Here is a 57,671-nt window from a genome sequence, read left to right as displayed (position 1 = left end):
GGCGAGCCCCGCCAGCCCGGTCACGGTGTTCGTGACGATCTGCACCGGATCGCCGATCAGCAGGCCGTACTCAATCCAGCCGAGCGGCAGCGCGACGCCCAGCCAGGTCGCGGTCGGAGACAGCCCGGCGGTCCGCCGGCGTACGGCCGACGTCCAGACCTGCGGCCACAGCAGGGTGACGGACAGCCCTGCAGCCATCCAACCGATAAGAACGCTGAACACCGAGATTCCCCATCCGAGACATCGCGTGGTGGCCTCACTTCCGGCGGCCGCAAACGTCTGCTGTATCGGCGTACGCCTGCGGTCGCTGAGCCGGGCGCCGGCGCACGGACGACTCGATCCCGAACGGCAACCGGCGCGCACCTCGGCGGGTACCTCACGGTCAGCGCCGCACCACGCCGGTGGAGTCACCCTCCGGCGGTCCGTTCCGCACAGCGACGCGCGCATGCCGCGTCGCGGGAATGCCCGGGTTGGCCCTGGCCGATCCTGATCAAGCAGGGCCGTCCCCGGATGACGGGAGTAAGCGGCGCAGCACGGGGTACGCGGCGCACATGCTGAGAAGAGCCATGTGGCAAGGGCTGGTCGCGGGGCTGGCCGGGGCAGTGGCCATGACCGTGGCGGAGAAGCTCGAACAGCGGGTCACCGGGAGACCGGACTCGTACGTGCCGGCTCGGGTGCTGGCCCGGCTGACCGGCCTGCGGGAGCGACCGGATCACCGGGACCGGCGGCTGAATCTGACCATGCACTACGGACAGGCGGCCGCCCTCGGCGTGGTACGCGGTGTCATGGCGCGGGCCGGGCTGCGCGGTCCCTGGGCCTCGGGCATGTTCACGGTGGTGCGCCTGACCGCCGACCAGATCCTGGAGAACGCCACCGGGGTGGGCGCTCCGCCGCAGACCTGGCCGCGGGGCGAGCTCGCGGTCGACGTCCTGCACAAGGCCGTCTACGGATTCGCCACCGGTGCGGTCGCCGACGCCCTCGCCGCACGCGACGGGGCCGGCCCGGGGCAGCGCCACGCCAGGCTCCGGCCCGGACGCGAATCCGGCGTCGGTCCCGTACCCCGTCCGGGCGTGTTCGCCGCCGCGCGACCACACTGACGGCGCAGCCCTACGTCGGCATCTCTCCGGTCTCCGCCAGGTGCTGGGCGACGTCGGCGAGTTTGCGGTTGAGCTGTTGAGAGACGCGACGCAACTGGTCGAACGCTTCGCCGGCGGACAAGTGCTGGCGTCCCATCAGGATCCCCTTGGCCTGCCCGATGATGTCGCGGGTGCTCAGTGCTCGGTGCAACGCGGCTTCACGGCGGCCGACCTCGTCCTGGCGCTGTGCGGCGGCGACGGCAACCGCGAGGTAGGCCGCGAGGATGGAGCCGAAGTCGTGGTCGTCGTCGCCGAACGCATCGGGTGCCGCCGCGTAGAGGGTGAAGGCACCGAGCGCCGACCAGTGCGCCGGCCGCTGGACGTACAGGCCGTAGGACAGAGCGCTGCTCATGCCCAGCTGGGCCGCGGTGGCGGCCAGCACCGGCCAGCGGCGCGCGGCCGGCAGGTCGGGAACGTAGACGGGATCCTCGCCGTACATCGCCTCCGGGGCCGGGCCGATGCCGGTCGCGAACTGGACGTCGTCGAGCTCGGCGGCGTCCGCGTCGCTGGTCACGGTACGCACGACGCGCCCGTGCCGGACCAGCGTGACGCTGGCGCAGTCGCATCCGGCCACGGCCGCCACGGTGAGCTTGAGCACCTGGGCGAGCGCGGTGGGCAAGTCGTCGTTGTCGAACAACTGCCGGGCCAGTGGGGCGAAACTGGCCAGCAGCATCGGCCCGTACGCCTGCGGGCCCCACTCCGCGGCGGCCCGGTCCCGGTCGTGCGCGGCGGCGCGCCGATCGGCCGCGGCACGCACGCGCTGGCGTTCACCGGCGGCCCGTGCCTGCGCGTCGTCCGTGGGACCTCCGCCGGCGTCGAGCCGTGCCGGCCGCGGCCGGTGGCCGGCCGGGTCGAGCCGGTTCGAGCGCCGTTCCCGGTCCAGCAATCCGCGTTCGCGCTCGTCGGCCAGCCGCTCGCGCAGCCCGGCGGTCTCCTCGCGCCGGTCCGCCACCGCGTCGCGTTCGGTGGCCTGAACGTCGCGTTCCGCGGCGACGAAGTCACGCCGATCGGCCGACCATGCGCATTCCTCGGTATCGGCGGCCGGTCCCGCGCTGCGAGCAGTTGCGCCCCGTTCGGCGCGCGCCGCGCGAAGGGCGGCGCGCGCCTGCGCCCGGGCGGCGGCCTGCCGCGTCCGCTCCAGCTCCGCCTCCGCCCGCTGCACCGCGGCCTCGGCCCGGCGCACCGCCGCCTGAGTCGCCGCCGCCTCGGCGGCGTCGTCCGTCTCGCCGATCGTCGCGGCGCGCATCGCCCGGTCGGAGTCCTGCCGCTCCAGCTCCCGTTCCAGACGATCGGCCAGGCGCTCCCGCTCGTCGGCCAGCGACTCGCGCTCGTCCGCCAGCCGCTCCCGCTCGTCAGCGAGCCGCTCGCGCTCGTCAGCGCCGGCCTGCCACAGGTCGGCTCGCCGCCTGCGTTCCTGCGGCGACGTGTCGCGCGATGCCGCCCGCCCGTCAGCCTCGCTCACGCGTACCCCTCACACCTTCGCGTGGCTCTGTCCGGCGCGCCGGTCTCGGCTTGAACCCGAGTATGTCGAATACCGTCTCCGGTATACCGTGCAGCCCGTCGACCTGCAATTCTCGGCCGCGCCTCGTCGCAGCGTCCCAGAATTCCATGATCACGCGGGCACCGCGGGCATCGATGAAATACAGGCAGGACAGGTTCAGCACGATCGTGGCGGCCGTGCTGGATTCGGCGACGCTCGTCAACCGCCGGCCCAGTTCCGCTGCCGTGTCCCGATCGAGCTCACCCGCCAGCCAGATCACGTCAGCGTCGCCGACGTGACTCTGTGACCAGCAGAGGTGCCCCGGATCCGACCTTGGGGAACGCACACCATCAGGGATTTCGGGCACCAGCCATCTCCTCGCGAAGCAATGGCTGGGTCATCAACCTCCCCCATTCTGATCCCGGCCCGGGTCCCCCGCAAGCACCGAGGCCGTGCAGCGCCGCAGGCCGGACGTAGCCCGTCGGCGGCCGGGCCCGGCCGGGAGGTCCCGGCCCGGCCGCCTGGGCTCAGTCGCGCAGGGTACGGAGGAACACGTCCCGGGCGAGGTTCGTGTCGCCGAAGACGAGGTTGGACGCCGTCGAGTCGAAGACGACGCGGGTGCCGAAGGCGCTGATCGACGGGTTGTCGCTGGAGCCGTCGGCCTGATCGCCGAAGCCGGACACATTGACCCGGGTCGTGGTGCCGGCCACCAGGTCGCGCACGAACACGTCCCCCTGGGTGTTGGTGTCGCCGTCGACGAGGTTGCGCGCGTACGAAAGGAACGCCACGTGACGACCGTCCGAGCTGATCACCGGCTGGATGCTGTCCAGGTCGCCCGGCGTGCCCGAGCCGGACACGCTCACCCGGGTCGTGGTCCGGGCGGCCAGGTCGCGGACGAACACGTCCTGCCGGCCGTTGGTGTCACCCTCGACCAGGTCCGGCGCCCAGGACGAGAACGCCACGTAGCGCCCGTCGGCGCTCATCGACGGATGCACGCTGTGCAGGGTGCCCTCCGAGCCTCTCCGGTGGACGCTGACCAGCGTGGTGGTGCCGGTCTCCAGGTCCCGCAGGTACACGTCCGCCGAGAGACTCATGTCGGCGTGGGAGGTCAGCGCCTCGAACGGGATGTAGCGGCCACCGGTGACGGGCGCGAGCCAGCCGTCGAGGTCGCCGTGCGCCCTGTCGGTGGGGACGTTCGCGCGCCGGCCGTCGGCGGTCACGTTGATCCGGACCGTGGTGCCGGCGACCAGGTCACGGACGAACACGTTCTCCTGGTCGCCCTCGGTGCCGTCGGCGAGCGGCAGGGCCGACTGGAAGGTCACGTGGCGGCCGTCGGCGCTGATCCGGGACAGGGTGGCACTGTCGCGGGTGCCCTGCGCCCCGGACGGCGCCAGGCTGACCCGGGTGGTGGTGCCGGCGATCAGGTCGCGGACGAAGACGTCACGCTTGCCGTTGGTGTCGCCGTCGACCAGGTTGGCGGCGTCCGACGCGAAGCTGACGTACCGGCCGTCGGCGCTGATCGACGGCGCGTGGCTGCGCCGGTCGGCCTGGGCTCCCCCGCCGGACACGCTGACCCGGGTCGTGGTGCCGGCGACCAGGTCGCGGACGAACACGTCGTCCACGCGGTTGGTGTCGCCCGGGACGAGGTTCGCCGCCGCCGAGACGAAGACGACGTGGCGGCCGTCGGCACCGAGCGCCGCCGCGCGGGCACCGCCCGGCCGGGAGCCGTCGTACGACCCGTTGACCCGGACGATGTCGTGGGTACCCGCGGCATGCGCGGGAATCGTCAGGCACGTCAGCGCAACCCCTGCCGACAACGCCCCCGCGGCGCAAGCGAATGCACGTGGCCTCATGGCGGATTCTCCTCGGTGTCTCGGTGGATGTCGGGCGCACACTAGCGGCGGGTCTTTCGGTGTCCTTTCGGTCCGCGGGGAGGGTCGCGCCGGGTCGCCAGGCCGGGCCGGGCCGGACCTCGGCGGGCGGCGGGCGGCACGCGGCGACGCCACCCCCGGGCCGGTGGCCACCGCGGGCACCGTCGCAGCAATCTGCGAAAAGTGAGCTAAGGCACGCCGTCGACCTCTTTTTAAGGCCTTTTGAACTTCCGCCGGTCAACGCGGGTGCACCGGTACCCGCATTGTTGAACGCCGGGTTAAAAGGTCGATTGTGAAGTGATCGAGTTGACGGTTCCGGGGCCGGGAATTACGGTGGGGGCGAATCCACACGAGACGAATGTCCACTCGCAGCAACGATCCGGCGTGCGTCCTCCACAAGAGAGACCGCCGACATTCGTCTTACTTCCCACAAGGAGGAGACATGATTCCCCTGCACCACGCCGGCCTGCTGGCCGCGTCGGTGTCCACGACCGCTGCCCTGCTGGCCGCCGGCTCACCGGCCGCCGCCGCCCCGACGCCACCGCCGTCCGGCAGCGCCCTCGTCCTCGCCGTCGTCCCGGCCACGCAGAGCACCGTCCCGCCGCGCATCACGAGCCTGCAGTGCAGCCCGGACGGCGGCGCCCACCCCGCCGCGGCCGCCGCCTGCGCCGACCTGCGCGCGGTGGACGGCGACCTGACGGCGCTCACCGCCCACGGTGGCATCTGCACCCAGGAATACCAGCCGGTCACCGCATTCGCGGCCGGCTCCTGGCAGGGACGGCCGGTCACCTATCGAAAGACGTTCTCGAACCATTGCATTCTGCTCGACGCCACCGGCGACGTGTTCGACTTCTGAGGACCGACTTCCACTGTGATTCACGGGGTCCAGACCATTTTCACGTCAGACAGAAGGATGATTTCGATGAACCGCACGACCACTGCGATTATTCGCGCCTTTGCCATTGTTGCCACCGCCGTCGTGGCGATGATCGCGGCCAACCCGGCGGCTGCCGTCACCGTCCCCGCAACCGAGTCGATCACCGTGACGCGCAGCGGCGGTTTCGCCGGACGCACCGAGACCTTCGCGGTCGACCAGACCAACCAGGACCGCCAGGCGCAGCGGGCGCTCGACCTGGCCGCGCAGCCTCAGTTCCGTCGCCTGGCCCCGGAGTACCTGCCGGAGAACCCCTGCTGTGACCGCTTCACCTACCACGTGCTGGCCCAGTACAGCGGCGGCGCCCAGAAGACCGTCGTCACGATGGACGACGTCGAGAACACCCCGCCGGTGCTCATGCAGGTCATCGACATGGTCGTCGCGAGCGGCACCCCGGCGTCGGTTCAGTGACTCCCGCACCTGATTGCGGCACGGTTGCGGTAGCACCGCACACCGGCGATGAGCCGGACCGCCCGCCCCGGCAGGACGCCGGGGCGGGCGGCGGCGCTCAGGAGGGCCCCGGTGTCGCGAGATCCGTTCGGGTCCGGGACGCGCGCCTGGCGTGCCGGGCGACGAGACCACCGCGCCCCGACTCGAACACGACGGCCAGCGGGGTGGCAAGGAACACCGACGAGTACGTGCCGACACCGATGCCGACGAGCAGCGCCACGGCGAAGTCCACGAGCGAGTCCCCGCCCAGCACGGCCAGCGCGGTGAGGATGAAGATCGCGCCGAGACCGGTGTTCACCGTACGCGGCACGGTCTGCAGGCAGCCGGTGTTGGCCAGCCGGGCGAACGGAGTCCGGCGGTTGTCCTCGGCCCTGACCAGCTCCCGGATGCGGTCGAAGGTGACGACCGAATCGTTGACCGAGTATCCGATCACGGTGAGCAGGGCGGCGAGGAAGACACCGTCGACCGGCCTGCCCAGCCAGGCGAACACACCCAGCAGCACGACCACGTCGTGGAACATCGCCAGCACGGCCGCCGCGCCCCACTGCCAGCGGAACCGTACGGCGAGGTAGGCCAGCTGGACGGCGAGAGCCACGGCGAGCGCCACGAGGGCGTTGCGGCGGAGCTCGTCGCCGAGGGTGGGGCCGATCTTCTCGTCCCGCAGCCGGTGGATGTCACCGCCGCCTGCCTGGGTCAGCGCGGCGCGTACGCCCGCCTCGGTGGCTTCGTCGAAGCCGCCGGCACGGACGCTGACGGTGCCTTCCCCGGACGTGGTGACCACCGCCCGGGGAAGGCCGGCCGAGGTCACCGCCGCGCGGGCGTCGTCGGCCGGCACCGGTGTGGTCGTGGCGTACTCGACCAGCCGGCCCCCGGTGAACTCGATGCCCAGGTCCAGTCCCCGCAGCCCGATACCGGCCAGCGCCAGCACGGTGGCCACCACCGACACGCCCAGCCACAGACGCCGCCGCCCCATGACGTCGGGGTCGCGGGCCTCCAGCCGGCGCCGCACCCAGCCGATGCCGGCCAGGCCGCTCCAACCCGGCCGGCGTGCCAACCAGCGGGTGCCGGCCAGGGGCGACGCCAGCACCCGGGTGAGCACCAGCGCGGTGAACATCGACGCCACGACGCCGATGGACAGGGTGACGCCGAACCCGCGGACCGGGCCGGCGGCGAGGAAGAACAGCAGCCCAGCCGCGAGCAGGGTGGTGACGGTGGAGTCGGCGATCGCCGACCAGGCGTTCGCGAACCCGGACCGCAGGGCGGTACGCATGCTGCGCCGGGGCCCGCCCGCCGCGTACTCCTCCCGGGCCCGTTCGAAGATCAGCACATTCGCGTCGAGCGCCATGCCGATCGCGAGGACGAACCCGGCCAGGCCCGGCAGCGTCAGGGTGGCGCCGACGGCCAGCAGCGCCGCGTACGAGATGAGCCCGTAGCAGATCAGCACGACGGCGGCGATCCCGCCGACGAGCCGGTACACGGCGACGACGAACAGGATCGTGGCGATCATCCCGATGACGGCGGCCAGCGCCGAGGCGTCGATCGCCGCCTTGCCCAGGCTAGGGCCGACCGTACGCTGCTCGATGACGTCGACCGGGACCGGCAGGCCACCGGCGCGGACGAGCAGGGCCAGGTCCTTCGCCTCGGCCTCGGCGAACGACCCGGTGATCCGGGTACGGCCGCCGCTGATGCCGGCGTCGCAGAGTACGTCCTCGTTCACCTGCGGCGACGAGATGACCTCCCGGTCGAGCACGATCGCCACCCGGCGTGCCGGATCGCCGGCCGGTGCACAGGCGGCCGTACCGGTCAGTTTCCGCCACGCCTCACCGCCGTCGCCGCGGAAGTCGAGGTTGACCTGCCACTCCCCGATCTCACTGAGGACCGCGGCGGCGCCGTCGACCTGCTGCCCGGAGAGCGCGGCCGGTCCCAGCCGCAGTCGCTGCCCATCCTCCGACGCGACCACCATCTCCCCGGCGGTTTCCGGCGCCGGGGCCGACGGCTTGGGCTCCACCCCCCGCACCGGCCGGAAGGTGAGTTGAGCGGTACGGCCGATGACCCGTACCGCCTCGGCCGGTTCGGTCACGCCCGGCAGCTCGACGATGATGCGCCGCTCACCGGAGCGGGCCAGGGTCGGCTCGGACACGCCGAGCTCGTCGACGCGGCGGCGCAGCACTTCGAGTGCCTCGCCGGTGGTGGCGGCGTTCGCCCGGGCGAACTCGCCGTCACGGGTTTCGAGAACTATCTGGGTTCCACCGCGCAGGTCCAGCCCGAGCCGGGGCGGCCGGGTGGCCACGAGCCACCCCGACACCGCCAACACGACCACGGCCAGAACCGCGCGCACGACAATGGCGCGCGACATTTCGGATGCTCCTCAACGCAGAAAGGCCCGCGCGGCTGCCATCGGGCGCCACCGCGGGGTAAGACCGAAGGACACTGCTACGCCGGCAGGCGTGGCGGTGCCCGGCCTCTCATCGCGTGCAGGAGTGTCGAAGGCGTCGCGGCCGACGTCGCACCCGCGGCGGCCGGCCACCTGACCCGGCGCCGAGCACCGAGCAGGAAGGCGACGATCGAGGCGACGAACAGCACCAGCGCGCCGTGCAGAAGCTTGCCGGCCGGGCGAGCCTCCGGCAGCACCGGGGTGACCGAGTGCGGCACCGCGGCGACGGCCGCGGGACGCGGCAACTCGTCCGCCGGTGACCACCCGCCACGGCCCACGCCGAACAGGGCGATCCAGGCGGCACCGAGCACGAGCGTCAGCAGGGTGGCATGCCATGCCCGCCGTGCCTGCCGCTCCACCCCCACGCCCGGTCTCCTCTCCGGCCCGGAGCCTACCGCCCCGAGTCACGCACCGCGGTCACGCTACCGGCCGGGGACCACGAGTCCGGTCTCGTACGCCAGGACGGCGGCCTGGGTCCGGTCGCGCAGGTGCAGTTTCATCAGGATGCGGCTCACGTGGGTCTTCACGGTCTGCTCGGCGACGGTCAGGTGGACGGCGATCTCCGCGTTGGACATGCCCCGCGCCACCAGCCCGAGGACCTTGACCTCCTGGTTGGTCAGGGCGGCCAGGCGGCCGGAGGGTGACCCGGCCGGCGCCGAGCGGCGGGAGAAGTCGTCCATCAGCCGCTGCGTCACCGACGGTGCCAGCACGGCGCCGCCGGACACGGTGGTGCGGACGGCATCGGCGAGCTGGTGCGCCGACGAGTCCTTGAGCAGGAAGCCCTTCGCGCCGGCACGGATCGCCTCGTGCACGTACTCGTCCTCGTCGAAGGTGGTCAGCACCAGCACCTTGGTCCCGGGGGCGTGCGCCAGGATGCGCCGGGTCGCTTCGAGGCCGTCGAGTACCGGCATCCGCACGTCCATCAGGACGACGTCCGGGAGCAGCTCCCGCGCCTGCCGCACGGCCTCCTCCCCGTTCGAGGCCTCGCCGACGACCTCGATGTCCGGCTGCACGCCGAGCAGGACGGCGAAGCTCTCGCGCAGCATCCGCTGGTCGTCGACGACGAGCACCCGGACCGGCATCGTGCTCATCCTTCCGCCAGAGCCAGCGACATGACCACCTCGTACCATCCGTCGGGCCGGCGCCCGGCGCGCAGCCTCGCACCGAGGACCGCGGCGCGTTCCCGCATGCCGGTCAGGCCGTGGCCGGCGCCGGCCACCGCGGAGGGCCGGCGGGCGGCCGCCGGGGAGGGGCTGTTGGCGACTCGCAGGTGCAGCTCGGCCGGCCCGTACTCCACGTCGACCTCGACGTCGGCGCCGGGCGCGTGGCGGATCGCGTTGCTCAGCGCCTCCTGGACCACCCGGTAGGCGATCAGCTCGACCTGCCCCGGCAGGGTCCGCACGGCGCCCCGGACGCCGGTCCTCAGGGTCAGTCCGGCGCTGCGGCAGTTGTCGAACAGCTGGTCCAGGTCGGCCAGGGTCGGCTGCGGAGCGTACCGGTTCCCGTCGTCCTCGTCGGAGCGCAGCATGCCGAGGATCTGCCGCATCTCGGTCAGCGCCGCCAGCGCGTTGCGCCGGATCGAGGCGAAGCTCTCGGCGGCGGCCGGGTCGAGGTCACCTGCCCGGTAGGGCGCGGCCTCCGCCTGGACCGCGACCACCGACATGTGGTGGGCGACCACGTCGTGCAGTTCGCGGGCGATGCGGGCGCGTTCCTCCAGAGCCGTCCGCTGGAGGCGTTCCTGCTCGGTGAGACCGACCTGACGGCGTAGTTCCCGCCGGACGTCGCGCAGCCAGCGGGCGGTCGCGATGCCGGCGAGCCCGGCGGCGTAGAAGGCGCACAGGACCACGCCGTTGTCGAGCTGGGTCCGCCCGGGGAAGGTCACCTCCGCCGCGACGGCCACGGCGGCGGTGATCAACCACTGGGCGAGGTAGACCGCGGGCGGCGCCTGGCAGGCCACCACCAGTCCGACGCAGAGGTGGGCGATGATCCCGGCGGCGGTCCACGGCCAGAGCGCATCGTCCGCGACCGGCCCGGCGGACGCACCGATCATGATCAGGTACGGCAGCGCGGCGAGCAGCGAGAGCCACCACGCAGCGATCGGCCGGTAGATCACGAGAACGACCGGCGCGGCCTGGGCCACCGCCAGGGCGCCGATCACCGGTGCGCTCGCCGGCAGGGCTTCGGCGAGCGTGCCGCTGCCGAGTGCCGCCACGAGCAGCGCCACCAGCGACGCCCCGATGAGCCGCAGCCCGTGCCTCAACGTGGGGCGGCTCGGGGCGCCGATGCGCGCCGGGCGTGCCGACAGGGCGAACAGCTGACGGCCGGCCGCGCCCACGGCGGGCAAGGAAGGCGCCACCCGTACCTCCTGATCGATGTTGCCCTGCCATGTAAGCACCCGGCCGCGAGATCATGGCATCCGGAAGAACAGCATGGGATCGTCGCGGCCGTCGTGGACCGGCTCCAGCAGGCCGAGGCGCCGCTTCAGATCCTCGAGCTCCCGGTTGACCACCGCGGCGGCGCGGCGGGACGGCGTGAAGTATCCGGCGCCGTTGTCCGCGAGCCAGGACAGCACCACCCGTCCCTCGCTGATCGGCCAGGGCCGGCGACCGTGGAAGACGTCGTGGACGCTCACCGGGGTCCCGGCCCGGAGCGTCGGGAAGAGACCGCCGACGAACCAGCGGGCGAAGGAAGCGGTGTGCGCGGCGTCGATGAAGAGGTGGTCGATGCCGTGCCGGTGGCCGCGCAGCGTCTCCCGTACGTCACCCGGCACGAACGTCCACCGTCCTTCGGCGAGTCCGGCGGGCACGTGGTGGCGGGCGGTGTCGATCAGGTCGTGGGTGACGAGTGCGCCGGCCCGGTTGTCGCGCAGCGCCCGCAGGATCCAGGTGGTGGACCAACCGTGCAGCGACCCGATCTCCACCACGGTCGCCGGCCGTTCCTCCCGGATCAGCAGGTAGGTGATCTCCGCCTCGAGGTCGTCGAGCTGGGTTCTCATCTGCGGATGCGTGGTCCGCAGCTCGCGCTGTTCCTTCCGTACGATTCGCAGATCGTCCTGATATTTGCGGTACAGATGACAGACGTGCCGGAGCGTTATTTCCGCGCGCGACGATCGCGCGGCCGCCGATGAATGGGTCAACGCTACTCCTTTTCCGAATGGCTCGGTGACGAATCTAGACAGCGCCGGATCCATCGTCGTCACCCTCCGGTACGATCTCTGATCTTGCGCGTTTCACCTGCTCAGGCGAGACCAGGTCGACCCCGGGGGCGGCACCGTAGCTCTCCGGTACTACGGGTTCACACCCTCTGTGGAGGGACGACGCCGATCCGTCGCACGCCTACCTTCGTCCTCATCAGAAAAGGCCGGAGGAATTGATCCGATGATTGTGAAGCAGTTCATCGCCGCACTGCTCGCCATGACTCTGGGGGTGCCCGGCGCGTACCTTTTCGGGCCGGCCCTGCCGAGCCCGGCGCAGGTGCCCGCCGGACAGGCCGCGTGGCTGGCCGACCCGACGCGGCTGCCGGATCTGAGCGCCGCGCCGGCGGCCACGGTGGCCGCGTTCTTCGCCGGCTTGCCGCAGGGGCGGGCCGAAGAGCTGGCGGGCACCTTCCCGGACGTCGTCGGCAACCTCGACGGTGCGCCGGCCGAGCTGCGCTACGCGGCGAACCGCCGGCAGAGTCCGCGGTGGACCGGCCGGCAGATCCTCGCCCTGGACCTGCGCGGTGACGGCCGGATCGCCGAGGTGCTCGGCGACCTGCGCGACGCCACGCGGGTCACCGTCCTCGTGCCGGGCGTCGACGACACACTCGCCAACTTCGACACCGGCCACGGCGGCGTGCTCCGGCGCGCACCCGCCTGGCAGGGCCGCCAGCTCTATGCGCGGATGCGCGCCGACCAGCCGGGCGCGCGGGTCGCGGTCGTCGTCTGGCTGGGCTACGACCCACCCGAGGGGGTACGGCGGGAAGCGTTCCGGGAGGAACGGGCCACGGCCGGCGCGCGGGCACTGGACCGGTTCGTGGACGGGCTGGTCGTGGGCCGTCCGGGGCTCGCGGTCACGGTGGTGGGCCACAGCTACGGCTCCACGGTGGCGGGTGTCGCCGCTCACGGCCTGAACGAGCGGGTCACCGACATCGTGGCGATCGGCAGCCCCGGCATGGGCGCCGACAGCGCCGCGGACCTGCAGACGTCCGCGCGCATCTGGGCGGGCACCGCGCCCGGCGACTGGACCCGGCGGCTGCCGGGCGTACGCCTGCTCGGCGCCGGGCACGGCCGGCTCCCGATCGATCCGGCGTTCGGCGCGCTGCCGCTGCCGTGCGGCAACGTGGACGGTCACGACGGCTACTTCGAGCCCGGCTCGGCGGCGTTGCAGGCCATGGCGTCGATCGGCTCGGCCCCGGCGGGTGACCCACGGTGAGCACCGCAGCGGGGGCCGCCCGGATCGCCGCCGGCACACCGCTGGGCCGGGAACGGGTGGTCGACGGGCTTCGCGCGATCGCGATGCTCGGTGTCGTGGCCGGACACTGGCTCGTCACCGGCCTGACCGCCGGCCCCGCGGGGGATCTCCACCAGGCCAGCCCGCTCTCCGCCATGCCAGGCCTCACCCCGCTGACCTGGGCCCTGCAGACCCTCGGCCTGTTCTTCTTCGTTGCGGGCTATGCCGCGGCCCACGGCCTGGGGCGGGCCCGGCAGCGCGGCGGCTCGGCCGGGTCCTGGCTGGCCGGCCGGGCGCGCCGGCTGCTACCGCCGGTCGCCGTGTTCCTCGGCGTGTGGCTGCTGATCCTCACCGCGCTCCGGCACACCGCCGCCGACCCGTGGACCCTGCACACGCTCGGCACGCTCGCGGTCAGCCCGCTGTGGTTCGTACTGGTCCTCGCTCTGCTGCTCCCCCTCACGCCGCCCGCGCTCGGCGCCGTCGATCGGGTCGGCGCCGCGGCGGCCCTGCTTCCGCTCGGCGCGCTGACCGCGATGGACGCGCTGCGGTACCTGCTGTGGCCCGGGATGCCCGGCTGGCTCGGGTACCTGAACTGCGTGACCGCCTGGCTGGTGCCGTACACGCTCGGGGTGGCCGCGGCGCGGGGCCGGCTCGCCGGACCTCGCCGGGGCCGGGGCCTGCTGGTGGCCGGCGTGGCCGGCGGCGCGCTGCTGATCGCGGCGGGATACCCGGCGAGCCTGGTCGGCGTCCCGGGCGACGGCCGCTCGAACCTCGACCCGCCGTCGCTGCTCACGGCCGCGCTGTCGGCGGCGCAGATCGGCCTGGCCCTGCTCCTGTGGGCGCGCATGGACCGCGGGCTGCGCCATCCGGGCTGGTGGGCGGCCGTGGCCGGGCTCAACCTGCGGGTGATGACGATCTTCCTGTGGCACCAGAGCGCGTTGCTCGCGGTCGCCGTGCTCGGCCACGCCCTGGCAGGCGCTCGCACCGGCCTCGTCGGCCCGCCGGATTCGGCCGGCTGGATCGCCTACCGGCTGCTCTGGCTGCCTGTCGTCGCCGTCGCCCTGGCCGCCCTGTGCCTGCTGTTCCGGCGCGCCGAGTCGCGGGGCGGCGCATGAGCGGTCCCCGCGCCGAGGAAAATGGCAAGCCCTTCACATTCGACGAGTTCGGTTCGGAGGTTTACCATCGTCGACAGCCTGATCGAGAGAGGTCGATCATGCCTCGGCGGAATTGCACCGCCCGACGGCCACTCGCCCTTCATCGGCATGGCACCACTTCGGCATGGCACGCATTGTGCGGTATGGCTGTCAGCGATCGGCGCTATTGCGCGGATCGGTCACCACGCCCGGAGCGAAGGAGGGGTCATGACTCTGGATCGGGACGACCTGAGCAGGCGGCGGAAGGCCGCGCTGGAGGCGCTGGGCTGGGGATCTGCGCGGTCGGGCGTGGCCGGATTCGCTCCCGGGGCGGTCAGCATCCCCGGGGTGATGCTCAACGACCTGGCGACCTACCGGGCGATCTACAAGGCCTACTTCGACCGCAGACCCACCGATGAGGACATCAAGAGCATCCTCAAGAAGAGGGGCCTTACGGCACTGATTCTGCTCAAGTCCGTCTCGACGGCCAGAGGCCTCGCACAGGCTTTGAACCCGGTACCCAATCCGGTGACAACCGAGTTCGCGGTGGCACTGTGCGCCTCGTCCACCGCAACCGGAGCAGCGCTTTTCATTCTCGGATGCGACCACATCTATCGGAACGGCTCTTTCTAGCCGCGCGACGACCCGCGCCGAGCCGTCGGCGACGGTGGCACCGTGATGTGCATCGCCCTGCCCGGCAGGCGCTGGCTTCCCTGATCGCGGCCACCACAATGGAGTCATGGGGAAAGGTACTCTGAGTATCGTCTTCAACGCCCAGGACATGGCCCGGACCACCGTCCAGGAGTCGGCCGATCCCATGTGGGAGCTGGTCTTCAGCCTTCACCGCCTGCAGACCGAGGTCGGCTATCTCAACCATCTCGACTGGCACCGCCAGGTGCGGCACGACATCCGCGCCACCGGGCTCGCGCCTCTGCTCCGGTCGACCCTACTGCCCTTGATGCCGTTGTCGTCCTACTTCCCCGACTTCCTCACCCCCTCGACCGGATCCGGCGAGATCGAGGAGGTGATCGACATCATCGCCGGCACGCCGGGCGCCCAGCTGCGCCGGCAGGTGGAGACGATGATCGCCAGAGGCCGGAAGCTGCCCTCCTGGACGGCCGATCTCGCCGCCGGCCAGCCGGCCGCCCGCCGCCATCTGAGCCAGGGGCTGCAGCGCTACTTCGACATCGCCGTACGCCCGCACTGGCCGGCGATCGGGCGGCGGGTGACCGAACACCGCCTGGTCCGCCAGACCGGGGTGTTGCAGGACGGCATGGGCTCGCTCCTGAGCGGGCTGTCGCCCTCGATGCGCTGGCAGCCGCCGGTGCTGCAGGTGCACGGGTATCCGCGGGACCGGCGGCTCGTGCTCCAGGGCCGGGGCATCACCCTGATCCCGTCCTACTTCTGCCAGGGCAACCCGGTCGCGCTCGCCGACCCGGCGCTCGAGCCGGTTCTCGTCTACCCGGCGCCGCGCGAGGAGTCCGGCCCGGTCGGCCCCGGATTGTCCCCCGACGGGGTGGACGTGCTGCTCGGCCGCACCCGCGCCGCGATCCTGCGCGCCGCGTCGCTCGGGACCTCGACCACCGAGCTGGCCCGGTGCACCGGGACGTCACCGGCGACCGCCAGCCATCACACCGCCGTCCTGCGCAAGGCCGGCCTGCTGACCAGCCACCGGATGGGCAAGCAGACCCTGCACCGGATCACGGACCTGGGCCGCCGCCTGGCCGGCGCCTAGCAGGTCCGCCGGGACACGTTTCGACCCACATCGAAAGGTTCCGATCCTCCGCCGATTCTGGGTCAGGCTGGGCGACGACCGGAACGACCGATGGGAAAGGGAAGAACATGAAGCATCACGCCCGGCGGGTAGCGACCGTCCTCGCCGCGCTCACCCTGACTGCCGGGGCCTTCGCCTCGCCCGCGCAGGCCGCGCCCGGAAACGGCAAGACCCCCGCCCCCGCGGGTGACGTGTCTGTGCAGGATCTCGGAGACTGTCCCAGCCAGTACGCGTGCCTCTGGACGCTGAACAACTTCACCGGTAGCCGCTGGCAGGGACGCAACGCGAACTCGACCCTGCCCTCCTTCATCGACAACAACTCGTGGTCCTCCTACAACCACGGCGTGAACTGCACGGTGCACTTCTGGACGGGAGCGGGCTACAGCGGCATCGGCTTCCACGAGGGCATCGGCAGCCGGCGCGCGGACCTGCGCCTGGACCGCCGCCCCGACGGCGGCACCTGGGCCGACGTCATCTCGTCGATGAACTGGTGCTGATCAGCCGATTCGCGGGTGCCCCGGCGGAAGCGGGGCACCCGGTCGGATCCCGCGACTTCGGAGCGAGGCCAAACGATGCGTCCTGCGTACCGGTCCCTGCTGATCTCGGTGCTGGCGGCCGGGGCCCTCGCCGGCTGCGGTCACCACCGCGCGCCGCCGGCGGCACCGGCACCGGCCCGCCTCGACGAGGCGACCGTCGACATGATCACCAATACCGGCGACTACGCCGAGCGGCGACATCGGGTCGACCGGGTCGACGTGTCGCTCACCCGGCAGTGCATGAGCGCCGCCGGCTTCGCCTGGGCGGGCGTCGCCGACCGGCCGCAACCCGACCCGAGCGGCAACCGCGCGGTGAGACTCGACTACGCCCGCAGGCACGGGTACGGACTGTCGGACGGCCCGGCGGCCCCCGGACCGGAATCGGCCGGCCCGGAGGTCGGCGACGGACTGCGTACGGCCCTGCTCGGCCCGGCGAACGACCTTGCCCGGCTCGACGCGCCCGAGGGCGTCGTGTACTCCTTCCCGAGGCAGGGCTGCGCGGCCCGCTCCCACATCGCGGTGTACGGCGACCTCGACACGTGGGCCCGGATCGCATACCTGCCGCAGGAATTCAACCTCCGGCTGGAGTCGCAGGCCAAGGCCGACCCGCGCTACACGGCCAGACTGCGGGAGTGGAGCAGCTGCCTGGACAGGAAGCACTACTCGTACGAGTCGCCCACCGCCGTCGTCGAACAGCTCACGGCGGCGTACCGCACCGACCGCCGGACGCTCGCGCAACGCCGGGCGTCGGAGATCGAGATCGCGGTCCAGGACGTACTGTGCGACTTCGAGGTCCGCTTGTCGGCGACCGCGCTGGAGCTCCGCCGCGAGTACGCCCAGCGCCTCGCTCCCGCCGACCGCGCGGAGCTCACCCGGCTGTCCACCCTCTTCGGCGCGGCTGAGCAGCGCAGCCGGACGCTCTCCGAGCCCGCCACCGGCTGACCTCGCGCACGGTTTCTCATCGCGACCGCCGAGGAGCAGCCGTCATCCCAGGCCGCCCTGCCTGTACTCGTCGCGACCGCCGAGAAGGAGCCGTCATCCCAGGCCGCGCTGCCTGGCGAGGAGTTCGACGGCGTCCTTGGCCTCTTTGAGGCCGGCACCCGTGGCCTTGCGGTACTCCTTGATGGCCTGGATCTTGTTGCCGGCGAGCAGTTCCTGCAGGACGGGACCGGGAGCCTCCGGCTCCGGTTCGCGGACGCCCAGATGATCCATGATCAGGCCCAGCCTGCGTTCGACCGCCGCCAGCCTGTGCGCCTGGGCATCCGCCGTGGCGCGGCGGCCGCCGGCGACGAGCAGGACCACCAGCATGAACGGCAACATCACGGCGAACGGCACGATCCACTCCATGCCCGCCATTCAACACGGGCCGCTCCGGCCGCCGATCCCGGGCCCGCGCCACCGCGCCGGCGACCCGGCACGGTGGGTCTCAGCGCGCCGAGCAGAAGTCGCGCAGGGCCGCCTCGTCGGCCGGGTCCATCCATTCGTACGTGCCCCGCAACTGGTCCGCCCGCTGGTCGACCGTCGTGATCGTCGCCGCCATGTCGCCCCACGGCATGCTGACGTGCAGCAAGGTACGCACGATGCCGGGCGGCAGGTGGACGCTGCCGGCGGGCGCGGCGCGCAGCAGCAGGCCGCTGGTGGAGACGTCCTCGACCTGACCGGCCACCGCCACCAGCCGGCGGCCCGGTTCGGAGTCGAGCTGGGCGGTGCCCGTCGCGGCGTACGTGCCGGGGCGCCGGACGGCACCGCGCCGCTGGACCACGTCGGTGGGTGGCTCGCCGGTGAGGGTGAGGGTGCCGTCGCGCAGCTCCGCCTCGACCCAGGTGACGCCGGCGGTGCTGACCAGCTCGAGGATGCCGAAGCGGCGGCTGCCCGGGCCGTCCGGGCCGAGCACCGGGATCGGCGGCAGCTCGGCCACGAACGCCGCACTGACCTCGGCCAGCGCGATCAGCGCGAGCGGCTGCTCGCCCGGGCACCGCAGCAGGAGCGTGCTGCCCGCCGGTACCGTGACCATCGGATCTCCCCGCTCGTGAGGTGGTCTTCCCCGAACGGTCTCACGGCCGGCTTCCGCCGGGCGGCCAACCGAGCCGAACCGTCACGCTTCCGGCGTACGCGCCAGAAACCGTGACGCCTCGGTCATGGACTGCCCTGACCGCGGAGACGCTCCTGCAAGCCCTGGCGGAGGAGCTGGAGCAGGCACCGCCCGAGGCCGGCGGCCGCGCCTCGGCCGCTGTCCTGGCCCGCGCTTTTGGAGAGGGCGCTCGCCCCCGGCTGAGTGGTCATCCGTGGCCGAGAAACCGCCGAAAACGGGGTTCTGCCCCGCGCCAAGCGGTGATCACCTCTGTCCGGCGCACCATCGAGCGCATCCTTCTACCCGGCGGCGGCGCCCAGGGCGGGGGCGTACCCCCCTTCTGTTCCGGTCGTGTGGCGAAGCCGAAGGCCAGGCCTGCAAGTCCCGGACGTGGGGGGCCAGCGCGGTGGTCGCCGCGTCACCCAGCGGGACCGCTCGGACATAGAGCTGGAAGACTCCGAAACGGCCGTCCCGGCTCGTCGGCGTGTACTCCACCCGGAATTCGGCGATGTCCCCACCGGCCGCCGTCATCGCTCGAGGCACCGCCCGGTGCCAGATCAGCCGCCAGGGCCGGCCGGTAGCGCTGACCTCCGGCGGTCGGGCTCCCGCGTCCTCCGACACGTTGGCGGCGCGGACGAGCGGCGGCTGCGATCATGGCGCGGTGAGTCAGTACTTCGACGATGCGACGACCGGGGAGACGCTCTGGAACCCGGCGACAAGGGTGGCGCAGCTCTTCTTCCGGATGACCGAGGCGTTGGTGCCGGTCGCCGGCCGGCCGTGCGGCGTGGTCGATCTGCAGATCGACGAGTACGCGGTAGACCCGGAGGCGTTCGCCGCGTTCGTCGACGCGCTGGTGAGGGAGTATCTCGCGGCGAACCATCCGATCTTCAAGGCGATGCTGGCCGGATACCTCCCGCAGGCGGTGGTGATGGTCGAGCGCAGCGGGCGGACGGTAGCGGCGTTGACGGCACCGGTGGAGCGCTCGAACGAGGCCGTCTCGCTCACCGTCGACGCGTTCGACCCGGCGGGTGACGGGCGCGACCTGGTCCAGCGGGCGGCGGCAGCCGCACGGGCGATGCCGACGGGCTGAGCCCGGCGGCACGGCCTGGTCCTCGGGCGACCGAGTGAGCTGGCCCGCCGCATGGTCCGGGTGCAGGCCGGCTGACAGGTGGCGGACCGCCGGTTACCTCACCGCCTCGATTGTCGAAGATGTAATGACCAAGTAACATCAGGTAACTCCATAGACACTTCTCGATCTACGGGAGCGTCTGACATGCCGCGACACGCCTCACCCGCAGCACCACGCCACTCCGCACGGCCGGGCCGACGCGCCCGCCTGGTGAGCACGCTGGCGATCGCGGCGACGCTGGTCGCCCCGGCGATTGCGCACACCCCGCCGGCCCGTGCGGCGCAGGCGCCGGCCGTGGTCGCCGGGAATCCGTACGAGCGTGGCCCGGCGCCCACCGTGGCCAGCATCGAGGCCGACCTCGGCCCGTTCGCCACCGCCACGACCACCGTGTCGCGCGGGAACGCCACCGGGTTCGGCGGCGGGACCGTCCACTACCCGACCACCACCTCCGCCGGCACCTTCGGCGCCGTCGCCATCTCCCCCGGCTACTTCGGCACGCAGTCCAGCATCGCCTGGTACGGCAACCGGGTGGCCTCCCAGGGCTTCGTGGTCATCACCATCGACACCCTCAGCATCTTCGACGAGCCCGACAGCCGCGGCACCCAACTGCTCGCCGCGCTCGACTACCTGACCCAGCGCAGCAGTGTCCGCCGCCGGATCGACGCCGGCCGGCTCGGCGTCATGGGCCATTCCATGGGCGGCGGCGGCAGCCTCGCGGCGGCCACGACCCGCCCTGCGCTGCAGGCGGCGATTCCGCTGACCCCGTACCACGACAATGCGAACTGGTCCCCGGTCCGCGTGCCCACCCTGGTGATCGGCGCCGAGAACGACACCACGGCCCCGGTCGGCTCGTACGCCGAGCCGTTCTACACCAGCCTGCCGGCCACTTTGGACAAGGCCTACCTCGAACTCGACAACGCCGGCCACGCGGCGCCGATCTCGTCCAACGTCACCATCGCGAAGTACAGCATCTCCTGGCTCAAGCGCTTCATCGACAACGACACCCGGTACGAGCAGTTCCTCTGCCCGGCGCCCAGCGGACCGGCCATCCAGGAGTACCGCGACACCTGCCCCCACTCCTGACCCCGCCGCCGCAGCCACCCACACCGGCGATGGTGGCATGCGGCGAGCATCGGTGATCGTAATCATCTGGTGACACGGAGCTCCGGCCGCGGCGGCCTCGCTCCACCACTACGGCGGATTGTCGTTCGTCGCGGGATTCACCGAACGCTGGGCGCAGGACACCATTGTCCGCAGCATCCCGATCGCGCCCTCTCCGGCTACCACTCCGGGTCAGCGACGAACGCAGTGAGCGAACGGCCGGAGAATACCGCGGGCACGATTCATCAGGGCGAGGTTCCGGGACATATGTCCCGGGCGACGTCCGGATGTCGCGCCGAAAACCTCTCGGCGTAGCCGATATGGCCCGCCTCATCGGTGCAAGGTGCATGCCAGACCGGTGCAACCGGACCCCGTCATGGTCGAGGAGTGAAATCCCTTACCGCCGAAACGGGCAGGGGAACGAGCTCATTTCGTCCTGCCGCACAGCATGCGACAGGAACGGCACGCCCACCTTTCTGAAAGGACTCACCATGACCGACAAGGAGATTGTCATGAACCCTCACCGTCGCGCACTCGTCGCGCTGCTCCGCGGCGCTCTGGTCGTCGCCGCACTGGCCGCACCGGTGGTCGGCACCGGTACGCCGGCGCAGGCCGTACGGTGTCAGGATTGCGGTGACGGCGAGGACGGGTCCGGCGGTGGCGGATCCACCGGCGGCGGTGGATCCACCGGCGGCGGTGGCGCGAGTGGCCCTGCGTCGCCTCCGGCGGACAGCTACATTGCCGCGGACCTCACGAAGACCTTGCGCGAGTTCGACGGCGACGTCGACAGCGGGGTGGTCGTGCAGAACGGTGACTGGGTCCAGTACAGCTCCTCGGGTCAGATCTGGGCCGGAGTCTGGTTCACCGGCGAGAACGGGCCGAACGGCTGGCCCGGCTGGCGTGCCGACAACGACTCGCCACTGCCCGGCGCGGCGCCGTTCTCGGTGCTGGGCAAGACCAACGCGGACGGTTACTTCTTCGTCGGTGCGCATTCCCAGCGGCCCTACCAGAACTGCACGAGCGGGCCCGGTCAGGACACCCTGCACCTGCGGATCAACGACGACACTCCCGGCAACGGATCCGGTGCGTTCACCGTACGCATGATCGTGTACCGGCCGACCACCCCGCCGAGCTGCCCCTGACGACCAGCGGGACGGGCCCGGCCGAAAGGACGGGCCCGTCCCGGTGGGAGGTGCTGATCGAGTGAAGGTGCACAGGCATATTGTCTCTTTTGCCGGAATGTCGATAGTGTCGGTGCTGCCCGGTTCGGAGAGGGAGTTCGCCGTGAGTGAGCTGGTGGGCGTGCACGGGATGGCCAAGCATCAGCGCGGGCGCCACCAGCTGCTGCGGTCGTGGACGCCGGCGCTGGCCGACGGGCTGGAGCGGGCGGTAGGCCACCCGGTGGAGCAACCCCCACTGGATCTGGCGTTCTACGGCGACATCTACCTCCGCGAGCCGGCCGGCCCGGCCACGAAATCCGGCGATGACGAACTCCCGGCGGAAGCACCGGAAGAACTGCGGGGAATGGACACCGTCGAGACCGCCGAGGTGGTCGAGGCGGCCGCGGAGGCGGTGACGCCGGCGGAGCTGAGGGCCGCTGCCGACGAGGACCTCAAGGCCTATACGCGTACGCCGCGACCGGTGCAGGTGGTGCTGCGGGCACTCGACCGCCGGTTCGGCGCCGCGGCCGGAATCCTGTACGTCGGTGTCCTGCGCCAGGTTCGCCGATACCTGTCCGACCCCGGCGTCAAGGCGCGGGTCGACGCCCGCGTGGAGCAGGCCATGACCGGTGGGTGCACGGTGTTGATCGGGCATTCTCTCGGCTCGGTCGTGGCTCACGAGTACCTGCGGCAGCATCCCGGCAGCGGCGTCCGGCTGTTCCTCACGGCGGGTTCGCCGCTGGGGTTGCGGATGATCCGCAGCCGGCTGCCGGCCGGCCGCGTCGACGTGCCGGCCTGGGTCAACCTGCGGGACCTGCGCGACCCGGTTGCCTGCGCCGGCGAACTGCGCACCTGGTGGCCGCAGATCGATGCCGGCGACGAGGTGGTGGTGGACAACGGCGGCGACGCCCACGAGGCCGAGAGATATCTGAGCCGGCAAGCGGCCGGGCGGGCGGTGCTCCGGGCGCTTCCGCACCTGGCCGCAGGGTGACCGCCGTGGACGAGAAGATCCTGCGTCGTCATTTCGTTGCCGTCGCCACCACCGACTACCAGGACCCCAGATTCGCGGCCCTGCCCCGGGTCGGCGAGGAGGTGCGGGAACTGCAGCGGTGGTTGTGTGCCGAGGACCTGGGCGCACGCCGGTTCGAACCCCGCTATCCGGAGCTGGCGGACAACCCGGACGAGGATCAGATCCGGGTACTGAAGAAGATCGCCCGCACCAACCAGTGGAGATGCAGCCACGCGGTGGTGCTGTACGTGACCGGCCATGGCGCGCTCGAGCACAACACGCACTTCCTCGTCCTGCACGACAGCGACAAAGACATGCTGTCGTCGACGGCGGTACGCACCTCCGACCTCATCGGATGGCTGCACGACACCTCCGTCGAGCACATGATGATCATCCTCGACCTGTGCTACGCCGGCGCGGTCCAGAAGGACATCTGGGAACTGAGCACGAAGCTCCGGCCGACCTGGCTCGTCCTGACGAGCGTCGCCCGGGACCAGAAGGCGGTCGTCGGCGCGCTGACGACGGCGATCACCCAGTTCCTGAAGGATCTGCAGGCGCCGACCGGGCGCCAGTACGGCGAGAACAGCTACATCGACGCGGCGGATTTCGTCAACGGGGTACGCGCACTGCTCGGGCCGACCCAGAGCTTCACACCACTGGGCTGGGTGAGCGGCCCGCACCCGTGCCTGCCCAACCCGCACTACCGCCGGGACCGAGCGGTCGAGGTGGGCATCGCCCGCCACGACCTCGCCCTGCCCCGTCAGGACGTGGAGACCCATTGGGGACCCCAGGCCCGCGGAGTGGCCACCGACGACCAACCCGGATGGCTGTTCACCGGCCGCGCCGCGCTGATCCGCCAGCTCATCGCCGCCGCCTCCGGACCCCCGGCAGCGACACTCGTCACCGGAGGAGCCGGCAGTGGCAAGTCCGCCGTCCTCGCCCGCCTGGTCACGCTGAGCGATCCCCAGTTCCTCGACGACCATGCCGGCGAGGTCGCCGCCATCCCCGCCGACCTGCGCCCCGACGCCGGCGCGGTCGACGTCGCGGTGGTGGCCACCGGAAGCTGCACACCCAGGTTCTGGCCCAGCTGTGCTCCGCGTTGCAGGTGCCCGCGCCGACGAGCAGCCACGCGGAGCCCACCATCGAGGAACGGCTGACCGCCTGGCACGACTGGCTGGCCGACCGGCAACGACCGGTCACCATCGTCGTCGACGCGCTCGACGAAGCGGCCAATCCCCACACCCTGGTCCATGAGGTCCTGGCACGCCTGGAACCGGACCCGGGGAGACCGCGGATTCGGCTACTGGCCGGAGTGCGCTCGCTCGCCGCGGGCGAGGAACCGGCAACCTTCCCCGGCCCGGGCTCGCTGGCCGACCTCACGGAAACGGCCCTGCATGCCCGGCGGATCCGCGCCGACGAGGCACCCTGGTGGGACCAGGGCGACGTCGTCGCGTACGTCGACAGCATCCTGCGCAACACCCCCGGGTCGCCGTACCGGAACGCCGGCGCGGCCACCGCGGCCGAGGTCGCCGCCGCTCTGGGCAGCCGAGCCGGCCGCTCGTTCCTGATCGCCCGCATCGCCGCCTCGTCGCTCGCCGCGCGGGAAACCGTCATCGCGGCCGACGACCCGGGCTGGCTCAGCGCCCTCGACCACGGCGTGCTCGGCGTGTTCCGCCAGGACCTGCACCACAGCCTCACCGATGCGCGCAGACGCCGTACGGCCGTCATCCTGCTCCGCGCGGTCGCCTTCGCCTACGGCGCCGGCTTGCCCTGGCGCCACATCTGGCCGCTGGTCGCCCACGCCGTCGACGACGAGGGCGGCTACTACGGCGACGACCAGATCGCCGACCTGCTCGGCTCCCGGCTCGGCGCGTACCTCGTCACCGACACCGAGGACGGCGTCACGGTCTACCGCCTCTTCCACGACCTGCTCCGCAGCACCCTGCGCGACCGCTGGCGCGAACTCGCCGCCACCTCTGCCGGGAACGAGCGGGGGCAGACGCCTGCCGATCCCACGGACCCGGTCACCGGCGCGGACGTCGTCATGGTCGAGGCGCGGATCGCCCGCGAGCTCACCCGCCTCGCCGACGTCCCGGTCACCGTCGACTGTGACCGCCCCCCACCGCCGTACGTACGTCGCCACCTCGCCGAACACGCAGCGGCCGGCGGCGTCCTCGACGACCGCACCATCCCCGAAGCGTTCCTGCCCTACCTCGACCCGGTCCGGCTGCGCGCCGCCGCGGCGAGACCGCCCTCCACCCTGAGCCTGCGACCCCACCTGCCGCAGCTGCCGACCATCCGCCAGGTCACGCACGAGTGGCAGTGGGACCGACCAGCCCACAACGCCACCGTCCTCGCTCTCCGAGTCGCCCTCCGCGGCCGGCCCTTCGACCAGCCGATCGGCGGCGCATGGCAGGTCCGATGGGCGGTTGCCTTCCAGGAAGACCCCAGCTGCGAAACCCTCGTGCGCAACGTAGACATGGTGTTCGGCTTGGCCACGGCGGTGTTTCCCGACGGACGGGTGGTCGCGGTCACCGGCAGCAGCGACAAGACCGTGCGGGTGTGGGATCTGGTCACCGGCACCCCCGTCGGGCAACCGCTGACCGGACACACGGACTCCCTCTGGGCGGTGGCCACGGCGGTGTTGCCCGACGGGCGGCTGGTCGCGGTCACCGGCAGCAGTGACAGGACGGCGCGGGTGTGGGATCTTGTCGCTGGTACCAGTGTCGGGCAACCGCTGACCGGGCATACCGATGACGTCAGGGCGGTGGCCACGGGGGTGTTGCCCGACGGGCGGCTGGTCGCGGTCACCGGCAGCCACGACAAGACCGTGCGCGTGTGGGACCTGGCCACCGGCACCCCCGTCGGGCAACCGCTCCCCGGGCATACGTCCTATGTGCCGGCGGTGGCCACGGCGGTGCTGCCCGACGGGCGGGCCGTCGCGGTCACCGGCAGCAGCGACGAGACGGTCCGCGTGTGGGACCTGGCCACCGGCACCCCGGTCGGGCAACCGCTGGCCGGGCATACCGACGACGTCAGGGCGGTGGCCACGGCGGTGCTGCCCGACGGGCGGGCCGTCGCGGTCACCGGCAGCAGCGACAAGACCGTGCGGGTGTGGGACCTGGCCACCGGCACCCCGGTCGGGCAACCGCTCGCCGGACACACGAGCGGCGCGATCGCGGTGGCTACGGCGGAGCTGCCCGACGGGCGGGCCGTCGCGGTCACCGGCAGCAGCGACCAGACGGTGCGCGTGTGGGACCTGGTTTCCGGCTCCACGGTTCGCCGACCGTTGTGGGGAACCCTTGCCGAGGTGCGTGCCGTGGCCACGGCGGTGCTGCCCGATGGGAGGGCCGTCGCGGTCACCGGCAGCCACGACACGACCGTGCGAGTGTGGGACCTGGCCACCGGCGCCCTCGTCGGGCAACCGCTGACCGGACACACGACCCCCGTGTGTGCGGTGGCTACGGCGGTGTTGCCGGACGGGCGGGTGGTCGCGGTCACCGGCAGCAGTGACCACGCCGTGCGGGTGTGGGACCTGGCCACCGGCACCCCGGTCTGGCCGCTGATCGGACACACGGACTCCGTGTGTGCGGTGGCGACGGCGGTGCTGCCGGACGGGCGGGTGGTCGCGGTCACCGGCAGCAGTGACAGGACGGTGCGCGTGTGGGACCTGCCCACCGGCGACCCTGTCGGGCAACCGCTGACCGGACACACAGCCTCCGTGTGTGCGGTGGCTACGGCGGTCCTGCCGGACAGGCGGGTGGTCGCGGTGACCGGCAGCAGCATGGACGGGACGGTGCGGGTGTGGGACCTTGTCGCCGGTACCGCTGTCGGGCAACTGACCTGGCGCGGGTATCTGATCGGCGCGCGCACGGTAGCCACGGCGGTGCTGTCCGACGGGCGGGTGGTCGCCGTCGGCGGCGAACTGAACCTTCTGAGGGTGTGGGATCTGGCCACCGGCACTCCTGTCGGGCAGCCCCTGGTCGAACCCGGAGTTTCCGTGGATGCGGTGGCCACAGCGGTGCTCACCGACGGGCGAGTCGTTGCCGTCGCGGGCTGCGGCGGCGGTCAGGTGCTCGTATGGGATTTCGTCACCGGCAGACAGCTCGCGCAGTCCCGGTTCGGTTTCGGGGCTGGTGCCCTAGCAGTGCACCAGGCCCGCGCCCCTGAGTTCGTCATCGGGGGTGCCGGTCTCGCTGTCGCGGAACTGTTGTGGTGACCGTACGAGGTGGGTCGAGGCACCTCCGGGACATCCGCGTCGACCAGACGCTGTACGCCGCATGCGCTGGGGCAAGGTAGCCCGGAGTCTGTCCGTCCACGCGGCTGGTGGCGATCCGTCCCGCCGCCCCGGCGATGCGCATCGGCGGCTCCTGTCACGGCATCGCGGTGCCGGTGTCCCAGACCCACGCGGCGACGCCGACCCGGTTGGGTGCGCCGATCTTGCGCTGGATGTGGGCCAAGTGGTTCTTCACGGTTCCGGGTGACAGGAACAGCGCGGCGGCGATCTCCGCGTTGGTCATGCCCTGTGCCACCAGCCGGGCTACCTCCTTCTCGCGCCGGGTCAGCGGCTCGCGTGGGGCGCCCGGCCGCGCCGGACCGTTCCCGCCCGCCGCGGCCCTGAAGGCGCTCAGCAGGCGTACCGTCACCTGGGGGCTGATCAGGGCGTCGCCCGCCGCAGCGGCGCGGACCGCCTCGGCCAGCAACGCCGGCCCCGATCGCTTGAGGATGAAGCCGCACGCGCCGTTGCGTAGCGCGGCGTGCACGTACTCGTCCAGGTCGAAGGTGGTCACCACGACGACCCGCATCGGATCCGCCACGCCCGGGCCGGCCAGCATGCGGGTGAGTTCCAGCCCGTCGAGACCGGGCATGCGGATGTCGGCGAGCACGACGTCGGGGCGGACCGTACGAGCCAGGCCGGCCGCGGTGGTCCCGTCCGCGGCGTCGGCGACCACCGTCATGTCGGGCTGGGCGTCCAGGATGATGCGGTACGCGGTGCGCACGTCCTGCTGGTCGTCGGCGATCAGGACCCGGATCGTCACGACGGGACCGCCGGCCGGGTGCCCGCCAGCGGCAGCGTCGCACGAAGACACCATCCCGCCGGGGCGCAGGGGCCCGCCTCGACCATGCCGCCGAGGAGCCGGACCCGCTCGGTCAGGCCCGCGATCCCCAGCCCACCCTGGCGCGCCGGGAGGATCGCCGGCGCCGCTCCCCCGTCGTCGCGCACCTCCACCGTCACGAGGTCGCCGGAGGTCCGCACCGCCAGATCGACCCGGGTCGCGCGCGGCGCGTGCCGCCGGATGTTGGTGAGGGCCTCGACGATCACCCGGTACGCGGTGCCGCTGATCTCCCGCGGCACGTCCGCAGCGACGTCGACCCGCATCGTGACCTCCTGAGCGGCGGAGAACCGGGCCACCAGATCGGGCACGTCGTCCAGCGTGGAGCCGGGCCCGGGCTCGCTGTCGTGCAGCAGCCGGACCGTCCGATCCATGGACGCCAGCGCTCGGTGCCCCGCCTGCTCGATGGCCTGCAGGATCCGCGTCACCCGATCCGCCTCGCCGGCGGGCAGCAGCTGCGCGGCCTGAGCCAGCGCGAGGATCCCACTGACGTCATGAGCCACGAAGTCGTGCAGCTCGCCGGCCAGGTACAGGCGCTGGTCGCGCCGCTCGGCCAGCACCGCACGCCGGCGCTGCACCTCGAGCAGCCGCAGATATCCGCCCACCGCACCGGCGCCCAGCCCCACCATGGCCCACACCGCGCAGCCGGTGAGCGTCAGCGCCGACATCGGCGCCCCGACCCGCAGCACCCAGCTCCCCACACCGGCCACCGCCGGCAGGGCCGCCACGGCCGCCCGTCGCGGCGGGAGCCGCCGGGCCGCCACCGCGACCAGCGCGAGCAGCGCGACCACCTCGACGAGCGCGAGCGGCACCGGGAGCCGCGGCTCGACGGGCCGGAGCAGGAGATGTGCCGCCGTGCCGGCCAGTGAGGCGGTTCCGGCCGCCGCCACCACCGGTGCGGTGCGCTGCGGCCATCCCAGCACCGCCACCACCGCGGCGGCCACGGCGGCCACGGGCAGCACCGGCAACGGGCCGATCATCGCCGTGCCGGCGGCTCCCGCCAGCGTCAGCGATGCGGTCGCCGCCGCACCGGCACCGTCCCGCTTGCTCATCGCGGCAACTGTAGGGGATGCGACCGGTGCGCGCATGTGCCGATCGGCACATCCCGGTGGCGGTACAAAGGGCCGTTCCGGCATCTGGGGCGGGCCCGTACCCGGCCGCACACTCGGGTCATGACATCGTTGATCGCCACTCCCGCCCCGCCTCGATGGGCGGTGTGGGCCGCCCGCGCCGTGCCGCTGGCACTCCTGCCGTCGGGCCTCTGGCGGCTCGCGCTCGGTGCGGGCATCCCGGTCGGCTTCAGCGGCCAGCTGGCCCGGGACTTCGCCGCGCCCGGCTGGGCCATCACCACCTATCTCGTCGTGCTGAGCCTGGTCGCGGAGGGGTTCGGGCTGCTCACCCTGGGCCTGGTACGACCCTGGGGCGAACGGTTTCCCGGGTGGCTGCCGGTCCTCGGTGGCCGGCCGGTGCCGCTGCCGGCCGCGGTGGTTCCTGCGGCCCTCGGCTCGGCCGCCGTCACGGTCCTGACCATCGCCATGGCGGTGACCTGGTACGGCCCGGACACCAACGGCCACCCCGACTCCCCGCACGGAATCGCCGGCGCCGTCATGACCCTCTGCTATGCACCGATGCTGCTGTGGGGCCCGCTCCTCGCCGCCGTCACGGTTTCCTACTACCGTCGGCGCACCGGCGCTAACCGACCGTCAGACATCCGGTAGACCCCGAAGGAGAGCAGTTGTACGCCGCCTACGTCACCGTCACCATCCTCGCGTCGATCCTCACCGGAATCGCCGCCGTCACCTACCTGACCGGTCACGACTATCCGAAGGCACAGGCGGACATGAAACGGGTGCCACGGTCGTGGCTGCCGGTGCTGGGCACGGCGCTGGCCGCGGGCTCGCTGGGCCTCCTGGCGGGCTTCGTCGTGCCGCTACTGGGAACCGTTGCCGCTGCCGGGCTCGTGCTCTACTTCCTCGGCGCGCTCGTGGCGCATCTCCGGGTGGGCTCGCGCCAGCTGGTGGGCTGGGCGGTGTTCTTCTCCACCTCCGTAGCCGCCCTGACCGTCAACTTGACCCACCATTGGTGACCGAAGGGGTGACGGCCGTCGAAGGGATCGACGCCGGCCCACCGGACGGCCGGCCGGGTGACGAGCAGTCCCATCAAGAGGTGCACGGGTAGCGCGTTCACCAGCTCGCGCACGTCTCCATGGGAGATCAGGAGAATTAACAGCGGCGCCGGCAGGGCGAACACCGCGAGCGCCGCCGCCCTGAACCAGAACCACCGGAGGTCCGCCATGGCCCGCAGCACCGCCACCTGGCCGGCGGCGCGCAGCAACGCGACGACATGCAGCGGGAACACCCACCAGGGAGGCCAGCACGTTCACCACGACGTGTTCCCATGCCGGGGAATGATCCGGAGCTAGGACACGCGGCGGCCGGGCGCGATCCCGCACACCGAACGTTCACGGGCGGCCGGCGACATCTTCACACGTGGTTCCTCGCGGCTCCGTGAGGTGCATCATCATGGTGAGGCAGGTGCCGGACGCGGTGGGGTGTACCTGGATCCCGTCGGTGAGGTTCCGGACCAGCCACAGTCCCCGGCCACCGACGCTGTCGGGACTCGGCGGCATCGGCATAGATGGCGAGGTGCCGGGCAGGCCGGGCAGGCCGGGTCCGTTGTCAGTGACGTCACACAGCAGCGTGGCCTCGGAGATCCGCAGGTGCAGCTCGCCGCCGCCGGAACCGTGGCGGACGGCGTTGGTGAGCAGTTCGTAGACGGCGACGGTGAAGTCGTCGAGCTTCGGTGGCGCCAGGCCCGCCCCGACCGCGCATCGTTGGGCGGTGCGGCGCAGGTCGCTGATGTCCTCGGCGGTGAAGGTGGTCCGCAGCAGCGTGCGGTCGCCGGCGGCGCGGAACCGCACGATCACGAGCGCCTGGTCGTCCTCGCCGCCGGTGGTCGCGGTGAGCACGGTGTCGGCCAGGGTGTCGGCGGTGGCATGGGCCGGGGCGGCGGCGATCCGCCGGTGCAGCTCGGCCACGCCGTCGTCGTAGGTGCGGTCGCGCCGCTCGATCAGGCCGTCGGTGAAGAGCAGCAGTGTGTCGCCGGGGCCGATCGCCACGGAGGTGACCCGGCAGTCCGCCTGGATGAGTCCCAGCGGCGGGTTGCGCTCGAGGACGAGACCGGCCGGCGGCCGTCCCGCACGGACGAGGACCGGCGCGGGGTGGCCGGCACCCACCATGTCGGCGCGCCCTTCGGCGGGGTCGATGAGCACGACCACGGCGGTGCCCCAGAAGTTGCGGCCGAGCAGGGCCGTGAAGCGCGCGAACAGTTTCTCCGGCGGCACCTCCAGGCGGATCAGCGTGTTGATGACCGTACGGAGTTGCGCCATGTCCGCGGCGGCCTCGATGTGATGTCCCACGACATCGCCGACGACGATCGCGAGGCGGTTGCCGGCCAGCGGGATGAGGTCGTACCAGTCTCCGCCGAGGTGCAGACCGGTCATGGCGGGCCGGTAGCGCAGGGCGATGTCCAAGCCGTCGGGAATGGCGGGCGCGGTGGGGTGCAGACGGGCCGCGAGCCGGGTGACCAGCTGGTGTTCGGCGGCCACCAGACGGGTGCGTTCGAGCGTCTGCTCGCACAGGTCGGCGACTGTGGCGAGGGCGGCGTGGTCGGCGGCACTCAACCGCCGGGCGCCTGCCCAGTCGAGTGCAAGAGCCGCGACAGGACGGCCCTCGGAGTCGTGCAGGGGCAGCGCGACGGGGGCGTCGCCGTCCGCCGGCACGGCTTTCCGGCCGGTCCGGACCGCCTCGATGATCGGGCTCGCGTCTGCTTCCGCCGGTCCGCCGCCGGCGGGATCCCGACCTTCCGGTACTGCGCGGCGGTGCAGCTGAATCCGGTCGCCGTCCTGGCGTACCAAGGACCGGCACCGTCGCGCGCAGAACGGCCGGCACCGCGTCGAGAATGACCTCGGCCGCATCGGCCGGCGTGCGCGTGACGCTGAGCCTGGCGGCCAGCTCGGCCATCGCGGTGGTGGAGGCGATCAACTGGCTTCGCTCCAGCGCCTGACGGGTGAGTTCCGCGACGGTGTGCAGCAGGCTGCGGACCGCGCCATCGCCGACCGGCGAGTCCCAGCGGATGAGCAGGGCGGGGGCCGAGCTGTCGGTGCCGTGGCACAGGGGGATCCGGCTCCGCGCGCCGGTGGGCCCGGTCGCTTCGGGCTCGTCCTCCAGGGTGATCGCGGCGGCGCGGGCATCGAGCACCGCGGGCGCCAGCCGACTCACCGCGGCGGCGACGGCGGCCGTGTCGGCGGCGGAACTGAGGGCAGCCGCGAACCGTGCGAGAGCGTGGGCTCGACGCACCGACCGCTGCCGCTCGGTCATGTCACGGGCCACGACGGCCAGAGCCGTCTCACCGGCGGCGTCGCCGGCCACCGTGAACGCCTGCAGGTCGACATCGACGGCACCGTCCGTGTCCCGGCGGGACAGCCGGGTCTCCGTACGGTGCTGTCCGGTCCGCAGCACGGCGGGCAGCAGCGACTCCCGCCATTCCCGGCGTACCTGCTCGTCGGCGAGGTCGGTGAGGTTCGCCGGCCTGGTGCCGCCGATCAGGGCCGAGCCTGCGGGGTTGAGGTAGCGCAGAGAGCCGTCGGCGCCTGCCACGGCGACGAGGTCGCCGGAGCGTTCCACCAGGGCCTGGAAGAGCCGCGACTGCGCCTGCGCGGACCGTTCGGCGGTGAGGTCGGCGGCGTACGCCAGCCACCGCAGGGGTTTGCGCTCGAGCGCGACCACGCCGATGAGCACGGGCACCCGCCGGCCGTCACGGTGCAGGTACTCCTTCGGAAAGGCCGTGGCACGTCCGCTGACGGAGAGCTCGTCGAGAGACCGGGCGTCGGCGTCCTCCCAGCCGGGCGGTGTGAGATCCGGCCACCGCAGCGCACCGCCGTGGAGCTCGTCCCGGCTGTAGCCCAGCATGGTCAGGAACGCGTCGTTGGCTTCGGTGATGGCCTCGTCGACGCCGCCGAACACGGCGAGCACGTCCATGGCGGCCAGCCGCTCGTACCGGGTTCGTTGCTCGCCGAGCGCCTGGAGCAGACGGGTGCGCTCGGTGACGTCCACGACGATGAAGCCGACGCCGACCTGCTCGGCCGAGCCGGCGATGCGGATGGGAATGTAGCTGGCCACCCGGTGCAACAGCCGGCCGGTGTCGCCGTCGGGTGCGGTGAACTCCACGCCGGTCACCGGGCCGTCGGCCAGGGCGCGCCGCATGGCGTCCTCGATGCGACGACCCGGCTCGCCCCACAGGTCGGTCGGGCGCCGCCCGAGGTGCCGGTCCCGTTCCAGGCCGTTGATCCGGCACAGGGCCGGGTTGACGTGCCGCAGCCGCAGGTCCGGATCGGCCCAGCCGAAGCCGACCGGCGACGCCTGAAGGATCGCGTCGACGATGGCGGCGGCATGCTGGGCCTGCTGCTCGGCGGCCACCCGGTCGTGGATGTCGGTGATCGTCTCCAGCCACTCGACGACCGCGCCGTCCTCGGCCCGGATCGCGGCGGCACGGCTGACGACGGTGCGGTACGCGCCGGTGTGCGCGTGCCAGAGGCGGTGCTGGATCTCCCGTTCGCCGGCCGCGGCGGTGCCGTCGCGCCACAGGCGGCGGACCCGGTCCCGGTCGTCGGCGTGGACCATCTCGAGCCATCCGAGTCCACCGTGATGCGGCCACGCCTGCCCGGTCCAGGCGGCGAAGGAGGGCTGCGGATCGGTCACCGAGCCGTCGGGGCTGTGTGACCAGACGACGGCGTTGACGGCTTCCACCAGTGAGCGGAACCGGCGCTCTGCGCGGATCTGCCGTTCCCGCGCTGCCGCCTCCGCGCGCCATGTCTGCGCCTCCTGCGCCGCGGTGGCAGCCGCCCGGCGCAGATCCGCCGTGATGGTGGCCTGGGACTCGGCGGTCTCGACACGCTGGAGCGCCTGGCCGGCGGCCGCGGTGAGCAGCCCGAGGATCAAGTGCTCGTCCGAGCCGACGCGCCGCGGCTGGTCGAAGGCGATCCAGACGTCCCACCGTCGCGACTCCGTGCGCAGCGCGGCACCGATCCCCGGTACGGCGGCGCCGGCCGGCGAGCCGCGTTCGGTCCAGCGCCTGGTGTGGGCGGGGTCCGCCGGTCGACGGGCGTCGGCGGCCGTCACGTGCGCCCGGCCGTGGAAGAGGGCGCCCAGCCCCTTCACCAGGACGGCGAGGACGGCATCCACGGACGCCGCTTCGGTCAGATGCTGCGTCAGTACGGATACTTCCTGCTGCCGCAGCCGGGCCGCCCGTTCCTGGGTGACGTCGCGGACCGTGCCGACCAGCATCGCGCGTCCGGTCGCGGGGTCCGACACCGACGTCACGGAGATCGACGCCCATAGCCGCCGGCCGTCGCGATGCTGCAGCGGCACCTCGTAGGTCCCACTTCCCTCGCCGAGCAGATGAGCCAGCGCGGCGTCCACCTGCGCCCGGGCGTCCGGATCGTCGTCGCCGACCGGCCACCACGGGTACGGCGGGGGATACGGGGTTCCGTCCCGCCCGTAGCCGAGCATGCGCGTCCACGCGTCGTTCACTTCCACCACGACGCCGTCGTCGTCGGCCAGGAAGACGCCGTCCGCGCTGGCCGACACCAGCTCGGCCGCCCACGTCGATGCCGGGCCGCTCCGGTGGGACCCGCCGTCCCCGACGACGTTCCCGCTCACGGGGCTCTCGCCGCGCCGCGTCGTGACGGCCTCACGCTGCCTCCGGTTGCCGCCGCGTTCGTGTCCACGGATCGGACCTGCTGTCCCAGACTACCGAAGCGCACCGGCTGACGTGGGTCACGCGGGATCGAGCGCCGCGACGGGTGGCGAACCCGCGGGCGCCGGCGTCTGCGGCCGCCGTGACGGCCACCAGAAGGTGTCGCCGGTGAGGAACGCGAGTGCCGGCACGAGCAGGGTGCGGACGAGCAGGGTGTCGATGAGGACGCCGATGCAGACGAGCGTGCCGTTCTGGGCGAGGGCCACGACCGGCAGCACGCCGAGGACGACGAACACGGCGGCCAGCAGGACGCCCGCGCTCGTGATCACGCCTCCGGTGGCGCCGAGCGCGACGATCATGCCTTCGCGGGTGCCGCGCCGAGCCCGCTCCTCGCGGGCACGGGCGGTGAGGAAGATGTTGTAGTCGACGCCGAGCGCGACGAGGAAGAGGAACGAGTAGAGCGGCACCGGGGTGTCGAACGCCGGGAAGCCGAAGACGTTCCGGAAGAGCAGGTTGCCCAATCCGAGACTCGCGGCGTAGGTGGCCAGCACGCTGACGAGCAGCAGCACGGGCGCCACGAGCGAGCGCAGCAGCACGGTCAGGATCAGGAGCACGACGACGAGGATCGCCGGGATCACGATGCGCTGGTCGCGTCGCATCGCGTCGCGCTCGTCGAGCGCCGTGGCGTCGGTGCCGCCGACCAGCGTGGAGCCTACCGGGCCGGGGGCGCGCTCGTAGGCGTCGCGCAGCGCCCTGATGGTGGTGAAGGCGGCGGCCGTGCCGGGCGCGCCGCCGAGGGTCAGGTCGAGCTCGGTCCGTTCGTTCGCGGTGGGCCCGGTGCGGACGGCGGCGACGCCCGCCACGCTCCTGGCGATCGACGCGGCCTGGTCCGCGGCGGACGCGGGCGCGAGCACGATGGTCTGGCTGGAGACCCCTGCGGGGAAGGCCCGGTCGAGCACCCGCTGCGCTCGTACGCTCTCCGGGTCGCCGAGCAGCTGTTCCGTCTGCGACAGCCCGGAGCGGATGCCCGTCAGGCCGAGCGACGCGACCGCGAGGACGACGAGGCAGACCGCGACGACGGTACGCGGCCGGCGCGCGACCCCCCGGCCGATGCGCTGCCACACGCCGCCCCGGGTGGTGTCCGCGGCGGCGGGGTCGTGCCGCGGCACGAAGGGCCAGAAGAGCCCGCGGCCGAACACCGCGAGCGCGGCGGGCAGCAGCAGCACCGCGACCAGGATGGCGACGACCACGCCGAGCGCGCACGCGAAGCCCAGCGCGCGGCTGCCGGCGAGCTCGGCGAACAGGAGCGTGAGCAGGCTGAGCGCGACCGTGCCGCCGCTGGCCGCGATCGTCGGGCCGGCCGACCGTACGGCGATCCGCATGGCGTCGTGCCGGTCGGCGTTGCGGACGAGTTCCTCCCGGTAGCGGGCGATGAGCAGCATCGCGTAGTTGGTGCCCGCGCCGAAGACGAGCACCGACTGGATGCCGAAGGTGGACGCGTCGACGGCGATGTCGAACCGGTCCGCGAGCGCTGCCACGACGAGGCGGGCGAGCCCGTCGGCGGCACCGACGACGGCGAGCGGGACGATCCACAGCAGCGGACTGCGGTAGGTGACGATCAGCAGTACGGCGACGACGAGCGCGGTGACCGCCAGCAGCGTGACGTCCGTACCGGCGAAGGCGTTGGTGATGTCGGCGCGAAAGCCCACCGGACCCGTCAGTTGCGCGGTGAGGCCGTCCGGCAGGCCGGCACGGGCCTGCGCCCGGAGCCGTTCGGCGACGCCGTCGACGTCGGCGTCCACGGCCGCCGCCTCGAGGGGCACCAGGACCAGAGCGGCGTCGCCCGCGTCGCTGAACCGCGGCCGGACCGCCTGCGGTGCCGCCGCCCGTCCGGCGAGGACCTGCGCCCGGCCGGTGATCGCGGCCCGGTCGGCCTCGGTGAGACCGGAGTCGCGGTGGAACACGAGCACCGCGGCGGTCCGGTCCGCGCCGGGGAAGTCCTCCAGCAGCCGCGACACCTGCCGGGCCTCGCTGGATGCGGGTAGCCCGGAGGCCGGCGGCGGCGCCTGCCCCGCGGCGGGGAGCAGCACGAAGAGCGCGCCGATCAGCCCGGCGCCGAGCGCGAGGACGATCCAGGCGGTCACGCGTCCCGACACGAATCTGGCGAGCGCCTCCATCGGTCCTCCCACCCGCCGAATCCTTCGGCTGCCGAATTATTATACGGCCGAACTTTCCGGCTGGTAGGCTCGGGACGTGACAGATCAGGTTCGGCCGGCGGGGTCGCCGCGAGTCGAGCCGGAGACCGCCGCCCTGCGGGACCTGCGCACCGTCATGCTCGACTTCGGTCTCACGCTGGGGCGGCGGATGCAGCTGCATTCCACCGACCTCAGCGCGATCGAGCACCTGGCGTTCGCCCGGCAGCCCCTCGGACCCGGCGAGCTCGCGGCCCGGCTGGGCATCTCCCCGGCGGCGACGACCGAGCTCGTCGACCGCCTGGAACGCGCCGGCCACGTCGAGCGGCGCCGCGACCTCGCCGACCGGCGCCGGGTGCGGCTGGAGCCGTCCCAGGCCGCGGTCCAGGAGGTGCGCAAGCACCTCGGGTCGCTCATCTCCGCGTTCAACGACCTGGCCGCCGGCATGCCGCCCACCGATCGCGCCGCCGTGCTGCGCTACCTCACCGGCGCCACGGAGATCTACAAGCAGTGGGCCGGCGGCGAGCCGTCGGACTGACCTACCCGGACGGGACTTTGGTCCTTCCCAGTCGGGTGCTTGTCCTCAGGTGCACATCGCCCCATCGGAGCAGAGTCGGCACCGAAGAGAGCGACCGAGGAGAAGCCATGACGACCATCGACCGTACCCGGACGACACACCTCGACGAGCTTCCGGCACCGGGCTCCATGCTCACCACCGGCGCCGCCCGTGCCCTCGCCGTGCTGCGCATCTCCACAGGCCTCGTGTTCCTGTGGGCGTTCCTGGACAAGACCTTCGGCCTGGGCTACGCCACGCCCTCCGCCCGCGCCTGGATCAACGGCGGATCACCCACCAAGGGCTTCCTGTCCAGCGTCGACGTCGGACCCCTCGACGGCTTCTTCCACGCCATCGCCGGCGACGCCTGGGCCGACTGGGGATTCATGCTCGGCCTGCTCGGCATCGGCCTCGCCCTGGTCCTCGGCATCGGCATGCGTCTCGCCGCCGGCGCCGCCACCGCGATGATGGCCCTGATGTGGGCGGCCGAATGGCCGCTCGCCCAGCACACCGCGGCCGGCAAGCCGAGCGGATCCACCAACCCCCTCGTCGACTACCACGTCATCTACGCCATCGTCGCCGTCGTGCTCGCCCTCACCTACGCCGGGCACACCTGGGGCCTGGGCCGGCGGTGGGCACGACTGCCCTTCGTGCAGAAGAACCGCTGGCTCATCTGAGCCCGATCGCCCGGCCGGTGCACCGGCCGGGCACCCTCGCATGTGTACGCTTCCGCGCAGGTGCGCCGGGGCGGTGGGTGCGGCAGGCTCGGGGCATGACGGAGAACTTCGCCCGGCACGGTGACGTGCGGATCGCGTACGAGGTCGAGGGCCCGGCCGGCGGCGAGCCGCTGCTGCTGATCATGGGCCTGGGCCTGCAGATGCTGTTCTGGCCGGAGGACTTCCGGGCCCTGCTGACGGAGCACGGCTTCCGGGTCGCCCGGTTCGACAACCGGGACGTCGGGCTGTCGACCCACCTCGATGCGCTGCCGCCACCCTCGCCGCTGGATCTCGCGCTGCGCCGCCGGCCCGGCTACGCGCTGGCGGACATGGCCGCGGACGCCCTGGCCGTGATGGACGCGCTGGGCTGGGAGAGCGCCCACGTGGCCGGCGTGTCGCTGGGCGGGATGATCGCGCAGACCGTGGCGACCGGCCATCCCGAGCGGGTCCGGTCGCTCACCTCGATCTCCTCCACCCCCTCCCCCCGGATCGGGCGCCCGCGGCCACCCGCCATGGCGGCGCTGCTGCGGCGCCCCGCCACCGGACGCGAGGACGCCGCCCGGCACGTCGTCGAGACCTTCCGGGCGATCGGGTCACCCGCGTATCGCCGGGACGAGCAATGGCTGCGAGAGATGGCCCGGCGCAGCTACGACCGCGCGCACGACCCCGCCGGCGTACGGCGTCAGCTGGCGGCGGTCGTGTCCGCGGCGGACCGGCGCCCGGCCCTGCGCCGGCTCCGCCTGCCGGCACTCGTCGTCCACGGTGGTGCCGACCCGCTGGTCCGCCTGCCCGGCGGGGTGGCGACCGCGCGCGCGATCGCCGGCGCCAAGCTGGTCGTGCATCCCGGCATGGGCCACGATCTGCCGAACGCGCTGCAGCCCGGGATCGCCGCCGACATCGCCGCGCTGGCCCGCGGAGACCACAGGAGACAGCGCGGTGCGGCGGGCTAGCCCGGACCCCGCGCGCACCGGGCCGGCGCCGGCGCGGTGCCGCTCAGGCGGGCTGGCGCCGGCTGAGGCGTGGAGGCAGGTACGTGCCCAGGGTGGCCGCGCGCAGGACGGCCGCGTCCCGGGTGCGGGCGCCGAGCTCGGCGCGGATGTGGTCGAGGATGGTGAGCAGGGCGAAGGCCGGCAGGTGCAGCCGGGTGGCGATGCGCTGCAGCGGCCAGCCGGCGAGCAGCATGCCGACGACGGTCAGGTCGCGATGGGTGAGGCCGTGCAGATCGCCGGGCGGGGAGAACAGCACGACGCCGCGGAGGTGCCCGACAGGCGGATCCTGGCTGCCGAGGACGGTGGTCCTGAGGTAGCCGCGGGGATGGATCGGGGTGAGGAACGTGACGTGGGTGTCGCCCGCGTCCAGGCAGTCGACGGCCTCACGCAGCACGGGAGCGCCGGGGGCCAGCAGCGGGTGACCGGGCAGGCCGGGCAGGGGTGCGGTGTCACCGGCGCGGGTGGCGACGACGCCGGCGACCGCGTCGGTCACCGCCGACGCCAGCGAGGTCATGGTGCTCATCGGATCGACGACGTGGGCGAGCAACGGGGCGAGCCCGGCGAGCAGGTCGCAGGTGGCGTCGCTCAGGCCGGTGGTGGTCACGGTGTGGGCACACAACAAACCGAGATAGCGGCCGTCGGGGGTGACCAGGGGAAGACCGACGCCGTTGCCGAAGCCGGCCGGCTGCAGGTGTTCCGCCCAGAGGCGGATCTCGCCCGGCGGCACCGGCAAATCCTCCAGCCGCATGGGCCGGCGTTGCCGCAGTATCCCGGCGAGCTCCAGGTCGTGCAGGCGGGCAGGACTGTCGAGATGCCGCTCGACGCCGGCCGGGTAGCCGCGGCGGGCCAGCGACGGGGCGAGCCGGCACTCGGGGTCGAGCAGGTCCAGGTGCGCGGCATCGAACCGGATCACCGGCTGCACGGCCTGCAGGAGCGCCTCGGCGCGTACGGGCAGAGACGCCGCCCGGGTGGCGATCGCCGCGATCTCGGCGGCCAGCGCCGGGGGCGAGGGTCGGAATTCGCTCATGGCCTAGTCCTGTCCGGTGTGGTCGGCCAAGGCTCACGTCACCGGGATGCACCGAAGACGTACAGCTCGTGCGATCACGTACAGGTAGGTTAACTCCTCGCCTCCCGGAGGACGCCGTCTAGGTCGCGCCTGCGCCAAGGTGCAGAATGGAGCGGCAAGCCGCGCAGCTGTCATCTCGGGATGGTGTCGCATGGTCGACTTGCCCGCCTGGGCGCTGCAGGTGATGGTGGAGATCGCCGCTGTCGCGGCGATCCCGGGCAGCGTCACCGACCGGGCGCAGGCGCTCATGGAGCCGCTGCGCCGGATCACCCATTACGACGGCGCGTTCATCACCCTCTTCGATGCCGAGCGGCGCCGGCACGTGCCGCTGGTCCGCCGAGGTTTCGAGGCGGCGCACCGGTATCTGGACAGCCCGGCGCTGGTCACCGACCTGGAGCGGATGGACCTGCACGGCAGTCACCGCCCGCTGCGGGTCAGCGACCTGACTCCGCTTCCCGACGAGCTTCCCCTGTGGGCCGAGCACCTGTATCCGGCGGGCTATCGCGAAGGCCTGGGCAGTGGCCTGTTCACCGCCGACGGCCGGTTTCTCGGCCTGTTCACCGTCAACACCGCCGATCCCCGGCCGGCCAGCGAATCCACCTGCGCGGTACTGCACATGGCCATGCCACTCATCGCCCGCGCGGTGGATCCGCTCCGCACCCTGTCCGCCCTCGCGTCGCTGATGACGGATGCGACAGCGGGGGTGGTCGTCAGCCGCGGCGGCGACACCACCGTGCTGCCCGGCCTGCCCGGTCATGCTCTGCTGGCTCCCCGCGGTCCCGTGCTCACCGCCGCGCTGGCGCGGCTGGCCAACCGCCAGATCCGTACCGCGTTCCTGTGCCGGCACGACGACCCGGGCATGGACGATGCGCCGCTGCTGGCGCGGGTCACCGCGCTCGCCTGCCCACCGCAGCCGGCCAGCCCCGCGCAGGTCGTGGTGCTCCTGTCGCCACCGCCGCCGTTGCACGGCCTGACCGCGCGCGAGCTGCAGGTGCTCGGCCTGCTCGTCGAGGGGTGCTCCCCTGCGCACATCGCCGCGGCCCTGGACGTCACCACCCGTACCGTCGCCGCACACCTCGACGACATCATGGCGAAACTGGACACGCCGTCGCGGACGGTAGCCGCTATGCGCGCGCAGCGTCAGGGACTTTTCATCCCCGCCGACCTCCAACATTGAGCCATGACGGTGGCGCGCTCGTCTTGCTATGGTGCCGGCCACAAGATCGTGCTCGAAGAGGAGACCCCGTGCCCTCAAGGCGTCGACTCCGGCCGCGGCTGCTCACCAGGGCCCTGGCGCCGGCCGCTGCGCTCGGTCTGACGATCGGTCTGACCGCCGCCCCCGCCGTCGCGGTGTACGTCCCGCAGCCCGTGGCCGCGACGATCGCCTCGGCCGACCCGGCGGACTTCACGCCGCACGCCCGGAACGGCAGTATCCGAGCGTTCACGCAGATCGGGAACACCATCTACGCCGGCGGTTCCTTCACCGGCATCAAGGCAGCCGGTGCCGGCACCTTCAGCCCGATCAGGTACCTGGTCGCGTACGACGCGAGCACCGGTGCGCTGAAGACCGGCTTCACGCCCGCCTTCGACGACGCGGTGCAGTCGCTCGCCGTCAGCCCCGACGGCAAGCTCATCGTCGGCGGCAACTTCACCACGGTGAACGGCGTCTCCCGCAAGAACCTGGTCGCGATCGACCCGGTCACGGGCCGGACGATCGGTAGCTGGGCCGGACGGGCCGACGGCGGCGTGGTCCGCCGGACCGTCGTGCACGGGAACCACCTCTACATCGCCGGTGCCTTCCACTGGGTCAACGGCACCGAGCACTCGCTGCTGGCCCGGCTGAACGCCACCACCGGCGCCATCGACAACAGTTTCCGGATCGACGCCGGCGTCGCCCGGCCGTACCCGAACAGCACCGAGCTGGTGTGGGCCCTCGCCGTCGCGCCCAACGGCCGCACCGTCGTGGCGACCGGCAACTTCACGAAGGTCAACGGCCAGAACCGCAACCAGGTCGTGGTCATCGACACGAGCGGTACGCCGGCCGTCGCCGACTGGAGGACCGACCGGTATGTCGCGGCGTGCGGGAGCGGGAGCTTCCCGTTCTATGCCCGTGACGTCGACTTCTCCGACGACGGCAGCTACTTCGCCATCGCCGCCGACGGTGGCAGCGGCGACGGGTACTGCGACGCCGTCGCGCGGTTCGAGACGGCCCACCGCGGCGCCGTGCAGGCCACCTGGGTGAACTTCACCGGCGGGGACTCGGTCACCTCGATCGAGGTGACCGACGGCGTGGTCTACGCGGCCGGTCATTTCCGCTGGCTGAACAACGCCGACGGCAGCAACACCCAGGGCCGGGGCGGTGTCTCCCGCTTCGGCTTCGGCGCCCTGGACGCGAGCAACGGTCTCCCGATGGTCTGGAATCCGACGCGGTCGGGCGGCGGCAAGCTGCCGGCCGGATCCGTCGGCTGGGGGCCGATCGTGTGGGAGCTGTGGAAGGGCGGCAAGGGCCTCTACGCCGGCTTCGACTCGGACGGCGTCGCCGGCGAGTACCACGGCCGCCAGGCGTTCTTCCCGGCCTCGGGCGGGCACACGGTGCCGGCCCAGGACGCGCCGAAGGGCTCGAAGGGCTTCCTCTACCTGGGTACGGGCAACGGCAAGCTCGCCAAGGTGCCGCTCGAGGGCGCCACGGTGGGTCAGCCGACCGTGACCAGCCAGCCGGCGTTCACCAACGGCGGTGCGGCCTTCGCCCTGGGCAACAAGCTCTACTGGGCCAAGGGACCGGCGCTGAACGTCTCGATGTTCACCGGCGGCAACGTGGGCGCGCCGTGGCTGGGAAGCGGATACAACGCCTGGTACAACGCCGGCGCGATGACCGGCGCGTTCTACCTGAGCGGCCGGATGTACTACACCGTGGCCAACGACAGCAGGCTGTTCTACCGGTACCTGACCCCGGACGGCTCGGTCATCGGCTGCACGACCTTCGTGCTGCCCACCGCGGGCGTCAACTGGCGCGGGACCCGAGGGCTGACGTGGGTCGACAACAGAGTGCTCTTCGGCACCGCGGACGGCGCGCTGCGGTCGGCGCCGTTCGACCCGGCCGCGGCCGTGGCCGTCAACGGCGCTGCGGTGTCCGTCCTGGCACCGCCCTCGGCCCGGGTGAAGTGGTCCGACCCGACCCTGTTCTTCGCGACGTCCTGACGGCGGCGGGAACCGGCTACGGCGCGGGCAGGTCCGTCCGGGTCTGGATCAGCTCGGCGCCCACGTCCGGGGCCGGGTCCGCATCCGGGCGGACGAGCTCCACACGCACCTCGTGCGCCGTCAGCTCACCGCTGCGGATCTCCTCGGCGAAGTGGCAGGCCACCCGCTGTCCCGACCGGTCGAACACCCGCAGCTCCGGGCGCTGTTCGGCGCAGCGGTGCTGCGACCAGGGACAGCGCGTGCGGAACCGGCATCCGCTCGGCGGGGCGGCCGGCGACGGCAGGTCGCCGGCCAGCAGGATCCGCTCGCGCCGGTCCTCCACCTGCGGGTCGGGGATGGGCACGGCCGACAGCAGGGCCCGGGTGTACGGGTGCAGCGGGCGCTCGTACAGCTGGTCGCCGTCCGCCTCCTCGACCAGCGAGCCCAGGTACATCACGCCGATGGTGTCGCAGATGTGCCGGACGACCGCCAGGTCGTGCGCGATCACCAGGTAGGTCAGCCCGAGCGACTCCTGCAGGTCGCCGAGGAGGTTGACCACCTGGGCCTGGATCGACACGTCGAGCGCGGACACCGGCTCGTCGGCCACGATGAGCTCGGGCCCGAGCACCAGGGCCCGGGCGATGCCGATCCGCTGCCGCTGCCCGCCGGAGAACTCGTGCGGGTACTTGCGCAGCGCCGATGCGGGCAGGCCGACCGAGTCCAGGGTGGACGTCAGCCGCCTCCGCGCCCCCGCCTTGTCCCTGTGCAGGCCATGCGCCCGGAGGCCCTCGACGAGCAGGGACTCCACCGACTGCCGCGGGTCCAGGCTCGACATCGGGTCCTGGAACACCATCTGCATGCGCCGGCGGAACAGCCGCATCCGCTCGCCCTGAAGCGCGCGGACGTCCGTGCCGTCGAAGGTGATGCCGCCGCTGGTCGGCTCGACCAGCCGCAGCAGGCCGCGGCCCAGCGTCGACTTGCCGCACCCGGACTCGCCGACCAGGCCGTAGGTCTCGCCCCGCTCGACCTTCAGCGACACCCCGTCGACGGCATAGACGTGGCCGACCGTACGGTCGAAGAGCAGTCCGCTCTTGATCGGGAAGTGGACCTTGAGGTCGTCGATCTGGAGCAGTGGTTCGCTCACGCCGGCACCTCCTGCGCAACGGGGTTCGTGCACCGCAGCGCGCCGCCGCGCACGGTGGGCTCGAGCGGCACCGTCTCGCCGATGCAGGCGTCGTTCACCCGGTCGCAGCGCGGCGCGAAGGCGCACCCCTCGGACCACGGGATGTTGTCGCCGACCGAGCCGCGGATCTGGTGCAGCCGCCCGCCGCGGTCGGCATCGAGCCGGGGCACGGACTGCAGCAACCCATGGGTGTACGGGTGCCGCGGGTCCGCGAACAAGTCGTGGCGTCCGGCCCGCTCGACCACCTTGCCGGCGTACAGGACGTTGACCGTGTCGCAGAGGCCGGCCACGATCCCGAGGTCGTGGGTGATCATCACGAGCGCCGTACCGGACCGGTCGACCAGCTCCTTGAGCAGCGTGAGGATCTGCGCCTGGATGGTCACGTCCAGCGCCGTCGTCGGCTCGTCGGCGATCAGCAGGCGCGGCTTGCAGGCCAGGGCGATGGCGATCAGCGCCCGCTGCCGCATGCCGCCGGAGAGCTGGTGCGGGAACTCCTGGAGCCGCCGTGCCGGGTCCGGGATGCCGACCGCGTCGAGCAGGGCCCGGGCCTCCCTCAGCGCCGCCTGCCGGGTCCGGCCCTGGTGGCGTTCGAGCACCTCGGCCACCTGCAGGCCGAGCGGGATCACCGGGTTCAGCGAGGACAGCGGGTCCTGGAAGATCATGCCGATGTCGCGACCGCGCCGGTCCCGCAGCTCCTGCGGGCGCAGCCTGAGCAGGTCGCTGCCGTCGAAGAGGACCTCGCCGGTGACCCTGGTGCCGCGGCGCGGCAGCAGACCCATGATCGCCAGGCTGGTCACCGACTTGCCGCAGCCGGACTCGCCGACCAGCCCGACCGTCTGGCCGGGCTGCACGGAGAAGCCGACCCCGTCCACCGCGGCGAAGGGCCTGGCGCCCTTGCGCCGGAAGACGACCGACAGATCACGAACGTCGAGCAGAGGCATGACAGATCACCGCCGGTTCTTCGGGTCGAGCGCCTCGCGCATGCTCTCGCCGAGCAGGGTGAAGCCGAGGGCCACGAGAATGACGGCCAGCGCCGGGAAATAGGCCAGTTCGGGGCGGACCTCGAAGTATCGGACGCCGTCCACACCGAGCATCAGGCCCCACTCGGCCCGGTTGATGTCCGGGTCGCCGAGGCCCAGGAACGACAGCGCGGCCGCGTCCAGGATCGCCACCGCGAAGGTCAGGGTGGCCTGCACGATGACCGCGGTGAGCGAGTTGGGCAGCATGTGCCGCAGCACGATGTCCCGCCGCTTCACGCCCAGGGCGCGGGCCGCGAGCACATGATCGCTCTCCCGTTGCGCCAGCATCGATCCGCGGAGCAGCCGGGCGAAGACGGGCACGTTCACCACCGCGACCGCGATGATCACCGTCCACTGCGAGGACTCGCTGGCCAGGGCGACCAGGGTGATCGCCAGCAGCAGGCTGGGCAGGGCCAGCATGACGTCGGTGATCCGCATGATGAGCACGTCCACCGCGCCGCCGAGCGCGCCGGCGACCGCGCCGAGCAGCACGCCGAGCAGCAGGCCGATGAGCGTGGCCAGGACGCCGACGAACAGCGTCTGCCGGGCGCCGTGGATCATCCGGGAGGCGAAGTCGCGGCCCAGCGGGTCGCTGCCGAGCGGATGCCCGGCGGTGGTGCCCGGGATGGAGTCGACGGTCAGGTCCCGGGTCAGCTCCGGGAACTGCTGCACCGGGTCGTGCGGCGCCACCAGCGGCGCGAAGATCGCGACGACGAGGAACAGCAGGATGATGACCGCGCCCACGATCGCGGCGGGGTCGCGCAGCAGCCGGCGACCGGCCTCACGGACGAGGCTGACCCCGCCGGCGTCGGCGGTCCGCGCGGTCAGCTCGTCGATGCGGCGGCGCTTGTGGTCGGCGAGCGTCGAGATTCCCCCGGTTCCGCTCACTGCACACGCACCCTGGGGTCGATGATCGCGTACGAGAGGTCGACGAGCAGGTTGACCACGACGAAGACGATCGCGGCGAGCAGGATCAGGGCCTGCAGCACCGGGTAGTCGCGGCTGCCGCTGATCGAGTCGGTGATCAGCGTGCCCAGCCCGCCCCAGTTGTAGACCTTCTCGGTCAGCACGGCACCGGCCAGCAGCGCACCGGTCTGCAGGCCGATGGTGGTGACCACCGGCAGCAGCGCGTTGCGCAGCACGTGCCGCTTGCGGATGGTGGCGTTGCGCAGGCCCTTGGCGTCCGCGGTGCGGATGTAGTCCTCGTCCAGGACGTCCAGCACGCTGGCCCGGGTGATCCGGACGATGATCGCCAGCGGGATCGTCGCCAGGGTGACGGCCGGCAGCACCAGGTGCCAGAGGGCGTCGGCGGAGGCGTCCAGCTCGCGGGTCAGCAGCCCGTCCAGCACGAAGAACCCGGTCACGTCGGTGTTCGCCAGGCCGGTGGTGATCCGCCCGGACGGCGGGAAGAGGTGGACGTCCTGGGTCAGCCAGTCCTTGAGCAGGTAGCCCAGGAAGAAGATCGGGATCGAGATGCCGATCAGGGTGACGATGATGGTCGCGTGGTCCAGCAGCCGCCCGCGGTACCGGGCCGCGAGGTAGCCCAGCGGGATGCCCAGCCCGACGGCGATGACGATCGCCGCGACGGCCAGTTCGATGGTCGCGGGAAAGGACCGGCCGATCACGTCCATCACCGGCTCGCCGGTGCGGATGGAGTTGCCGAAGTTGCCGGTGACCACGTTTCTGAGGAAGCGGCCGTACTGGACCCAGATCGGCTGGTCGTAGCCGAGGGCCCGGGTCAGCAACTCGCGGGTCTGCGGGGTCGCGCGCTCGCCCAGCAACGCGTCGACGGGTCCGCCGGGAAGGCTGCGCAGCCAGAAGAAGACCAGGGTCGTCAGGGCGATCAGGGTGACGACCAGCTGGAGCAGGCGGCGCACGATGACTCTCACCATGGAGAACGACGCATCCTTGTCAGTTCGCGCCGGACGGCCCGGACCTGGGGGTCGTCCCGGTCCGGGCCACGGCGGTGCCGATGACTACCGGCCTACTTGGTGAGCGAGACGGTGTCGAACTTCTCGGCGGTGAGCGGACTCGGCACCAAGCCCTCGACGTTCTTCGTGGTGACCAGGGCCGGCGGGGCGTGCCAGATCGGCACGGCCGGCAGCCACTTGGCGGCGAGGTCGCGGTTGACCTGCTCGAAGGCCGCCTTCTTGGCCGCCGGTTCGACGGTCGCGTCGGCCTTGCCGATGGCGGTGAACATCTCGGTCATCGACTGGTCGCCGAACTCGGTCTTGGCCCGGCCGAAGAACGTGCCGACGAAGTTGCCCGGGTCGTTGTAGTCGCCGGTCCAGCCGAGGATGTGCAGGTCCTGCTTGCCGAACTGCTGCACGTCGTCCTTGAAGCCGCCGTTCCACGGGCGCGGGACACCGTTGACCTTGATGCCGGCGGCCTGCAGGTCGTTCGCCAGCACGGTGAAGATCTCCTGCGGGTTCGGCATGTACGGCCGGGACACCTCGGTCGGGTAGTAGAAGTCGAGCGTCAGGCCGGTCGCCCCGGCCTCGGCCAGCAGCTGCTTGGCCTTGTCCACGTCGTACTCGTACTTCTGCACGTCCGGGGCGTGACCGAGCACCGAGCTGGGCAGGAACTCGTCGGCCACCGCCGAGCCGCCCGGGCCCTTGGTCTGCACCAGCTGGGCCCGGTTGAGCGCGTACGCGATCGCCTGGCGTACCCGCAGATCCCTGAGCTTCGGGTTCTTCTGGTTGATGCCCAGGTAGAGGATGTTGAAGGCGGGCCGGTCGAGCACCTTGTAGCCCTCGGCCGCCAGCGCCTTGCGGTCGGCGGGGGCCGGGAAGTCGATGGCGTGCACCGCGCCGGCGCGCAGCTCCTGCTTCCGGGTGTTCTCGTCCTTGATGATCTTGATGATCACCTTGTCCATCTTCGCCTTGCCGCCCCAGTAGTCGGGGTTGCGGTTCAGCGTGATCTCGCCGGTGGCCTTGTTCCAGCCGCCGAACGTGAACGCGCCGGTGCCGGTCGGGTGCTCGGTCGCGAACGCGCTGTACGAAAAGGAGTCGCCGTTCTGCGTGACCGTGTCGGCGTCGTACTTCTTCATCGCGGCCGGGCTGGCGATGGAGAACGCGGTGAGCGTGAACGCGCCCGGGAAGGCACCCTTGTACTTCTTCATCGTCACGACGGCGGTCGAGGCGTCCGGCGCCTTGCAGTTGTCGTAGACGGCGTCCGGGTTCCCGGCGAACCCACCGAAGACGTCGGCGTAGTAGATCATCTGGGACTGGGCGGCCTCGCCCTTCATGTGGTACCAGCGGTCGAAGTTCGCGCAGACCGCCGCGGCGTCCAGCGCGGTGCCGTCGTGGAACTTGACGCCCTGGCGCAGCTTGAAGGTCCAGACCTTGCCGGTCGGGTCGTTGGACCAGCTCTCCGCCAGGCCACCGGCCAGCTCGGCGCTGCCCGGCTTGTGGGTGACGAGGGTGTCGTACATCTGCCGGATCGGCCGGAACGACTCCCCGTCGTCGTTGAAGATCGGGTCGAAGTTCTTCGGGTCACCGGCACCCGCGAAGATGAAGGCGCCGCCGGCGGCCTTGCCGCTGTCGCGGTCGCTCTCCGCACAGCCGGCCGCGCCGATCGTCAGCGCCCCGACGACACCGGCGGCGATGACCGCCCGGAGCCTCGTCGCCTGCGTCCCTGATGCACGCATCGTCTCACCTCGTCCTATGGGTACGGACACACGCGGCGACGACTGGTCACCGCTGGCGAGACACTAACCATTCATGGCCATCACATCGATGGGTTGGTATCGGATCGTGTCCTTCCCGATCCGCGGACCCGGGGCCCGGTCCTCGGCCACCGCGCCGGCACGGCCGCGTCGATCCTGGTCACGACGGTGGACGCCGTCCCCACGTGGGAGGGCGGCCACCTCCACATCGAAGCCGCGCCCGCGCCGGATCAGGACCGGTACGTCGCGGCGATCTGGCTCTGCTCGCGGACCGTCCGCATGGCCCGGCTCCACGAGACGAGCTGCTCGAACATCGTGTTGATCGCCATCTCGTGGTGCGCCGACGGGCGGAAGGTGCTGAAGTTCTCGAAGTCGGTGAACAGCGACAGCGCCACCTGGGCCCGTACGGTGGCCATCTGCAGCTCGGCGGCGATCAGCCGCAACTGCTCCACCGCGCGGGTCCCGCCGGCCGAACCGTAGGAGACGAACCCGGCCGCCTTGTTGTTCCACTCCGCGTACAGGTAGTCCAGGGCGTTCTTCAGCGCCCCCGACGTGGAGTGGTTGTACTCCGGGGTGACGAACACGTATCCGTCGAACTCGGCGACCTTGGCCGCCCACCGCTTGGTGTGCTCCTTGCTGTACTGCCCCATCGACGGCGGCACCGGCTCGTCCAGCAGCGGCAGGTCGAACTCCGCGAGGTCGACGAGCTCGAACTGCGCCTCGCTCCGCCTGCCCGCCAGCTCGTACACCCACCGGGCCACCGCCTCACCGTTGCGGCCCGGGCGCGTGCTGCCCACCACGATCGCGATCTTCACCATGACGTCTCCTCACTCGCTTCGACATGCGTGATCGAGCCTTGCACCCACCGCCTCCCCTTACCCGTAATTCGAAGCTTTTGCCGGCTACGCGGTCAGGAGCCGCCTCCGCCGCCGCCGCCGATCTCCCGCGTGCCGGAGTTCGGTGGTGGCCGGAGGGCCCCGTCCATCGCGTCGATCACCTCGTACAGCGCGTCGATGTTCGCGCGTTGCCGCTCCGGCGCGTGCGGGGGCTGCCACGCGACGCCGGTGAGCCATGGGGGTGGCTGCGCGGCCGTCAGGCCCGGCCACTGCCGCAGGTCGGCTCCTTCCACCGCGAAGGCGTCGGCCAGGGACAGGGCGACGTCACGACGCCGGAGGGCTTCGTGCCGCGCCGCGACCTCGGCCATGGCCCGTTGTCCCTGCGGGGTGAACCTCCGGTCGTAGCCCAAACCGATGATCCGGGAGTACAGCGTGACGGCGGCGAGGACGATCGCGATGGTCGACAGAACGTTGAGGATCAGGGCGTTCTCGCCCCTGACGGCCATCCACACGGCGCCCACGCACGGCACGACGAGCAGCGCGACCAGCCCGGCGATCAGCAGGTGGCGGCGTACCGGGCGGTGATGCCGCCACAGCCCGGCCGCCCGGGCCCGGTCCGCCGCACGGCCACAGAGGGCGGCGGGGACACGGCCGTGGCTGTACGGCGCCAACCGCGCCTCGGCGCCCGGGCCGAACACCTCGTCGAGCACGGCGTGGTCGGTGCTGGACAGGCTGTCCGGCACCACGGGGGCACGGCGCGCGGTCAGCCGGCCCGGCGCGTCGAGGTGCATGGTCACCACACCCCCGATCCACCTTAGCCAGTCGCGCCACATCGCGGAGCGGCGCGCTGCGGGAACCCCGGCCTCACCCGTCCGAGGTCGCCGGAAGCGGCCGGTCGTCTGCGACGACCCTGTTGCGACCGGCCTGTTTGGCCCGGTACAGGCGCGCGTCCGCCCGGCCCAGCAGGGTGTCGGCGTCCACCTCGTCGGTACGCAGGTGCGCCACGCCCACGCTGATGGTGACGTCGACCGGGCCGGCCGCTGTCGGCACCGGGCCGCCGGCGACCCGGGCGCGCAGCCGTTCGGCGGCGTCCGGGGCACCGTCGCCGCAGTCGGGCAGCAGCAGGACGAACTCCTCGCCGCCGTACCGGCCGACCACGTCGCTGTCCCGCAGGCCGATCTTCATCCGGGTCGCCACGGCCCGGATGACCTCGTCGCCCACCTGATGGCCGTACGTGTCGTTGATGCGCTTGAAATGGTCGATGTCGACCAGGACCGCGGCGAGCCTGGTGGCGCGCCGTCTGGCCAGCGCGATCTCCCGGGCGGCCGCCTCGAACAGGTGCCGGCGGTTGGCCAGGCCGGTCAGGCTGTCCACCGTCGCGAGGTGGTGCATCTGGGTGAAGAGGCGGGCCTTGTCGTACGCGGTCATGGCCTGGCCGACGAGCGTGGCACCGAGGTGCACGTCGTCCTCGCCGTAGCCCGCGCCGAGGGCCGCGGCCAGCAGGAGCGCCCCGTGCCGGTCCTCACCGCTGGCCAGGGGCAGGGCGAGCCAGCCGCCGGGCTCGGGGCCGAGCATCGGCGGCCAGGCGACGGTGCCGGGCGCCGCGGTGGGTTCGGGCAGGGACAACAGCGCCGCCGTCTCCGCGCAGGTGTCGTGGACCTCCCAGGAGGCATCCGGTGCGGGCAGTGCCGCGCAGGTGGAGTCGCCGGCCCGGCCCGTCAGCAGCCAGGCCCGGTCCGCGCGCAGGGTGTCGGTCGCGGTCTCCACCAGGCGGCGCAGGACCACGTCGGGGTCGAGAGTGTCGGCGAGGTGGTTCATCACCGACCGCAGCGTCTCGGCGAGGTCCCGCCGGCGGTTGGCCGCCTCGACGGCGACCTCGAGCTGTGCCGCCCGGGCGGTGTCCAGGGCGACGGCCACGTGATGGGTGATCGCGGTCAGGATCTCCACGTCGTCGTCGGTGAAGACTCCCTTGGCGACCCGGCTGTCGAGGTAGACGACGCCGAGCGGGCGCCCGTCGAGCTGCAGCGGGGCCGCGAGGACGCTGCGGAGCCCGTACGCGACGACGCTCTGCGCGCCCAGCGCGGCGCCTTCCTCGGTCCCGGTGACCACCACGGCCCGGCCGTCGCGGGCCACCCGGTCGACCAGGCTGGCGCTGTAGTTGGTCAGCTCGGCCAGGTCGTTGCCGGCCGCGTCGCGCCCGACGTGCGGGGTCAGGACGTCCGTCTCGGCCTCGTACAGCAGCAGGAAGGCCCGTTCGGCACCCAGGATGCGGATCGTCTCGTCGAGCGCGATGCGGCCCAGCCTCGTCGGATCGAGGACCCGGGAGGCGGCGATGCTGATCTCTTCCAGCGCCTTCCAGCGCGCGGCGGCGCGGCTGTCCGGGGAGACCCGGTGGGTGGTGGACTGGTACACCGTCCCGGTGCCCGGCGCCTGCGGGAACTCCGCGGTCACCCAGCGCGCCCGGTGGGGCCACCCCTGCGACTCGGCGATCCGCAGCGCGTGCTCCGCCTGCCGGCGCGCTTCCCCGTCGGTGCCCAGGGCCGCGTAGGCGCGGGCCCGTACCAGCGCCGCCTCGAAGGCCACCAGCGGGGAGTCGACCTTCCGCAGGACCGGCTCCGCCTCGGCGAGCAGGGCGAGCGCCGCGTCCGGGCCGGCCGGGCGCCGCCGCGCGAACCGCCGGGCCGGCGCGGACCCCAGCAGGCACAGGGCCGCCTGGACGACCCGGTGGTGCGCGGCCAGCAGGGGCCGCTCGGTGACCCGGCCCAGGATGGCGACCGCCCGCCGGGCCTGGTCCAGGCGCGCGGGCCGCTCCTCGGGGGTCGCGCGGCGCAGCTGCTCGATGCGGCCGTACGCCTGGTAGACCTGGAAACTGTGCTGGGACGGCACGACGTCGATCAGCCGTAGCCGGAGCGCATCGAACTCGGCGACCGCGTCGTCGAAGGAGGCACCGAGGTCGCGCTGCTCCACGGCGTTCTGCACCCGGGCGATGAGGGCGTCGACGCGCTGGTGGCGGGGGGCGTCGTCGTGGTCCACCCGGCGCAGCTCGGCGGCCGCTTCCCCGTTGCGTCCGCGCAGCGCGTACAGGCAGGCGTCCGTCGCCAGCACGCCGCTGCGACCGGACTGCCCGGCCGCCTCCGCGCGGGCGTTGCCGCGCGCGAAACCGGCCTCGGTCTCGGCCATGTCGCCGCGCAGCAGCCAGTCCCAGCGCAGGACGGCGTAGCAGTCCAGCGCAAGGCCCTCGTCGAGCCATCGGTGGTGGCGTTCCAGCACGTCGCGCATGCTGCGCCCCTCGTCGCGGCCGACGCCGTGCCGGCTGAGGTCGGTCATCCAGTCGAGCGTCGCGGAAAGGACCGGGTCGCCGAGGCGCTCCGCCATCCGGGCACCGATGCCGGACACCCGGTCGGCGAGCCGGTACAGGCCCACCGGGCGCATCAGCATCGCCAGCGAGGTGAAGGACCGGGCGGATTCGGGAGTACGGCCGAGCCGGTTGGCCAGGTAGAAGTTGCGCAGCACGTACGTGATGGCGTGGGTCGGGCGCATCTCCCTGATGCAGGCCGCGGACGCGTAGTTGTGCAACGCCGCCCGGAGGGCCAGCTTTTCCCGCCGCTCGCCGCGGACCGTGCCGTAGCCGATCCCGGTGAGGCGGATCAGCAGACCGCCGGCGAACATCGCGAGGGTGAGCAGGATCAGCGCCAGGCCGTGGCGCGGCGACGGCCGCCCCAGCTCGGCCAGGCCGCGCTCCACGGTCGCCACCGGGTGGACGCTGTTCCAGGCGCTGTCCTCCACGCCGGCGAGCAGCAGCAGCGTACGGGCCCGGTCCAGCGGCGTGGCGGCGACCGCGAGGGCGCGGTCGAGGGCCTCCTCCGCGTCGGCGAACCGGCCGGCGGCGTGGTAGGCGACCGCCAGAGTCTGATGGAACGCGCAGTCCGGCGTGATCGACGCCTCCGGGGCGGCCGCCGCGGCGCGCTGCAGGAACGTCAGGGCGGTGGCGGGCGCGTGGTCGGCCAGCGCCCGGCGGCCCGCGGCGTAGGCGGCCTGGAAGCGCCGGTCCGGGCGGTAGAACGGGTCGCCGTCGGCGGTGTGCCGGGCGAGGGCGTACGCGGTCTCGGGGTCCGGGTCGCCCGACGCCTCCAGGACGTCGGCGATCCGGTCGTGCAACCGGCGCTGGGTGGCCTCGTCGAAGGGGCGCAGCATGGCCTCGCGGATGCGGTCGTGCACGAACGCGTACCGGCCGGCGGCGCGCGGTTCGACCAGCCCGTGCCAGACCGCCTCGGTGAGCACCGCCCGCAGCTGGTCGGTGCCGGCCACCTGGGCCACGAGGTGCGGGTCGAACTGCGAGCCGACCACGGCGGCGACACCGAGCAGCCGCCGGGCGTCGGCGTCGAGGGCGTCGACCCGCTGCAGCACGAGCTCCGCGGCGTCCTCGGGGAGATGGAGGTCGTCGAGGCCGCCGGCATCGACGTGCCACACCCCCCACACCGGGCGGGCCAGCCCGGCGTCGATGATCGCCCGCAGGTACTGCAACAGGGTGAACGGGTTGCCGCCGCTGCGCGCGGCGAGCCGCCGGGCGTCCCCCGGGTCGACACTCATGCCACCGCTCACCGCCGCCACCAGCCGGGCGACCGCGTCGGCGTCGAGGGGCCGCAGCGCCACGTCGGTGTCGACGGCGGGTCCCAGCCTGCCGCGCAGCGCGGCCACCGAGGCGGCGCTCGGCGCATCGTCGCGGGCGGTGATCACCACCAGCAGCGGCGCGTCGTCCAGCCGGGCCACGACCTGCTCGAGAGCCCGGCGGGTCGCCTCGTCGAACCACTGACCGTCGTCGAGATGCAGCACCGCCTTGCCGGCCGCGCGGGCCAGATCCACCACCAGCGACGCCACGGCGGCGGTGTACTGCTCCTGGCCGACCTCGCCGACCGCGTCGGGCACCGCGAGGACCTCGGCCAGGGCCGGCGACAGGTTCTTCACCAGCGAGGCGCCCGCTCCGACCACGGCGCGCAGGCGCTCGACCGCCGCCGGCACCGACTCGGCGGGCCCGGCGAGCAGGGTGCGCACGTACCCGTCGACGGCGGCCCGCAGCGGGGTGAGCGGCTGCGCGTCGTCGGGCGAGCTCTTGCCGTGCAGCACCAGGCCGCCCGCCCGCTCCACCGCGACGGTCAGCTCGTGTACCAGCCGGCTCTTGCCGGCGCCGGGAGCGCCGCGGACCAGGGCCACCCCGCCCTGTCCCCCGGCGGCCCGCGCCCAGCGGCCCATCAGCGTGGCGACGTCGTCGTCCCGGCCCACCAGTCTCGGCGTCTGCCGCGCGCGGGCCAGCCGGTCGCGGGTGCCGAGCGGAAACTCCCCCAGGTCCGGCTGGGCGGCGATCCGGCGCAGGTCGGCCAGCAGCCCGCCGGCGCTCTGGTAGCGGTCGTCCGGGTCCTTGGCCAGCAGCCGGACGACGACCGACGCCAGCCCGCCGCCGAGCCCGGCCGTCGACCGGCGCGGGTCGGGTACCGGCGCCGTGGCGTGCAACTGCAGCAGGGCGCCGGGATCCGCCGCCACGAACGGCGGACTTCCGGTCAGGCACTCGTAGAGCACCGCCCCGAGACTGTAGAGATCGCTGCGCCCGTCGACCTGCCGGCGCAGCATTCCCGCCTGCTCCGGCGAGCAGTAGGCGAGCGTACCGGCGACCATGTCGACGTCGGCGTCGCCGACCCGGGTGGCCAGCCCGAAGTCCACCAGCCGCGCCATGCCGTCGGTGCCCACGATGATGTTGTGCGGGGTCACGTCCCGGTGCACCAGACCGGCCGCATGTGCCGCCGCCAGCGCCGAGGTGATCTCGATACCGATCCGCACCGCCCGCTCGGCCGGCAACCGGCCCCCGGCCAGCAGCGCGCTGAGGGACTCGCCCTCGACCAGATCCGTCAGCAGGTACGGCCGGCCGTCGAGCTCGCCCCGTTCGTGCACCCGGGCCACCCCGGGATGGTCGATCGAGGCGAGCAGGGCACCCTCGCGCCGGAAGGCCCTGACGCGTGCCTCCTCGGCGTCACCGCCGGACGGCTGGAGCACCTTCATCGCGTACTCGGCACCGCGCAGCCGTACCCGGTGCACGACGGCGTGAGCGCCGCGGCCGAGCTCGCCCACGACGACGGGCCCGGTCAGCGGACCGGGCTCGTCGACGCCTGCTGAGCCCGGTGGCGGGCGACGTCCGGCAGCCACATGTGCCCCTTCGGCACTGACGGGCCCGTCGTGAAGATTTTCGGCGAAACGTCAGACGTCGCGCGGAGCCGCGGGTGCCAGGTGCTTGCCCACCAGCAGCAGGGCATATCCGATCAGCGCCATGAGTACGCCGAGACCCGCCGCCAGCGCGGCCAGGCCGAACGACACGACCGAGGTGAACAGCGACGACCGCAGGAACGAGCCGGTCATCACCACCTCCCTCTTGGGGTCCTCCTTGGCCAGCTCGGCGTACGTCTTGCCGCCGCTGGCCGTCAGCGCGTGCTTCTCGATGACCTGCGCCTCGGCGTAGGCGGTGAGCGGCCCGTCGATCTTCTCGCCCGCGAAGCTGTCGGCGTCCGCCGAGACGGTGATCTTCTCGTCGGCGAGCTGGCTGGACACGGTGAACCAGGTGACCGCACCGGCGATCACCATGATCGCGCCGGCGACGACGATCAGCATGCCGAGGACACGAACCAGCCCGGCCGGGGACTTGCGGCCGGTATCGGATACCGAAGTCACGACTGTTCTCTCCCTCACATCGACCCTGTACGGCCGACCGGCCGCACATCCGCGGCGCGCTTACCCTGGTGGCGGACCTGATGCGGGCCCTGGCCCGGGGGTTCGCGCCAGGAGCGGCCCCTAGCGCCGGGCCGGAGCAGTCGGCGGTGGGTCCGGCACCGGCTACCGGTCCCGGTCGGTGCTCACGTCCTCCTGGTACGTGGCTCCGCCGTCGGACTCGCTGGTGAGCGGGCGGGCGCCGCCCTCGGGCGGGCCGGCGAGGGACTGCTCGCCGGCGGCCAGCTCGGGGAACTTGGCGTCGAACGCCGGGCGCTCCGAGCGGATGCGCGGCATGCGGTCGAAGTTGCGCAGCGGCGGCGGCGACGAGGTCGCCCACTCCAGCGAGTTGCCGTGCCCCCAGGGGTCGTCGACCGTGACGAGCTGACCGGCCTTGTAGGACTTCCACACGTTGTAGAGGAACGGCAGCGTGGCCGTGCCGAGCACGAAGGACCCGACGGTGGAAATCATGTTCAGTGTGGTGAAGCCGTCGTCGGCCTGGTAGTCGGCGTACCGGCGGGGCATGCCCTCGGTGCCGAGCCAGTGCTGCACCAGGAAGGTGGTGTGGAAGCCGAGGAAGGTCAGCCAGAAGTGGACCTTGCCGAGGCGGTCGTCGAGCATCCGGCCGAACATCTTCGGGAACCAGAAGTAGATGCCGGAGAACACGGCGAACACGATCGTGCCGAACAGCACGTAGTGGAAGTGCGCGATGACGAAGTACGAGTCCGACACGTGGAAGTCGATCGGGGGCGAGGCCAGCAGCACGCCGGAGAGGCCACCGAAGAGGAACGTGACCATGAAGCCGATCGCGAAGAGCATCGGCGACTCGAAGCTGATCTGCCCGCGCCACATGGTGCCGATCCACACGAAGAACTTCATGCCGGTGGGCACCGCGATCAGGAAGCTGAGCAGGCTGAAGAAGGGCAGCAGCACCTGGCCGGTGGAGAACATGTGGTGCGCCCACACGCTCATCGACAGCGCCGCGATCAGCAGGGTCGCGCCGAC

Annotated in this window: 48 protein-coding genes and 1 pseudogene (1 of these 49 running past the window's edge); 22 read left to right on the top strand and 27 right to left on the bottom strand. The window is 72.5% G+C overall.

All coding sequences use genetic code 11. The features are described from left to right. Positions 1 to 198, bottom strand: partial view of a SemiSWEET transporter gene (locus IEY99_RS32015; RefSeq protein ID WP_189207852.1) — the start only. Its footprint begins 501 nt before the window's first position; the window shows 198 of its 699 coding nt (coding positions 1–198); the start codon lies at positions 196 to 198; its stop codon lies beyond the left edge, outside the window. Between the two features lie 353 nt (positions 199 to 551). Here IEY99_RS32015 and IEY99_RS32010 point away from each other — a divergent pair, with 353 nt between their 5' ends. After that, on the top strand, positions 552 to 1,097 hold the full coding sequence (locus IEY99_RS32010) for a hypothetical protein (RefSeq protein WP_189207851.1): 546 nt from the start codon (positions 552 to 554) through the stop codon (positions 1,095 to 1,097). Between the two features lie 10 nt (positions 1,098 to 1,107). Here the strand turns inward: IEY99_RS32010 and IEY99_RS32005 are convergent, their stop codons facing one another. From IEY99_RS32005 to IEY99_RS31995, 3 genes are all read right to left on the bottom strand, one after another. Continuing rightward, positions 1,108 to 2,598, bottom strand: a complete 1,491-nt coding sequence (locus IEY99_RS32005) for an ANTAR domain-containing protein (protein ID WP_189207850.1) — start codon at positions 2,596 to 2,598, stop codon at positions 1,108 to 1,110. Further along, positions 2,585 to 2,962 (bottom strand): STAS domain-containing protein, encoded by a 378-nt coding sequence (locus IEY99_RS32000; protein ID WP_505661155.1) that lies wholly within the window; start codon positions 2,960 to 2,962, stop codon positions 2,585 to 2,587. Before IEY99_RS32000 ends, IEY99_RS32005 begins: the two co-directional genes overlap by 14 nt. A 181-nt stretch (positions 2,963 to 3,143) precedes the next feature. Continuing rightward, entirely contained in the window at positions 3,144 to 4,469 is a 1,326-nt protein-coding gene (locus tag IEY99_RS31995) for a TolB family protein (protein WP_189207848.1), read from the bottom strand. A gap of 460 nt (positions 4,470 to 4,929) precedes the next feature. Here IEY99_RS31995 and IEY99_RS31990 point away from each other — a divergent pair, with 460 nt between their 5' ends. Further along, complete coding sequence (locus IEY99_RS31990) at positions 4,930 to 5,343, top strand: SSI family serine proteinase inhibitor (RefSeq protein ID WP_189207847.1); 414 nt, start codon at positions 4,930 to 4,932, stop codon at positions 5,341 to 5,343. Positions 5,344 to 5,409: 66 nt separating this feature from the next. Then, positions 5,410 to 5,832 (top strand): protealysin inhibitor emfourin, encoded by a 423-nt coding sequence (locus IEY99_RS31985; protein ID WP_189207846.1) that lies wholly within the window; start codon positions 5,410 to 5,412, stop codon positions 5,830 to 5,832. 97 nt (positions 5,833 to 5,929) lie between these two features. Here the strand turns inward: IEY99_RS31985 and secD are convergent, their stop codons facing one another. From secD to IEY99_RS31960, 5 genes are all read right to left on the bottom strand, one after another. Next, positions 5,930 to 8,227, bottom strand: coding sequence for a protein translocase subunit SecD (gene secD / locus IEY99_RS31980; RefSeq protein WP_189207845.1), 2,298 nt, complete (start codon positions 8,225 to 8,227; stop codon positions 5,930 to 5,932). A gap of 77 nt (positions 8,228 to 8,304) precedes the next feature. Next, complete coding sequence (locus IEY99_RS31975) at positions 8,305 to 8,670, bottom strand: hypothetical protein (RefSeq protein ID WP_189207844.1); 366 nt, start codon at positions 8,668 to 8,670, stop codon at positions 8,305 to 8,307. A 57-nt stretch (positions 8,671 to 8,727) separates the two neighbouring features. Further along, positions 8,728 to 9,396 (bottom strand): response regulator transcription factor, encoded by a 669-nt coding sequence (locus tag IEY99_RS31970; RefSeq protein ID WP_229799449.1) that lies wholly within the window; start codon positions 9,394 to 9,396, stop codon positions 8,728 to 8,730. Continuing rightward, complete coding sequence (locus IEY99_RS31965) at positions 9,393 to 10,661, bottom strand: sensor histidine kinase (RefSeq protein ID WP_189207842.1); 1,269 nt, start codon at positions 10,659 to 10,661, stop codon at positions 9,393 to 9,395. The genes IEY99_RS31970 and IEY99_RS31965 overlap by 4 nt, the downstream gene beginning before the upstream one ends. Positions 10,662 to 10,712: 51 nt before the next feature. Then, entirely contained in the window at positions 10,713 to 11,300 is a 588-nt protein-coding gene (locus tag IEY99_RS31960) for a class I SAM-dependent methyltransferase (RefSeq protein WP_229799448.1), read from the bottom strand. 382 nt (positions 11,301 to 11,682) lie between these two features. Between IEY99_RS31960 and IEY99_RS31955 the strand changes: the two genes are divergently transcribed. From IEY99_RS31955 to IEY99_RS31930, 6 genes are all read left to right on the top strand, one after another. Next, a complete protein-coding gene (locus IEY99_RS31955; RefSeq protein WP_189207840.1) occupies positions 11,683 to 12,717 on the top strand; it encodes an alpha/beta hydrolase in 1,035 nt (344 codons plus the stop codon). Then, a complete protein-coding gene (locus IEY99_RS31950) occupies positions 12,714 to 13,850 on the top strand; it encodes an acyltransferase family protein (protein ID WP_189207839.1) in 1,137 nt (378 codons plus the stop codon). The genes IEY99_RS31955 and IEY99_RS31950 overlap by 4 nt, the downstream gene beginning before the upstream one ends. Before the next feature lie 246 nt (positions 13,851 to 14,096). Then, a complete protein-coding gene (locus IEY99_RS31945) occupies positions 14,097 to 14,501 on the top strand; it encodes a hypothetical protein (RefSeq protein WP_189207838.1) in 405 nt (134 codons plus the stop codon). Between the two features lie 106 nt (positions 14,502 to 14,607). Then, positions 14,608 to 15,603: an ArsR/SmtB family transcription factor gene (locus IEY99_RS31940; protein WP_189207837.1), complete on the top strand. Its 996-nt coding sequence runs from the start codon at positions 14,608 to 14,610 to the stop codon at positions 15,601 to 15,603. Positions 15,604 to 15,710: 107 nt separating this feature from the next. After that, positions 15,711 to 16,139, top strand: coding sequence for a peptidase inhibitor family I36 protein (locus IEY99_RS31935; RefSeq protein ID WP_189207836.1), 429 nt, complete (start codon positions 15,711 to 15,713; stop codon positions 16,137 to 16,139). A gap of 75 nt (positions 16,140 to 16,214) precedes the next feature. Continuing rightward, complete coding sequence (locus IEY99_RS31930) at positions 16,215 to 17,120, top strand: hypothetical protein (RefSeq protein ID WP_189207835.1); 906 nt, start codon at positions 16,215 to 16,217, stop codon at positions 17,118 to 17,120. 93 nt (positions 17,121 to 17,213) lie between these two features. Here the strand turns inward: IEY99_RS31930 and IEY99_RS31925 are convergent, their stop codons facing one another. Together IEY99_RS31925 and IEY99_RS31920 are read right to left on the bottom strand one after the other, a co-directional pair. Next, positions 17,214 to 17,513: a ribosomal protein L7/L12 gene (locus IEY99_RS31925; protein ID WP_229799447.1), complete on the bottom strand. Its 300-nt coding sequence runs from the start codon at positions 17,511 to 17,513 to the stop codon at positions 17,214 to 17,216. A gap of 91 nt (positions 17,514 to 17,604) precedes the next feature. Next, positions 17,605 to 18,192, bottom strand: a complete 588-nt coding sequence (locus tag IEY99_RS31920; protein WP_189207833.1) for a hypothetical protein — start codon at positions 18,190 to 18,192, stop codon at positions 17,605 to 17,607. A 718-nt stretch (positions 18,193 to 18,910) separates the two neighbouring features. Here IEY99_RS31920 and IEY99_RS31915 point away from each other — a divergent pair. The 6 genes from IEY99_RS31915 (at position 18,911) to IEY99_RS31890 (ending at position 26,867) form a co-directional block, all read left to right on the top strand. Beyond that, positions 18,911 to 19,339, top strand: a complete 429-nt coding sequence (locus IEY99_RS31915) for a DUF6086 family protein (RefSeq protein WP_229799446.1) — start codon at positions 18,911 to 18,913, stop codon at positions 19,337 to 19,339. Positions 19,340 to 19,522: 183 nt separating this feature from the next. Further along, the gene (locus tag IEY99_RS31910; protein WP_189207832.1) at positions 19,523 to 20,461 is read left to right on the top strand and encodes a dienelactone hydrolase family protein; all 939 of its coding nucleotides are present in this window, start codon (positions 19,523 to 19,525) and stop codon (positions 20,459 to 20,461) included. A gap of 530 nt (positions 20,462 to 20,991) precedes the next feature. Continuing rightward, positions 20,992 to 21,621: a hypothetical protein gene (locus IEY99_RS31905; RefSeq protein ID WP_189207831.1), complete on the top strand. Its 630-nt coding sequence runs from the start codon at positions 20,992 to 20,994 to the stop codon at positions 21,619 to 21,621. A gap of 142 nt (positions 21,622 to 21,763) precedes the next feature. After that, positions 21,764 to 22,630 carry a hypothetical protein gene (locus IEY99_RS31900; RefSeq protein WP_189207830.1) on the top strand — a complete coding sequence of 289 codons (867 nt, stop codon included), beginning with the start codon at positions 21,764 to 21,766 and terminating at the stop codon, positions 22,628 to 22,630. A gap of 5 nt (positions 22,631 to 22,635) precedes the next feature. Beyond that, the gene (locus tag IEY99_RS31895) at positions 22,636 to 23,805 is read left to right on the top strand and encodes a P-loop NTPase family protein (RefSeq protein WP_189207829.1); all 1,170 of its coding nucleotides are present in this window, start codon (positions 22,636 to 22,638) and stop codon (positions 23,803 to 23,805) included. Further along, on the top strand, positions 23,754 to 26,867 hold the full coding sequence (locus IEY99_RS31890) for a WD40 repeat domain-containing protein (RefSeq protein WP_189207828.1): 3,114 nt from the start codon (positions 23,754 to 23,756) through the stop codon (positions 26,865 to 26,867). The genes IEY99_RS31895 and IEY99_RS31890 overlap by 52 nt, the downstream gene beginning before the upstream one ends. A gap of 154 nt (positions 26,868 to 27,021) precedes the next feature. Here the strand turns inward: IEY99_RS31890 and IEY99_RS31885 are convergent, their stop codons facing one another. After that, positions 27,022 to 27,741, bottom strand: coding sequence for a response regulator (locus IEY99_RS31885; protein WP_189207827.1), 720 nt, complete (start codon positions 27,739 to 27,741; stop codon positions 27,022 to 27,024). Beyond that, positions 27,684 to 28,814: a sensor histidine kinase gene (locus IEY99_RS31880; protein ID WP_189207826.1), complete on the bottom strand. Its 1,131-nt coding sequence runs from the start codon at positions 28,812 to 28,814 to the stop codon at positions 27,684 to 27,686. Before IEY99_RS31880 ends, IEY99_RS31885 begins: the two co-directional genes overlap by 58 nt. A 120-nt stretch (positions 28,815 to 28,934) precedes the next feature. Here IEY99_RS31880 and IEY99_RS31875 point away from each other — a divergent pair, with 120 nt between their 5' ends. Together IEY99_RS31875 and IEY99_RS31870 are read left to right on the top strand one after the other, a co-directional pair. Beyond that, positions 28,935 to 29,480 (top strand): hypothetical protein, encoded by a 546-nt coding sequence (locus IEY99_RS31875; RefSeq protein ID WP_189207825.1) that lies wholly within the window; start codon positions 28,935 to 28,937, stop codon positions 29,478 to 29,480. 17 nt (positions 29,481 to 29,497) lie between these two features. Beyond that, on the top strand, positions 29,498 to 29,848 hold the full coding sequence (locus IEY99_RS31870) for a DoxX family protein (protein ID WP_189207824.1): 351 nt from the start codon (positions 29,498 to 29,500) through the stop codon (positions 29,846 to 29,848). A 375-nt stretch (positions 29,849 to 30,223) separates the two neighbouring features. Here IEY99_RS31870 and IEY99_RS31865 read toward each other — a convergent pair whose 3' ends face one another. The 3 genes and pseudogenes from IEY99_RS31865 to IEY99_RS31850 form a co-directional block, all read right to left on the bottom strand. After that, a complete protein-coding gene (locus tag IEY99_RS31865) occupies positions 30,224 to 31,678 on the bottom strand; it encodes an ATP-binding SpoIIE family protein phosphatase (RefSeq protein WP_189207823.1) in 1,455 nt (484 codons plus the stop codon). An 853-nt stretch (positions 31,679 to 32,531) separates the two neighbouring features. After that, positions 32,532 to 34,409: pseudogene (locus IEY99_RS35335) on the bottom strand (PAS domain S-box protein); the annotation flags it as partial. A gap of 189 nt (positions 34,410 to 34,598) precedes the next feature. Beyond that, the gene (locus IEY99_RS31850) at positions 34,599 to 36,707 is read right to left on the bottom strand and encodes an MMPL family transporter (RefSeq protein WP_229799442.1); all 2,109 of its coding nucleotides are present in this window, start codon (positions 36,705 to 36,707) and stop codon (positions 34,599 to 34,601) included. A 64-nt stretch (positions 36,708 to 36,771) separates the two neighbouring features. Between IEY99_RS31850 and IEY99_RS31845 the strand changes: the two genes are divergently transcribed. From IEY99_RS31845 to IEY99_RS31835, 3 genes are all read left to right on the top strand, one after another. Beyond that, positions 36,772 to 37,248: a MarR family winged helix-turn-helix transcriptional regulator gene (locus tag IEY99_RS31845; RefSeq protein ID WP_229799441.1), complete on the top strand. Its 477-nt coding sequence runs from the start codon at positions 36,772 to 36,774 to the stop codon at positions 37,246 to 37,248. Between the two features lie 107 nt (positions 37,249 to 37,355). Then, a complete protein-coding gene (locus IEY99_RS31840; protein ID WP_189207822.1) occupies positions 37,356 to 37,940 on the top strand; it encodes a DoxX family membrane protein in 585 nt (194 codons plus the stop codon). A 95-nt stretch (positions 37,941 to 38,035) separates the two neighbouring features. Next, positions 38,036 to 38,929: an alpha/beta fold hydrolase gene (locus tag IEY99_RS31835; RefSeq protein ID WP_189207821.1), complete on the top strand. Its 894-nt coding sequence runs from the start codon at positions 38,036 to 38,038 to the stop codon at positions 38,927 to 38,929. A gap of 43 nt (positions 38,930 to 38,972) precedes the next feature. On the opposite strand, the gene IEY99_RS31830 is transcribed toward IEY99_RS31835, so the two are convergent. After that, positions 38,973 to 39,995, bottom strand: coding sequence for a GAF domain-containing protein (locus tag IEY99_RS31830; protein WP_189207820.1), 1,023 nt, complete (start codon positions 39,993 to 39,995; stop codon positions 38,973 to 38,975). 190 nt (positions 39,996 to 40,185) lie between these two features. On the opposite strand from IEY99_RS31830, the gene IEY99_RS31825 reads away from it, so the two are divergent. Both IEY99_RS31825 and IEY99_RS31820 read left to right on the top strand, forming a co-directional pair. Continuing rightward, on the top strand, positions 40,186 to 41,211 hold the full coding sequence (locus tag IEY99_RS31825; RefSeq protein WP_189207819.1) for a helix-turn-helix transcriptional regulator: 1,026 nt from the start codon (positions 40,186 to 40,188) through the stop codon (positions 41,209 to 41,211). A gap of 68 nt (positions 41,212 to 41,279) precedes the next feature. Then, on the top strand, positions 41,280 to 43,232 hold the full coding sequence (locus IEY99_RS31820) for a WD40 repeat domain-containing protein (RefSeq protein ID WP_229799440.1): 1,953 nt from the start codon (positions 41,280 to 41,282) through the stop codon (positions 43,230 to 43,232). Positions 43,233 to 43,248: 16 nt separating this feature from the next. Here IEY99_RS31820 and IEY99_RS31815 read toward each other — a convergent pair whose 3' ends face one another. The 10 genes from IEY99_RS31815 to IEY99_RS31770 form a co-directional block, all read right to left on the bottom strand. Continuing rightward, positions 43,249 to 44,355, bottom strand: a complete 1,107-nt coding sequence (locus IEY99_RS31815) for an ABC transporter ATP-binding protein (RefSeq protein WP_189207818.1) — start codon at positions 44,353 to 44,355, stop codon at positions 43,249 to 43,251. Next, a complete protein-coding gene (locus tag IEY99_RS31810; protein WP_189207817.1) occupies positions 44,352 to 45,335 on the bottom strand; it encodes an ABC transporter ATP-binding protein in 984 nt (327 codons plus the stop codon). Before IEY99_RS31810 ends, IEY99_RS31815 begins: the two co-directional genes overlap by 4 nt. Before the next feature lie 6 nt (positions 45,336 to 45,341). Further along, positions 45,342 to 46,283 (bottom strand): ABC transporter permease, encoded by a 942-nt coding sequence (locus IEY99_RS31805; RefSeq protein ID WP_189207891.1) that lies wholly within the window; start codon positions 46,281 to 46,283, stop codon positions 45,342 to 45,344. Between the two features lie 14 nt (positions 46,284 to 46,297). After that, positions 46,298 to 47,305 carry an ABC transporter permease gene (locus tag IEY99_RS31800; RefSeq protein ID WP_189207816.1) on the bottom strand — a complete coding sequence of 336 codons (1,008 nt, stop codon included), beginning with the start codon at positions 47,303 to 47,305 and terminating at the stop codon, positions 46,298 to 46,300. 92 nt (positions 47,306 to 47,397) lie between these two features. Beyond that, positions 47,398 to 49,062: an ABC transporter substrate-binding protein gene (locus tag IEY99_RS31795; RefSeq protein WP_189207815.1), complete on the bottom strand. Its 1,665-nt coding sequence runs from the start codon at positions 49,060 to 49,062 to the stop codon at positions 47,398 to 47,400. A gap of 248 nt (positions 49,063 to 49,310) precedes the next feature. After that, on the bottom strand, positions 49,311 to 49,898 hold the full coding sequence (locus IEY99_RS31790; protein WP_189207814.1) for an NADPH-dependent FMN reductase: 588 nt from the start codon (positions 49,896 to 49,898) through the stop codon (positions 49,311 to 49,313). A gap of 92 nt (positions 49,899 to 49,990) precedes the next feature. Continuing rightward, positions 49,991 to 50,716, bottom strand: a complete 726-nt coding sequence (locus tag IEY99_RS31785) for a hypothetical protein (protein WP_189207813.1) — start codon at positions 50,714 to 50,716, stop codon at positions 49,991 to 49,993. Positions 50,717 to 50,780: 64 nt separating this feature from the next. Beyond that, entirely contained in the window at positions 50,781 to 56,111 is a 5,331-nt protein-coding gene (locus IEY99_RS31780; RefSeq protein ID WP_189207812.1) for a diguanylate cyclase, read from the bottom strand. A 51-nt stretch (positions 56,112 to 56,162) separates the two neighbouring features. Continuing rightward, a complete protein-coding gene (locus IEY99_RS31775; protein WP_189207811.1) occupies positions 56,163 to 56,630 on the bottom strand; it encodes an aromatic ring-opening dioxygenase LigA in 468 nt (155 codons plus the stop codon). A 162-nt stretch (positions 56,631 to 56,792) separates the two neighbouring features. Then, positions 56,793 to 57,671: cytochrome c oxidase subunit I (locus IEY99_RS31770; protein ID WP_189207810.1), on the bottom strand; the 879-nt coding region annotated here is incomplete at its 5' end.

Source organism: Couchioplanes azureus, from assembly GCF_014648355.1.
Classification (GTDB): Bacteria; Actinomycetota; Actinomycetes; order Mycobacteriales; family Micromonosporaceae; genus Actinoplanes; species Actinoplanes azureus.
Note: the sequence above shows the minus strand (reverse complement) of the source record. Positions and strands in the feature narration are given on the sequence as shown.

Bases quoted from the DNA above. Each gene is read 5' to 3' on its own strand.
- IEY99_RS32010 (WP_189207851.1), top strand. From the start codon at position 552: ATGCTGAGAAGAGCCATGTGGCAAGGGCTGGTCGCGGGGCTGGCCGGG.
- IEY99_RS31995 (WP_189207848.1), bottom strand. From the start codon at position 4,469: ATGAGGCCACGTGCATTCGCTTGCGCCGCGGGGGCGTTGTCGGCAGGG.
- IEY99_RS31990 (WP_189207847.1), top strand. From the start codon at position 4,930: ATGATTCCCCTGCACCACGCCGGCCTGCTGGCCGCGTCGGTGTCCACG.
- IEY99_RS31985 (WP_189207846.1), top strand. From the start codon at position 5,410: ATGAACCGCACGACCACTGCGATTATTCGCGCCTTTGCCATTGTTGCC.
- secD (WP_189207845.1), bottom strand. From the start codon at position 8,227: ATGTCGCGCGCCATTGTCGTGCGCGCGGTTCTGGCCGTGGTCGTGTTG.
- IEY99_RS31970 (WP_229799449.1), bottom strand. From the start codon at position 9,396: ATGAGCACGATGCCGGTCCGGGTGCTCGTCGTCGACGACCAGCGGATG.
- IEY99_RS31960 (WP_229799448.1), bottom strand. From the start codon at position 11,300: ATGAGAACCCAGCTCGACGACCTCGAGGCGGAGATCACCTACCTGCTG.
- IEY99_RS31955 (WP_189207840.1), top strand. From the start codon at position 11,683: ATGATTGTGAAGCAGTTCATCGCCGCACTGCTCGCCATGACTCTGGGG.
- IEY99_RS31945 (WP_189207838.1), top strand. From the start codon at position 14,097: ATGACTCTGGATCGGGACGACCTGAGCAGGCGGCGGAAGGCCGCGCTG.
- IEY99_RS31940 (WP_189207837.1), top strand. From the start codon at position 14,608: ATGGGGAAAGGTACTCTGAGTATCGTCTTCAACGCCCAGGACATGGCC.
- IEY99_RS31935 (WP_189207836.1), top strand. From the start codon at position 15,711: ATGAAGCATCACGCCCGGCGGGTAGCGACCGTCCTCGCCGCGCTCACC.
- IEY99_RS31930 (WP_189207835.1), top strand. From the start codon at position 16,215: ATGCGTCCTGCGTACCGGTCCCTGCTGATCTCGGTGCTGGCGGCCGGG.
- IEY99_RS31920 (WP_189207833.1), bottom strand. From the start codon at position 18,192: ATGGTCACGGTACCGGCGGGCAGCACGCTCCTGCTGCGGTGCCCGGGC.
- IEY99_RS31910 (WP_189207832.1), top strand. From the start codon at position 19,523: ATGCCGCGACACGCCTCACCCGCAGCACCACGCCACTCCGCACGGCCG.
- IEY99_RS31905 (WP_189207831.1), top strand. From the start codon at position 20,992: ATGAACCCTCACCGTCGCGCACTCGTCGCGCTGCTCCGCGGCGCTCTG.
- IEY99_RS31885 (WP_189207827.1), bottom strand. From the start codon at position 27,741: ATGGTGTCTTCGTGCGACGCTGCCGCTGGCGGGCACCCGGCCGGCGGT.
- IEY99_RS31880 (WP_189207826.1), bottom strand. From the start codon at position 28,814: ATGAGCAAGCGGGACGGTGCCGGTGCGGCGGCGACCGCATCGCTGACG.
- IEY99_RS31875 (WP_189207825.1), top strand. From the start codon at position 28,935: ATGACATCGTTGATCGCCACTCCCGCCCCGCCTCGATGGGCGGTGTGG.
- IEY99_RS31840 (WP_189207822.1), top strand. From the start codon at position 37,356: ATGACGACCATCGACCGTACCCGGACGACACACCTCGACGAGCTTCCG.
- IEY99_RS31835 (WP_189207821.1), top strand. From the start codon at position 38,036: ATGACGGAGAACTTCGCCCGGCACGGTGACGTGCGGATCGCGTACGAG.
- IEY99_RS31830 (WP_189207820.1), bottom strand. From the start codon at position 39,995: ATGAGCGAATTCCGACCCTCGCCCCCGGCGCTGGCCGCCGAGATCGCG.
- IEY99_RS31825 (WP_189207819.1), top strand. From the start codon at position 40,186: ATGGTCGACTTGCCCGCCTGGGCGCTGCAGGTGATGGTGGAGATCGCC.
- IEY99_RS31810 (WP_189207817.1), bottom strand. From the start codon at position 45,335: ATGCCTCTGCTCGACGTTCGTGATCTGTCGGTCGTCTTCCGGCGCAAG.
- IEY99_RS31800 (WP_189207816.1), bottom strand. From the start codon at position 47,305: ATGGTGAGAGTCATCGTGCGCCGCCTGCTCCAGCTGGTCGTCACCCTG.
- IEY99_RS31795 (WP_189207815.1), bottom strand. From the start codon at position 49,062: ATGCGTGCATCAGGGACGCAGGCGACGAGGCTCCGGGCGGTCATCGCC.
- IEY99_RS31790 (WP_189207814.1), bottom strand. From the start codon at position 49,898: ATGGTGAAGATCGCGATCGTGGTGGGCAGCACGCGCCCGGGCCGCAAC.